Annotated in this window: 36 protein-coding genes and 3 tRNA genes; 18 read left to right on the top strand and 21 right to left on the bottom strand. The window is 39.0% G+C overall.

Annotated features, from left to right (window positions below; all coding sequences use genetic code 11):
* Positions 1-134 precede the first annotated feature (134 nt).
* The 3 genes from IBX42_RS04265 (at position 135) to IBX42_RS04255 (ending at position 3,265) form a co-directional block, all read left to right on the top strand.
* On the top strand, positions 135-1,433 hold the full coding sequence (locus IBX42_RS04265) for a HAMP domain-containing sensor histidine kinase (RefSeq protein WP_294929283.1): 1,299 nt from the start codon (positions 135-137) through the stop codon (positions 1,431-1,433).
* A gap of 100 nt (positions 1,434-1,533) precedes the next feature.
* Positions 1,534-1,785 (top strand): YfhL family 4Fe-4S dicluster ferredoxin, encoded by a 252-nt coding sequence (locus IBX42_RS04260; protein ID WP_294929280.1) that lies wholly within the window; start codon positions 1,534-1,536, stop codon positions 1,783-1,785.
* A gap of 4 nt (positions 1,786-1,789) precedes the next feature.
* The gene (locus tag IBX42_RS04255) at positions 1,790-3,265 is read left to right on the top strand and encodes a Ppx/GppA phosphatase family protein (RefSeq protein ID WP_294929276.1); all 1,476 of its coding nucleotides are present in this window, start codon (positions 1,790-1,792) and stop codon (positions 3,263-3,265) included.
* A gap of 33 nt (positions 3,266-3,298) precedes the next feature.
* On the opposite strand, the gene bamA is transcribed toward IBX42_RS04255, so the two are convergent.
* A complete protein-coding gene (gene bamA / locus IBX42_RS04250) occupies positions 3,299-5,572 on the bottom strand; it encodes an outer membrane protein assembly factor BamA (RefSeq protein WP_294929273.1) in 2,274 nt (757 codons plus the stop codon).
* 101 nt (positions 5,573-5,673) lie between these two features.
* Between bamA and IBX42_RS04245 the strand changes: the two genes are divergently transcribed.
* A complete protein-coding gene (locus IBX42_RS04245) occupies positions 5,674-6,504 on the top strand; it encodes a prephenate dehydrogenase (protein ID WP_294929269.1) in 831 nt (276 codons plus the stop codon).
* Between the two features lie 135 nt (positions 6,505-6,639).
* Here IBX42_RS04245 and IBX42_RS04240 read toward each other — a convergent pair whose 3' ends face one another.
* The 14 genes from IBX42_RS04240 to IBX42_RS04175 all read right to left on the bottom strand — a co-directional run bounded on the left by IBX42_RS04240 (position 6,640) and on the right by IBX42_RS04175 (position 20,539).
* The gene (locus IBX42_RS04240) at positions 6,640-8,064 is read right to left on the bottom strand and encodes a BatD family protein (RefSeq protein WP_294929266.1); all 1,425 of its coding nucleotides are present in this window, start codon (positions 8,062-8,064) and stop codon (positions 6,640-6,642) included.
* Between the two features lie 16 nt (positions 8,065-8,080).
* Positions 8,081-9,892, bottom strand: coding sequence for a VWA domain-containing protein (locus IBX42_RS04235; RefSeq protein ID WP_294929262.1), 1,812 nt, complete (start codon positions 9,890-9,892; stop codon positions 8,081-8,083).
* A complete protein-coding gene (locus tag IBX42_RS04230; protein WP_294929258.1) occupies positions 9,889-10,818 on the bottom strand; it encodes a VWA domain-containing protein in 930 nt (309 codons plus the stop codon). Before IBX42_RS04230 ends, IBX42_RS04235 begins: the two co-directional genes overlap by 4 nt.
* Positions 10,811-11,218, bottom strand: coding sequence for a hypothetical protein (locus IBX42_RS04225; protein WP_294929255.1), 408 nt, complete (start codon positions 11,216-11,218; stop codon positions 10,811-10,813). The genes IBX42_RS04230 and IBX42_RS04225 overlap by 8 nt, the downstream gene beginning before the upstream one ends.
* On the bottom strand, positions 11,218-12,048 hold the full coding sequence (locus tag IBX42_RS04220; protein ID WP_294929252.1) for a DUF58 domain-containing protein: 831 nt from the start codon (positions 12,046-12,048) through the stop codon (positions 11,218-11,220). The genes IBX42_RS04225 and IBX42_RS04220 overlap by 1 nt, the downstream gene beginning before the upstream one ends.
* Before the next feature lie 14 nt (positions 12,049-12,062).
* The gene (locus IBX42_RS04215; RefSeq protein WP_294929249.1) at positions 12,063-13,010 is read right to left on the bottom strand and encodes a MoxR family ATPase; all 948 of its coding nucleotides are present in this window, start codon (positions 13,008-13,010) and stop codon (positions 12,063-12,065) included.
* 87 nt (positions 13,011-13,097) lie between these two features.
* Complete coding sequence (gene lpoB, locus IBX42_RS04210; protein WP_294929246.1) at positions 13,098-13,715, bottom strand: penicillin-binding protein activator LpoB; 618 nt, start codon at positions 13,713-13,715, stop codon at positions 13,098-13,100.
* On the bottom strand, positions 13,688-14,095 hold the full coding sequence (locus tag IBX42_RS04205) for a YcfL family protein (protein WP_294929243.1): 408 nt from the start codon (positions 14,093-14,095) through the stop codon (positions 13,688-13,690). Before IBX42_RS04205 ends, lpoB begins: the two co-directional genes overlap by 28 nt.
* Positions 14,096-14,104: 9 nt before the next feature.
* A complete protein-coding gene (locus IBX42_RS04200) occupies positions 14,105-15,535 on the bottom strand; it encodes a hypothetical protein (protein WP_294929240.1) in 1,431 nt (476 codons plus the stop codon).
* Positions 15,522-16,412 (bottom strand): hypothetical protein, encoded by an 891-nt coding sequence (locus IBX42_RS04195; RefSeq protein ID WP_294929237.1) that lies wholly within the window; start codon positions 16,410-16,412, stop codon positions 15,522-15,524. Before IBX42_RS04195 ends, IBX42_RS04200 begins: the two co-directional genes overlap by 14 nt.
* Positions 16,413-17,147: a hypothetical protein gene (locus tag IBX42_RS04190; protein WP_294929234.1), complete on the bottom strand. Its 735-nt coding sequence runs from the start codon at positions 17,145-17,147 to the stop codon at positions 16,413-16,415.
* A 50-nt stretch (positions 17,148-17,197) separates the two neighbouring features.
* Positions 17,198-18,301, bottom strand: coding sequence for a hypothetical protein (locus IBX42_RS04185; RefSeq protein ID WP_294929231.1), 1,104 nt, complete (start codon positions 18,299-18,301; stop codon positions 17,198-17,200).
* Positions 18,282-19,703 carry a VWA domain-containing protein gene (locus IBX42_RS04180; protein WP_294929229.1) on the bottom strand — a complete coding sequence of 474 codons (1,422 nt, stop codon included), beginning with the start codon at positions 19,701-19,703 and terminating at the stop codon, positions 18,282-18,284. Before IBX42_RS04180 ends, IBX42_RS04185 begins: the two co-directional genes overlap by 20 nt.
* Complete coding sequence (locus IBX42_RS04175; RefSeq protein ID WP_294929226.1) at positions 19,700-20,539, bottom strand: VWA domain-containing protein; 840 nt, start codon at positions 20,537-20,539, stop codon at positions 19,700-19,702. The genes IBX42_RS04180 and IBX42_RS04175 overlap by 4 nt, the downstream gene beginning before the upstream one ends.
* A gap of 195 nt (positions 20,540-20,734) precedes the next feature.
* On the opposite strand from IBX42_RS04175, the gene IBX42_RS04170 reads away from it, so the two are divergent.
* The 3 genes from IBX42_RS04170 to IBX42_RS04160 all read left to right on the top strand — a co-directional run bounded on the left by IBX42_RS04170 (position 20,735) and on the right by IBX42_RS04160 (position 23,754).
* A tRNA-Lys gene (locus IBX42_RS04170) sits at positions 20,735-20,810 on the top strand.
* 117 nt (positions 20,811-20,927) lie between these two features.
* Positions 20,928-21,002, top strand: a tRNA-Glu gene (locus tag IBX42_RS04165).
* A 112-nt stretch (positions 21,003-21,114) separates the two neighbouring features.
* On the top strand, positions 21,115-23,754 hold the full coding sequence (locus IBX42_RS04160) for a diguanylate cyclase (RefSeq protein ID WP_294929223.1): 2,640 nt from the start codon (positions 21,115-21,117) through the stop codon (positions 23,752-23,754).
* 7 nt (positions 23,755-23,761) lie between these two features.
* Here the strand turns inward: IBX42_RS04160 and IBX42_RS04155 are convergent, their stop codons facing one another.
* The 5 genes from IBX42_RS04155 to IBX42_RS04135 form a co-directional block, all read right to left on the bottom strand.
* A complete protein-coding gene (locus IBX42_RS04155; RefSeq protein ID WP_294929220.1) occupies positions 23,762-24,820 on the bottom strand; it encodes a sensor domain-containing diguanylate cyclase in 1,059 nt (352 codons plus the stop codon).
* A gap of 100 nt (positions 24,821-24,920) precedes the next feature.
* Positions 24,921-25,721 carry an energy transducer TonB gene (locus tag IBX42_RS04150; protein WP_294929216.1) on the bottom strand — a complete coding sequence of 267 codons (801 nt, stop codon included), beginning with the start codon at positions 25,719-25,721 and terminating at the stop codon, positions 24,921-24,923.
* A 231-nt stretch (positions 25,722-25,952) separates the two neighbouring features.
* Positions 25,953-27,128 (bottom strand): ammonium transporter, encoded by a 1,176-nt coding sequence (locus tag IBX42_RS04145; protein WP_294929213.1) that lies wholly within the window; start codon positions 27,126-27,128, stop codon positions 25,953-25,955.
* A 126-nt stretch (positions 27,129-27,254) separates the two neighbouring features.
* Complete coding sequence (locus IBX42_RS04140) at positions 27,255-27,593, bottom strand: P-II family nitrogen regulator (protein WP_294929210.1); 339 nt, start codon at positions 27,591-27,593, stop codon at positions 27,255-27,257.
* 57 nt (positions 27,594-27,650) lie between these two features.
* Positions 27,651-28,904 (bottom strand): ammonium transporter, encoded by a 1,254-nt coding sequence (locus tag IBX42_RS04135; RefSeq protein WP_294929207.1) that lies wholly within the window; start codon positions 28,902-28,904, stop codon positions 27,651-27,653.
* A 211-nt stretch (positions 28,905-29,115) separates the two neighbouring features.
* Here IBX42_RS04135 and IBX42_RS04130 point away from each other — a divergent pair, with 211 nt between their 5' ends.
* From IBX42_RS04130 to IBX42_RS04080, 11 genes are all read left to right on the top strand, one after another.
* Positions 29,116-30,384, top strand: coding sequence for a hypothetical protein (locus IBX42_RS04130; RefSeq protein WP_294929205.1), 1,269 nt, complete (start codon positions 29,116-29,118; stop codon positions 30,382-30,384).
* A 238-nt stretch (positions 30,385-30,622) separates the two neighbouring features.
* Positions 30,623-33,115 carry a DNA gyrase subunit A gene (gene gyrA / locus IBX42_RS04125; protein ID WP_294929202.1) on the top strand — a complete coding sequence of 831 codons (2,493 nt, stop codon included), beginning with the start codon at positions 30,623-30,625 and terminating at the stop codon, positions 33,113-33,115.
* 45 nt (positions 33,116-33,160) lie between these two features.
* Positions 33,161-33,757, top strand: coding sequence for an LPP20 family lipoprotein (locus tag IBX42_RS04120; RefSeq protein WP_294929199.1), 597 nt, complete (start codon positions 33,161-33,163; stop codon positions 33,755-33,757).
* Positions 33,706-34,119, top strand: a complete 414-nt coding sequence (locus IBX42_RS04115; RefSeq protein WP_294929196.1) for a hypothetical protein — start codon at positions 33,706-33,708, stop codon at positions 34,117-34,119. Before IBX42_RS04120 ends, IBX42_RS04115 begins: the two co-directional genes overlap by 52 nt.
* Before the next feature lie 34 nt (positions 34,120-34,153).
* A complete protein-coding gene (locus tag IBX42_RS04110) occupies positions 34,154-35,446 on the top strand; it encodes a sigma-54 dependent transcriptional regulator (protein WP_294929193.1) in 1,293 nt (430 codons plus the stop codon).
* 9 nt (positions 35,447-35,455) lie between these two features.
* A complete protein-coding gene (locus tag IBX42_RS04105) occupies positions 35,456-36,490 on the top strand; it encodes an aspartate-semialdehyde dehydrogenase (protein WP_294929190.1) in 1,035 nt (344 codons plus the stop codon).
* A gap of 3 nt (positions 36,491-36,493) precedes the next feature.
* Positions 36,494-37,012: a YqhA family protein gene (locus IBX42_RS04100; protein WP_294929186.1), complete on the top strand. Its 519-nt coding sequence runs from the start codon at positions 36,494-36,496 to the stop codon at positions 37,010-37,012.
* Between the two features lie 82 nt (positions 37,013-37,094).
* Positions 37,095-38,126: a uroporphyrinogen decarboxylase gene (gene hemE / locus IBX42_RS04095; protein ID WP_294929183.1), complete on the top strand. Its 1,032-nt coding sequence runs from the start codon at positions 37,095-37,097 to the stop codon at positions 38,124-38,126.
* Entirely contained in the window at positions 38,127-39,059 is a 933-nt protein-coding gene (locus tag IBX42_RS04090) for a radical SAM protein (protein WP_294929180.1), read from the top strand. It begins immediately after the preceding gene.
* A gap of 66 nt (positions 39,060-39,125) precedes the next feature.
* A tRNA-Asn gene (locus tag IBX42_RS04085) sits at positions 39,126-39,200 on the top strand.
* A gap of 257 nt (positions 39,201-39,457) precedes the next feature.
* The gene (locus tag IBX42_RS04080; RefSeq protein WP_294929177.1) at positions 39,458-40,627 is read left to right on the top strand and encodes a tyrosine-type recombinase/integrase; all 1,170 of its coding nucleotides are present in this window, start codon (positions 39,458-39,460) and stop codon (positions 40,625-40,627) included.
* 81 nt (positions 40,628-40,708) lie between these two features.
* Here IBX42_RS04080 and IBX42_RS04075 read toward each other — a convergent pair whose 3' ends face one another.
* On the bottom strand, positions 40,709-40,843 hold the full coding sequence (locus IBX42_RS04075) for a hypothetical protein (RefSeq protein ID WP_294929174.1): 135 nt from the start codon (positions 40,841-40,843) through the stop codon (positions 40,709-40,711).
* Positions 40,844-40,888 lie beyond the last annotated feature (45 nt).

Here is a 40,888-nt window from a genome sequence, read left to right as displayed (position 1 = left end):
TCTTTCATGCTCCCTATAAAGCATTTTTTATTCCTTTGTATGAATCAGCCGTGGACAATCAAACCGCAAACTTCTCTTTTAAATTCAAATAAGCTACAATTACATACTTTTATTAATGGCCGCAGGTAACGATTATGTTCTCAAAAACAAGCATCAGACTCAATTTTTTAATTCAGCTCATAATCTCTTCGGCCTCTCTTATTCTTATATTTTCATCAATTTTATATTTTTACATTGAAAACTCTATACTTGAAGAGAAATACAAAGAGCTCCTAGTTTACGCAAAAAACATCTCTACCGATCAATCAATTTACGGTCCTGACGTTCCTACTCCGGAAGCATACTTAGGTCTCAGCATTGAAGTAATACACCTTAAGCAATCCCTGCTGGATATAGATTTTTTTGAAACTTCAAAAGATAATAAATCGTATCTGGTTTTAATGCATCCATTTGATATTGAAGAGCTAAGCTACATCAAGATTACAAAAGACATAACACCAACTAGAGCGCTTATTGACAAAATTCTTCACTATATTTTTATTATAAATATAGCAGGTTTTTTACTGGTTATAATTTATGCAATTGCTTTATCTAAAATGCTAGTCACACCTATTAAGACACTAAGCAACAAGCTCTCAAATATGAACGAGCATCTTCTACGCCCAATAAAAACCGAAGAGCTTCCTGAGGAGTTTGAATCTCTGGGTGAAACAATCAATCACCTAATCTCAAGAATTCAAAACTTTGTAAAGTACCAAAAAGAGCTATTTATAGGGACTGCGCATGAGCTAAAAACTCCTCTTGCGGTAATAAAGCTGAAAAACCAAGTAACATTAATTAAAAAACGCTCTATTGAAGAGTACATAGATGCCATAAAAGTAACAAATAAGACGGTTGATGAGATGAATGTCATTGTCTCAAATATACTCAATATCGGCAGACAAGAGGGGGCTCAACTAGAAAAACCTCAAGAGGTTGATGTAATTGAGCTTTTAAAGCAAAAAGCCGACGACTTTAAGTTGTTAGCAGCCAATGAGGGCAAAACACTTCACATGTACTTTGAACCCAACGGTTTTATGGCACTGCTCCAGGTAAGTCTTCTTAACCAAATTGTACAAAACTTTTTACAAAATGCTCTAAAATTTACTCCAAAAAATAAGAGCGTTATTTTAAGGAGCTCGCTAAACGATTATGGGCTACTTATTGAAGTAATTGACGAAGGGTGTGGCATAGATGAGAGTTCGGATCTTTTCGCACCGTTTAAAAGAGAAGGCAGCAAGTCGGGCGTGGGTTTAGGACTCTTTTTGGCAAAAAGTGGTGCAGATGCACTGGGAGCCAAAATAAGCATTAAAAACAGAACTGATGGTGTAACAGGAACGGTAGCAACTCTCAACCTTAGTTCAAAACTCTCTTGTATTCTTCCAGCCAAGTAAATAATAACAAAATTTAAAAAATAATAAAGCTTTATTCTGCTATAAATCGGGCACATAAAATTATGTATTTTACATATATTTAAAACTAGAAGGTATTTTGATGGCTTTATTAATAAATGATGAGTGTATTGCGTGTGATGCTTGCCGCGAAGAGTGCCCTACTATGGCTATTGAAGAGGGTGATCCTATTTACTTTATCGATCCTGATCGTTGTACCGAATGCGTAAGTGTTTATGACGAACCTGCATGTATATCCGTATGTCCGGTTGACTGCATTATTCCAGATAAAGACAACGTAGAGTCCATTGCAGAGCTTCAGTTTAAATATAAAAATATTCTAGCAGAAGAGTAGAGGTTTGGCGAAACGCGTAGCGGTCATAGATATAGGTTCTAACTCTGTTAGAATGGTTATTTATGAGAAGACATCACGTTTTGCTTTTCATATACTTCATGAGGCAAAAAGCAGAGTGAGAATCTCTGAAAATGCCTATCAAAACAGCGGAAATCTTCAGGAAATTCCGATACAAAGAGCTTTTGATGCTCTTAGAGACTTCCTATCCATTGTCTCATCTTTTAAAGCTAGAAAAACGCTCTGTATTGCAACCTCCGCGCTTAGAGATGCTCCCAATAAGAAAGATTTTATTAACAGAGTCAGAAACTCTATTGGTCTAAATATCAAGGTCATAGACGGGCAAAGAGAAGCCTACCTTGGAGCTGTTGCATGCATCAATCTTTTACCGCGGCAAAGAAATGCACTAAGCATCGATATAGGCGGCGGTTCGACAGAGTTCTCGCTTATAGATGAGCAGAAAACAGACTCAAATATCTCGGTGGATTTAGGCACGGTCAGACTAAAAGAGCTTTTTTTTGACAAAGGCGACATCGACGGTGCAACAATCTACATCGACTCTCAGCTAAAACACTTAGATGCAACAAATATATCTACAATTATCGGCATAGGCGGAACATTTAGAGCAATATCCAATGCAATCCTCACTAAAAGCGGTTACCCGATAGACAAACTTCATGCTTATGAGCCAAATTGTGATGAATTTCAGACACTGTTAAAAAAGATAATCAACTCAGACGAGGATGAGCTCAAAAACCTTGGTATAAAAAGCAGCAGATTTGACGTTATTAAACCGGGGGCACTTATTCTCTTGAGAGTCTTAGAGAGATTCAAGATAGAAAAACTTGTAACAAGCGGTGCCGGCGTAAGAGAAGGTCTTTTTTTAACCGATCTGCTTAGAAACTCAAACGATAGATTTCCCCCAAACTACAACAGCTCTGTGCGGTATATACTCGATGCTCACGTTGATAATCTTTCTTATGCAAATCAGCTCTGTAAAGTCTCTAAAATGCTTTTTGATCTCATGCATAAAGAGTTAAAAATAGAAGAAAAATACCGCTACGAGTTGGCAATTGCCGCAAAACTCTGCATGAGCGGAAACAACATCCACTACTACTCACACAACAAAAATAGCTACAACCTCATAAAAGACGCTCTAGAGTTTGGCTTTACTCATGAACAGATAATTTTAATCGCAACTCTAACAAGATATGCAAAAAGAAAGCTCCCCTCACAATCTCATATACAAAAGTTTAAAAATCTTCTTCCTGATTCAGCGCAGCTAGAAGCGCTAAGCTATCTACTCTCCTTAGCTGTAACTCTTTTGAGTCACTACCCTCGAAATATTGATTTTACGCTTAGCTTTGAGGAGTCAAAACTTAAAGTTGAATCTAAAAATAGTCTCTATCTGGCAAAAGAGAGCGTCAACAAATTGGAGACTTTAACAAATAAAAGCATAGAAATCTCATTTTATACTTTATAATTTAACTCACTCCGACCAGAGAAAGCAAAGAGTCTAAAATCTCTGCCCCATCGTAAACTCAAAGACCGCAGTCTTGTCACCCTCTTCTTCTCCTAGAGGTTTAGAGAACATTAGCTGAATCGGTCCAACAGGAGAGAACCACTCAAGACCTGCACCAAAACCACCGCGAGAGATATCGTTTGAGAGATACGCTTCACTACCCAATGAATCGCCGGAAGCTCCTATATATCCCCAGTCAAGATAGGTAACCAAACGCATTTTTGCTTTTGGAACAAGAGGAAAACTAAGCTCAAAACTATTTGATGCCGTAAGTTCCCCGCCGATTCGTCTATCTTCGGTCTCAGCAGGGTCACTATCCTCTATTGTAGGAGCGAGAGAGTATGACTCATACCCTCTAACACTTCCTATACCACCCATATAAAATCTCTCTGCAACAGGAAGATAACCCGTCTCTTTTACATAGTAAACTCTTGCTTTATATCTTGCAATCACGTCAAATCCAAACCAATCTTCAAGCCCTTTGTAAGCACTAAAATTTGTTCTGCTTTTAAGAAAATCAGAATCTGCACCAAGTCCTGCATACTCAAAACTTTGACTAAGCATAAAACCTTTTCTTGGAAGATAAAAGTCATCGGTATTATCAAACTTTGCACTTACCGTAACCGAACTTTTTGAATAATCTTCAAAAAAATATTCATCTATTCCAGACAGATTGGCGTCTTCTTCTATTTCATAACTATTTGCAGAAAAACCGTACCCTATATGCCCGCTTATATATCTTGTAAATCTATGACCAACTCCAAGGGTTAATCCATCAGACATAACGGTATAGTCGTTATACTCATAATCACTGGTATAGAGGGAGAAGTTACCGCTAAAGTCACTATCGTTTAGTCTAGGGTTAGAGAGACTAAAAGAGTAGTTAGAGGTCAAAGATGAGCGCTCAGCTTTTACTCCAACATTTATTCCAGAACCCCAAACATTTCTATCATCTACTGCTACGCTAACAAGGAGCCCGCCGTAACTTCCATAACCGCCTCCAAGTTGAATATTGCCCGTAGGTGCCTCTTTTACCTTGACTATTAGGTCCATAGTTTTATTGTCGACTCTTTTTTCTTCTATGGTGTTTCCTTCAAAAAAACCGAGTCGTCCGAGTGCGTTTCTAGAGTCAGAGAGATCTGTAAGCGAGTACATGTCTCCCGGTCCAAGGTAGAGCTCTCTTCTTATGATTCTGTCAAGTGTTCTGTTGTTTCCGGAAATGATTACATTCCTTATTTTAACTCTCTCTCCCGGCATAATCTTAAAGACAACCTCAACCTCCCTTTTTTCCTTATCTTTTTTCAAATCCGGAACTATCTGCACAAAAGCGTAACTTTGATCTGCAATAAGAGTCTTTATTCTCTGCGAGTCGTTACGAAACGTCTCAACGTTAAAAGCTTTACCGACCTCCAACTTTATAAGCTCTCTAATCTTCTCCTCGTCTATGACATGTTTTTGCTGATCTATCGTAATAGCGCTAACGTTATATACTTCGCCCTCTTGTATCTGGTAGCTCATCTCTGCCGTATAGTTGTCAAAATTTACTTTTGCAAAAGGCTCTTTTACATCAATATCTAAATAGCCATGCTGCATGTAGAGATCACGTATTCTAAGAGGATCGTATGCCAAATCACCAACTCGCATCTTACCGTCGTTTCTCCCCCAAAACCAGCCCATAAACTCTCTCTCTTTATTGGCAATCATATCATTAAAATCATCACTATCAAGACCCGATACTCCGCTATAAAGAAGCTCTTCAATAATAATCTCTTCGCCTTCATTTACTAAAAAAGTAATCTTATAACTTCCGTTTTCTAAAAGCTCTTTTTGAATCTCTACAACACTGTCAATCTTCCCGTCCTGACTTATCATCTCTATGATTCTTTTTTTTGCTGCTTCTATCTTTTTCTCATCATAAAGTGAGCCGACTTTTATCTGAATCACACTCTCTTTTATCCCGCTGTCATTCTCTTTGTAGCCCTTTAACTCTATTTTTGATATAAGAGGCTTCTCTTTAAAGTGAAACGTTAAAACACCATCGTTATCCATAGTTGTCCAGATATCTTCAAAATAGCCCTGCTTATAATAAGCCTTGATTGACTCATCAAGCATCTTCTCATCGACACTATCACCGACTTCAAACTTAAGCATTCGTAACGCTACGGACTCTGACATGTTGACCATGCCCTCATATTTAATAGATTTAATTGTGTATGCGAAGGAGTTTACCGCCAGCAAGGTCAGAAAGAGTGCTAAAAATTTTTTCATTAAGTTTCCATCAGTTGTAAAATAAGAGAGGATTTTACCTTTTATGAGGTTAATATTAAGTAAACTCTGTATAATTTGAAAAATTAAAATAAAGAATTGAGATGAAAGTAGCGATAGTAGGACTTGGACTTATGGGCGGTTCTCTTGCCATAAGTCTAAAAAAACTTGATTTTATTAGCACTGTTGTGGGAAGTGATCACAATAAAATCCACCAGCAAGAGGCCATGACACTTGGCTTAGTTGATAAAATTGTAGAATTTGAAGATGTTAAAAATTATGATGTTATTTTTCTGGTAATTCCGGTAGATGGGATAATTGCTGCGCTAGAAAACTTAAGAGACATAAAAAAGAGTACGACTATTATAGACCTTGGAAGTACCAAAACAAAGATTATCGACTCTGTACCTCAAAGCATTAGAGAAAATTTTGTAGCTGCGCACCCGATGACGGGAACGGAAAATTTCGGTCCAACTGCTGCGGTTGAGAATCTCTACACAGACAAAGCGGTCGTTATATGTGATTTAGAACACAGCGGAGAAGCTCAAGCCGACATTGCCAAAAAGATATTTAGTGCGCTTAAGATGAAAAAGTACTTCATGTCGGCAAAGAGTCATGACCGTCACGCCGCATTTATCTCTCATATGCCTCATGCCATATCATACTCTCTTGCAAACACCGTAATGAATCAAGAGAACAAACACAATATCTTAGCTCTTGCTGCGGGTGGTTTTCGCTCTATGAGTCGTTTGGCAAAGAGTTCTGCAAACATGTGGGAAGATATTTTCAGACAAAACAGAGAAAATCTGCTCGAAGCTATAACGCTCTTTGAAAATGAGTTAAGCATCCTAAAAGGGCATATAGAAAATGAGAATTGGGAAGAGGTTCATAAAAATATAGAAGCCGGAAACAGGCTTCATGATATTTTAGACTAGTCACTGATGTTACGCACCAAAACGAACTCGTCCGTTTTGGTGGCAGGGACTAAAGTCCCTACAACCCCCTAAAGCTACCCCTATCTCTCGGATAGGGGAGACTAGCTGATCTTACGCAAAAGAGCGAAAGGTCAGTTAGTCAATCTTATACTTTTTTAAGAGCTCTTTGAGGGCTTTTTTATCTATCTCTATCTTCTGATGGGAGTAGATATTCTTCTCCAGTATCTCTACTATCTCACAAACCTCTTTATCATCTTTAAAAGGCAATAGTTTTGTTAAAAGAGTCTTTGGATCTTTTATGGAGCCCTCTTTTGACTTTTTTACAGAGCTAAAATATGGTTTATAGAGCATACTAACAACACCAACAACTACTCCAGCGATGAAAATAAAGACAAGAGTAAGCGTGTTGTACTCTTTAGTAGGCGTTGCATGTTCTTCATACTCCGCAACAGCCTCCTCTTTTTTAACCACCAGCTCCTCTTTTATCTGCTCGTTTATAACATCAATTTTTATCTCTTTTGTAGAAACTTCTTTTACCTCTTTTGTCTCATGGTCAAAATAGCGCAGTGAAAAGGATGGTATCGTAAAGTCTCTATCTGCTACAAAAGCTATCTTTTGGGTAAGTTTTTTACCCTCTATAACAATTTTTTCATCAAATACGGCAACATCATCCATCTCTGGCTTAAAACTTTTTATATCCTCTAAGTTTCCCTCGCCGCTCACGTTTATCTTGATATTTACCGCCTCATTTGCTTTGATTTGACTTTTATCAACTACCGCTTCTATGGCAAAATCTCCGACCAAACTAACACCTGAGGGAAGCGGTTTCACATCAAAACTCAACTCGTTTGAAAAGTATGTTTTCCACTTAATTGTAGGAATCCAGTCTCCCCAACTGCTCGCTCTTGAGCCTCTTGAGGCTATTCTCATCTGCGCTTGTGGAATTTTAAGCTCTCCTGCTCTTTGAGGTGCTAAAGAGTAGACTATCTCCGTGATTGTATATTTTGAATCCTGATACCTCTTTGGCTGCGTCTCGCTTTTTATCCAAAACCCTTTTAGCTCGGGCGGAGTAAACTGACTGTCAACCGCCTCAGCATCGCTTCTTTGCTTAAAAGTGAGCGTCAAGTCAAACGCTTCTCCTACAAAAAGCTCTTTTTTACTACTCTCTATCTTTAAAACAAAGTCCAAATCTTTTGCGCCGCTGACTGGAACTACTTTTACCTCTACACTATTGCTAAGCTCTGTTTTACCGTCAACTTCAACCTCAATCGGACTGATTATACAGCTTTTTTGAGGAACAAATCTATAGCTTAGCGCGTAGTTTTTACTGATTGGTCCGTTTGTTATCTGTATGTTTGTTTGAGAACTTGTAGATATAACATCGCTATCGCACAATCTGCGTATATTTGGTCTTGTTATATCCTCTCCTGAGATGGTGAGCGAGTATGTAACCATCTCGCCTAGCTCTACCTCTTTTGGGGTTACTTTTGCGACAACCTGCGCATTTGCCGTACTTAAAAACAGCAGTAGTAAAAATAGTACTTTAGTAATAGTTCTCATCATTCGCCTTTATTCGTTACCATGGTTTCTCATCTGAATTTTCTTGAGTTGTCTCTTCATCGTTTAGCCTATAAAGAAATGTAGCGTTGCCCATGTTGAGCTGTTCTAACCACTTCATCTGCTCTTCATCGCTCATCATCTCATTTTGCATCGACTCTGTTTTGGCAGAGCTGTTTTCATCACTTTTTTCGCTCTCTTTCATATCTTGGGCTTTACTCTTTTGCTCTGCTTTGTTGTCATCGCTCTCTTTTGCTTCAGACTCTTTCTCTTCTGAGTTATCTTTTTTCTCTCCACTGTTTTCCTCTTTTGAGTCCTCTTTTTTATCGCCCTTCTCATCTTTTTTAGAGCTATCTTCATCGCCGCTCTCATCATCTTTTGAGTTCTGCTCTTTATCGCTCTGCTCTTGCTTCTCTTGCTTATCATCGCCCTCTTTTGAGTCGCTTTTTTGTTTATCTAAACGTTTTTTGACCTCTTCTAAATTCTCTCTTGTCTCTATGTCGTCCAAAATCTCCAAAGAGCTCTCGTAGGCTTCAACAGCCTTTTGCAAATCGCCCTCTTTTGCAAAGGCATTGCCAAGATTTGAGAGGTTTTTCGCCTTAAGACTCTCCTCTTCAAATACCGCTTTTTTGTATGCTTCTATCGCCTCTTGATACTTTTTATCTTTATAGTAGGCATTTGCCGCATTGTAGTAGCTTTGTGGATTTTGGGAGTTTTGTGCATGTTCATCGTAGAGCTTTGCCGCCTCAGAGTAACTGCCGCTCTCATACGCCTCTTTCGCCTTTTTTAAGTCCATAAAATCCAAAATTCCCGCCTCTGCATGTGGAGCATTAAAAAGAGCAATAGATAAAATAAACACAGCTGCGCCGTTTTTTATTTTGCCTAGTGAACTTGTCGCAATGAGCAGAAGAGAGAGTGCCGCTGCAAGCGGATAGTAAAATAGGGGTTTATGTTTTTGTATCTCTTGGCTTTTGAGCTCCCGCTCTTCACTTATCTCGGTTATCTCTTTAAACATTCTCTTAATATCATCCGAGGATGTCGAACTTTGTATATAGACTCCGCCTGTTTTTGTAGCCAAATCTGCAATATTTTCATTAAGCTTTGAGATAATTATCTCGCCTTTGTATTTTACAAGGGTTCCATCTTCAAGCTTTATTGGTGAGCCTTTTTTTGTAGCAACACCCAATACAAAAACAACAATATTATGTTTTTTTGCCGCTTCAATCTCTTTGGAAAAATCATCTTTATCTCCGCCGTCGCTTAAGAGAAGAAGATACTTTTTGCCCTCATTTTTTTGAGTTTTACTTACAACATCCAAAACAGACAAAAAGTCTGTTCCCTTCTCTGTAATCGATGACGTATCAAGCTTGCGCAGCAAAAATGCCACTGCAGCGGTGTCAAAACTAAGAGGAGAGACAAGATAGGAGTTTTTTGCAAACGCGACTATGCCTATACGCTCATTTGGCGCCTCCTCCAAAAGAGTCAATACTTTTTGTTTTGCGGCTTCGAGCCTGCTTGGATAGATATCGGGCGCCAACATGGAGTCTGAGATATCAAAAGCAATCATAATGTCCGCGCTTTTTGCTTTTACCTCAACTGTGCCTTCTTTGATGGCAGGCTCGGCGAGTGCTACTATCATCAAAAATCCCACAAGAAAAAAGAGTGCATTTCTTGCTTTGAGCGTCATAGAGTTTGTAGTTGCGCGGAGCCTATCCATCACATCCGGAGCAAAAAATGTTGCAAACTGCTCCTTTTGAGTAAGCAGAAGTCCGAAGAGGATAAAGAGCGGAGGCAGCATGTAGTAGAGAAATTCAGGGTGTAAAAATGTCATGCATAACCCCTCTTGTTTCTAAGGTAGACGTAGAGCATCAGCGAGAGCAGAGAGATAAAAAGAGGGAACTGGTAGTAGTACTTCAGATTTGTAAATGTCTCTCCCCTTATCTCAGACTTCTCTAACTTATCTATTGTTCTATAGACCTCTTTTAGCTCATTGGCATTTGAAGCGCCAAACGCCACCCCGCCACTCTCGTTTGCAATACGAAGCAGTACATCTTGGTTATACTCATGCGGCATTCCTATGCCTATGGGGTAAACCTTTACACCCTCTTTTTTTGCCATATCGAGCGCCACGTCAAGCGGGATTTTGTCGATTTGAGGGGTGCTGTGACCGTCTGTTAGCAAGATTGCTATTTTTGTCTTTGAGTTTCCCATCTTTAAAAGATTTACGCCCTGTGCCAGAGATGTATGAAGCGCCGTATATTTTCCCGCCATTCCGATTGAGAGCTGTGAGAGAATTTTGTTTAAAATATCCGCATCATAAGTCGGAGGCGACGCAATAAAAGAGTATGCGCCAAATACGACCAGACCTATATTGTCGTTTTGCCTCTCTTTTATAAATTCGCCGACAATCTCTTTTACAGCGTCAAACCTTGTAAAATATGGGTTTTTGGCATCAAACCCCTCCGCCTGCATAGACTCCGAAGCATCCAGAATCAGAGCTATTTCATATCCCTCTTTTGGTTCAAGTTCATAAGGCTCATCTTTTACGGGCGACATAAGAGAGAGTATCATCATAACGACTCCGAACCACTTTAAAAAGAGTAGTGTTTTTGATGCCGAGACACTACGGTTTAAAAAGTCGTGAGTATGTGGAAAATAGATGGATGGAAGCTTCATCTTGCAAAGAAAAGCGCACAAAATAAAAAAGATGATAAGGAGTGCAATTTGTGGAAATTCAAAATAGATTCCATCAAACATCGATCATCTCCTTGTAAAGCTCTATGTAGCCCAAAGTCTCTTGGCTAAACTCATTCACCTCTTTTTTGTACTTATACTCTTCAAGACGGTTTGTGAGGTTTTCATACATCTCTTGATGTCTTGGACTGTCATCTTTAAACGTAGCGCCCAAAGAGGTAATGAGGTATGCGCTCTCTTTAGTCTTTTTTAAATCAAGCGAATTTAGAAGCTTGAAGTGCTCTTTTCGCAGATTAAAGGCATTTCGTTTTTTAAAATACTTATAGATGAGATAGCCGAGTGCCGCAACCAAAAGAAGCACTATAAAGACAACTCCTAAAAAATAGTAGAGCGAATACTCCTGTACCTCAACAATAGGTTTTATATCATGAAGCGGGATATCGTAACTTTGCTCTTGTGCCATTATCTGCCCTCAAAAAGTCTGCGAAGCTTCACGCCTGCAATAGAGTCGGTATATACTTTTGTAAATCGTATGCCGTCACGTCTTAGCCTCTCAAAGAGTCTGTGGTCATGTGCCGCGACCTTTTGGCTGTATGCTCTCACGCTTGAAGCGTTAAAATCGCCCTCTAAAACCGCTCCGCTCTCAGGGTCGATGAGCGATGCAAAACCCATCTCCGGCGGATGCTCTTCAAGATGGTCTCTCACTATAACACAGAGCACCTCATGTTTTCTTGCCAGAAGTCTAAAGTCCGGTATCTCAAAGTAGTCGCCGATAATCAGGATGAGAGATTTTCTCTTAAGCCTTTTAAAGAGCGTATCGGCGATTACTTTGAAATCAACCTTTTTGTTTATGGCGTCAAACTCTAAGATGTCTTGGACATTTTTTTGGATTTGATGCAGTTTCTTACTCGGTTTTGCGTGCGAAACCATCTCATCCGTAAAGATATAAGAACTTAGCAAGTCACCGTTTTTAAGCGTTGAAAACCCTAGAAGAGCGGCAATTTCGGCGATGGCTTCTTGCTTAAATCTCTTGGAGCCAAAATGCACGCTTCCGTTTAATACAGATACCACTACTACACTAAGCTCTCTCTCTTCGCGAAATATCTTGATAAATGGTTTTTGCATCTTGGCGGTAATATTCCAGTCGATATGGCGGATGTCATCGCCAGGCATGTACTCTCTTAACTCAATAAAGTCATACCCCTCACCCTGAAAAATGGATGGGTTGTTTCCGACCATTTCGCTAAAAACCTGACGTCTTGCGCGAACCAATATCTTTTGCAGTTTACTCATAGTTTATATCAAATCTACGGTATTGCTACGGCTTGGAGCACTTTTTCTATAATCTCATCGGTTGTAACTCCCTCAGCCTCAGCCTCGTATGTTAAAACAATGCGGTGGCGCATAAGCTCTTTTGCGATGTAAGCAACATCAACGGGTGTAACAAAATCTTTGCCTCTCATAAATGCCATAGCCTTTACTGCTTTGAACATATCTATGCTTACACGCGGCGATGCACCGAACTGGATGAAGTCTTTTATCTCATCAAGTCCGTACTCATGAGGGTTTCTTGTCGCATTGACCAACTCAATCATATACTCTTCAACCTGCTCGTCTACATGTACGTTTTTTACAGCCGTTTTTAGCTCATCCAAGTCTTCATGCGTTATCACACTCTCTATCGCCTCAAAATTGCCGCTTGAGATGCGTCTTGCAATCTCAAGCTCCTCCTCTTTTGTGTTGTAATCCACAATGAGTTTTAGCATAAATCTATCAAGCTGCGCTTCTGGGAGTTGATAGACACCTTCCTGTTCAACTGGGTTTTGTGTAGCCATAACAAAAAACGGAGGCTCTAACTTGAATGTTGTATCTCCAAGCGTTACCTGCTTCTCCTGCATAACTTCAAGCAGAGCAGACTGAACTTTTGCAGGAGAGCGGTTTATCTCATCCGCCAAAAGAAGGTTTGTAAATATCGGACCTTTTTTTATCTTAAAGCTGTTGTTTTGGGGGTCATATATCTCTGCACCGAGTATGTCTGAGGGAAGAAGGTCGGGCGTAAACTGTGCACGCTTAAAATTAAGCCCGAGAGTTTTTGCAAGCGCATTTACCGTTGTGGTTTTAGCAAGTCCGGGAACACCCTCTATGAGGATATGCCCTTCACACAAAAGAGCAATAAGAAGAGAATCGATCATCTTCTCCTGCCCGACAACTACCTTAGAAACCTCTTTTTTAATCAACTCTATCTTAGAAATCATTTAATTATAAACCTTGTTGTAAAAATTACTCTTTTCTTGGCTCAAAGCATAGCAAAACGGCGTTAACTCACGGTAAAAAAAACTAAATTACCATGAAACAGCTTTATTGCTCCCTCTTTTTGCAACTATACGCTCATCTTCCCAATATGCCAGACCCGTCTTTATTTCAGTCAAAGACATCTGAAAATAGTACTCGACTCTTTGGGTTTTACTATCAACCTTGATGCTTCTTTGAAGAATCTTACCCGATAAGCTCAAGTCGGGTGCAATCATGCTCCCTTTGCCTGCAACGCTCTTTTGGTCAAACTCCGTGTTGCCTCTTAGCGTCTCTCTTGCGTGCATGGACATCTCATCTTCCGCGCCCTTAAGTCCGACCGCGGTCGTTACAACCACTTTGCCGCTTTGTAAAAGCCCTACGCGAATCTTTTTAACCAGTTGATCCGTATCTATATGTTGCATCGTGTCGTTTACGATTCTTGAAACCACGAGAACATAGCGCTCACCGTTCTTTTTATCTACTGCGCCCGATGCCAGCAGTGACTCTATCATATCTTGTGCTGCACCCTGAAAGTCTCTATAGTCAAGACCCATAACCGCATCACCTTTGTCATTGTCTATATCTATGTTTGTAGTTTTTGTCTCACAGCCGCTAAATAGAACTCCAAGAGCCGCTAAAATCAGTGTCCATTGTATTGTTCGTCGCATATTACTTCCTTTTGTGATTTTATATATAAGCGAAATGTAGTCGCCTTAGTATTTGGCGATATCGCATTGATTTGAAACGGTTGATTTGCATAGGCAGGAACCGTATTGTACTTTGAGAGTATACTCTCTATCTTAAAGCCCTCTTTATCAAACCAGATGATCTGATACTCAAGAAGTTGATAATTATCAGACCTATTCTCTCCGATAACTTGCGCCTGCATAAAGCCATCAGACTTTTTACGCCCTTTAATATCCGTTACCGCTATATCGCTGTTGCCGCAACTGCTTATAACTTTGACTATTTGGTCGCTCATCTGTGGCTCTTTGGCACAACCGCCAAAGAGTAAAACTAAAAAAGCGATATATCCGATTAATCTCATTTAAACTCCTTAAAACTCCATAACTGTTACACTCGGTTTTGAAGTAGCTGCAGGTATTTTAACATAAACTATAGCGTGTTTTGCACTCTTTGAGAGCTCTACCTCTATATTGTGCACTCCAGTTTTTAGCAAAAGTTTATTGTTAGCGGGTATTTTAACTCTTGTTACCTGAAAATCTTTTGGCAAAGTATTCCAACTTCTGGTATCGGCGTGAGTTGTTAAGAGTTGAAATGCCGCCGCAGCAAGCCCCATGTAAGGGTTATCCCTCGTTGCCTCATACTGTGCATAGGTTTTAAGTGCTGCGGAGAATATTGCGCGAGTTAAAATGTCGTTATATGAGTAGTTAAACTCCGTAAGTACTACACTCTCCATATCGCCAACCACTGAGGTTTTTGAGAGAGTTTTCCCATCTGAGATGACACTAATAGCCTCACTTGCGCCCATCCCCCTCTTCATTCTAGGCAGCGCTATGCCCGTGTAGATAACTTTGTTTGACGCCAAAAAGATAGGAACGTTTATTTTAAACTCACTCTTTGCGGCTCCCAAACCGTTTTCATAGATAACCCAGACATATCTATCTTCTACAGCTCTGCCCTCAAGAGCGTACTCGACCATCTCAAAATCAGACTCTACAGTTTTGTTCTGCGGCACCATTGCGTAAACCTCTTTAAGCAGTGACGATGCTTTTGCATAATCGCCCTCTATTGCAAAAAAGAGACCTGCCAGATAGAGGGTAAAAGGGTTCACGAACTCAGGATATGCCGCATATTGCCCAAGAGAGGAGTAGTTTTGGGAGATGATACCCTTTACCTGTTGATTGTTAAGCGTATTATCAATAGCTCCTGATCCCTGCTCTCTCTTTTTTTGAGCTATCGCCTCTTTTTGTTTTCCAATAAGCTCCGCATAGGTCTCTTTTGCACGACGCACTCTATCGACTGCGCGGTTAAGCTCGACGCGTACTTTTTCAAACTCTCCAAGCGCCATATAATCAAGGGCTTTATATGTATTTACCATGATGGCTTCCGAAATGGATGCTTGGTAATCTCTTGCCGCGTCGTTTAACATTACCCCTGTTAAATAGTCACTCGCACTGCCGGATATCGTCTTTTGATGATGAAACTTTATAATAGCCTCAGCCTCATCCAAAAGCTCTATACTGCTTCTGTACTCCTTGGCAAAAAGATAACTGTTTGCGGCTTGGAGTGTTGGAAGAAGATTCGCGTCATCGAGTTTTGCCGTTTTACTCTTCTCTTTCATTGCTATTTGAGCGGAGGCTTTATATTCACCCGCAACAAACTTTGCGTAACTCTGCGTAGAGCTGCCGATATCTACTCCTACAGAATTTGCCAAATTTGCCATACATCCACTAAAAAAAAGAGGCACAAAGAGTAAGAGTGCAATTCTAAAGAGTTTTACCATGCTGCTTTTATACCTCATCACTCTCAACAATCCAGACATAGAGCTCACAGCTCTGCGGGTCTAGCCAGATATCTTTTACCTCTACGGGAGTCGATTTGTCCGCACTTCTTATAACCGCCGAGGAGTCAAATATCTCTGCATTTAGCTCATCATTGACTATCTTCAAGAGCTCATGTCTGGACTTCATCTGCATCTTTTTCTCTTTTATCAGAGCTGATTTTGCAAGAGAAAGTGCCACTTTTTTCTGCTCTTCAAGCGTTCTGCCTTCCTCTTTTTCGGCAATTCCCACAGAGCCTAAGACTCCACTCTGATTTGGTCTAAAAAACCAGACAGGTTTGTTCTGAAAAAGTTCACTTTTTGTATTGATGCTCTCTAAAAGCTCTTTTTGGTAGCATCTGCTCTCTATCAGCTCCTCTTTTTCAAAAGGGCGTGTTCTCAAAAGAGGCAGAGAAGTTCTCTTTTTTTGCACATCCAAACCAACTACTCTGTCAATACTCTCTTGTAGGCTCTCTACCAAGATGTAGAGCCTCCTCTGCGAGTCAAAAAATGCATCGACCTGATGAGCGTCGCTTAAAAAGAGCTCTGAGAGAGCGACTATTTTGTCTTTGTACTTGTTTGAGATCTCACTGTTGCCCACTTTTGAGTGGCTTTGAAGTGAAGATGCTATGTATGAGCGTATATTATGCGCCAAAGAGCTCTTTGCCTCATTTAGGGCAGCTGCTCTTTGGGTATAAATCCCTTGAAAGTTGGCCTCGCTTGAGCCTACCGCTTGCGTTAAAGAGTGTTCGCTTACCCATGACGGGAGCTCTTCGTGCTCTTTTGGTTTTGGTTCCGGCGTACATCCGCTTAGTGCGTAGAGTAAAAATAACAAAAATATTTTATATATAAGTCTTATCATCTACTCCTCTCTATAGAGCGTGCCTTTGGCTACTTCCCTATCATCTTCATCAAGGAGCATATATAGAGATTGTGTATCGTTTATCTTCTTGAGCTCGACAAAAAGCCTATCTGCGCACCTGTCGTCTCCGTAGTTTAGTTTCTGCTGGAATCTTACTTTTGTCGGACTCTTCCTTTGGATAATGAGCTCCCCGCCGCAGTTTGAAGCAATATATCTTATGGTAGCTTCTCCCGAGTCTGTTATCTTTATAAGAACATCGCTGCTGCTTCCGCCACTCTTCATAATAAATCCGCTCCACACACCGTAAAAACCGCGCCTTATCTGAGATATTCTCTCATCTGCCGTGTCAATGTCAAACTCTTTGCTACTGCTCTGATTGGCTCTGTTTTTTAGATCTTCATCCGTTGCATACGCCTCAACGGTTACTACAATGTCCCCGAAATTCTCGCCGTTTCTAAACTTGGGCTCTCCCTTTATACGCACCAAGCCGCCCGCTTGTTCGCGTACCACATCATCTAAGACTTTACCGCCTAACATTACCGTCTCAGAGATTAGAACTTCGCCGTATATCTCTTTTGCAGCCGCCTTTTTTACCTCATCTAAAGCTATCTCTTTGACTTGTAAAAACGTTTTATCGGGGTAGAGCATCTGGTTTATCGTAATACTCTTAACTACGCTCTTATCCGCAAGAGCTAAAGCCAAAAAAAATGTAGCAATTATTAAAAAATATCTCACTTCCACTCCACTGTATGTATATATTTTAAATCATTCTAGTTAAAAAAGATTTAATCTACTATTAACCTCTTTGCATTTTTAAGCGAAGCTACTTTTTTTGTCTCAATATCAGAGATAATCTTCTCATACCTCTTTGCATCTTTTAAAACCAGCAAAATCATCAGCTCATCAAGTGATTTTGCCTCTTGCACCTTTTGTCTAAACTCTTCATCGCTGCTTTTCTTGGCAACTCTTTTTTTTACCTTTATTTTTGCAACTAAAAATCCTGCTACAAATGCTAAAAGATAGTAGAGGTAACTATAGTCAAACTCAAAACTTTTCTTTGGCTCCTCATCAAGAAGCTCCTCTTTGCTAAAGCCTGCTTCAACGCTCACATCTAGAGCATTTATGACAAACTTTTTCAATTTTTGCTCCCTAAGACTGAAATACTCTATCTCAACCCTTGGAACCCTAAAATCTTTCTCTGAGACAAACGCAAATTTCTGTATCCACTCTCCATGTAAACCATCTTCGCTAAGTTTATAATCCCGAGCAATCTCTTCTGCAAAAACTCTTACGCCCTCGATATTAAAGGCTATAGGTTTTAGTGCTTCAAAATTTCCCACTCCCTTGATTGACACCTGCATGCGGTACGGCTCATACGCCTTTACTTTTGGCTCATTTTTTTTTGTTTCAATGGCAAAATCTCCGACAAGCGGAGTGTTTGTCTCTTTGACATTAACTCTTAAAACCTTCTGCTTAAAAGGCTCTTTTTTAAAGTCCTCTTTTTTGACATTGTCTCTTCCAATGACGGTATCTTCAATCGACTCTTTTGTGGTCTTTTTCATGATGGCTTCAAACGCAAACTCTATCTCGAGCGCTTCTTTTGCAAACGCTACAAACTCATAACTGTTTACCCTCTTGCCATCAACTATCTGCTCACTGCTTCTTAGGTTTTTAAGAGTGAATTTCTCATACTCTCCTGAGGGATTAAACTCAATGGTATATAGTTCCGAAGCATCGCTGAAACTGCAAACATATTTAAGATGGATAGCTTCATGAAGATACGCAGTAGTTTTGTTTGCGTAGGCACTCCATGTATATGTCGAAGCAAAAAGTCCTGCTTGCAAAAATATAAAAACTATTAAAAATACTCTACCAAGGCTTTTTTTCATCTACCCTCCTCTTGTTTATAAGCTCATACTGCCTTGAGCTGAGTTTTGCTTTGCCGCCGTCTAAATTTATCCGGCTTTGGGCTTTTGCTTTCTTACCCTTATCGTCCGACCCGCTGCTTGCAGCCGCACTCACTTGCATGTTTGAACCGCCGCCCTCTTTTTGCTTTTTGCTCTGCTCTTTTTTTGCAAGTGCCGACTTCTCTTTGCTCTGCTGTTGCCCTGTACTCATCTCTTTTTTCTCTCCAACCCCGCGGATAAACTCCAGATTTTCATCCGCCTCTTTGGAGTAGATGAGCGTTAAAGATTTTATATACGCCTCTCTTGCCTTTTTAAACTGCTGAAGTCTTACAAAAGAGTTTCCTATATTGTAGTAGATTATGGATTTAGTCTCTGCATCGGCTGACCTTAGCATCTCAAAATTTTGCAGCGCTTTTTCATACTCGCCGCTTCTGTAAAACTGTGTCGCTTTATTGAAAAACTCCATGTTTTGGCTTGCACTCAGATGCACACCAAAGAGAAGCAAAAACATAACTACATATCTCTTTAGAGTCGTCACGCTTACCAAAAAGGTGATAATCGCCAAGGCTATAAAGTACTGAAAAAGCTCCAAATTTCTCATGATGGTCGTTTTACTCTCTTTATCTTTGCTCTTTTGCGCATCAAGTGCATCAAGAAGCTCGTCAAAATCTTTGGTATAGACTCCGCCCGTAGCATCGCAAATCTCTTTAGATGCACTGTTTTGGCGGCTTACGACAATATCGCCCAGCTCATCTTTTAAAAGTTCTCCGTTTTCTTGCCTTAGAGTTGAACCCGTTGCGGAGGCTGTCATAAAAATATTTACAACCAAAGAGTTCTCTTTGGCAAAATGCGCCTCCGCCTCGTAACCAAGCTCATCTCCGCCGTCGCTAAAGAGCACAACCGTAGCTTTTTTTGAAGCGGACATCTTTCTTGAGAGTTTAAGAGCCGACATGATAGAGCTTCCCTGCGTAATGATAAACTTCTCATCAAGTGCGCCAAAAAGGTGAAGCAAAAGCTCCCTATCTTCGGTTAGCGGAGAGAGGACAATCGCATTTGTAGTAAATCCAAGAACGCTGAACCTGCTCTTTTGTTCAACTTCAACCAGTTTTTTTAACATCTCTTTTGCAAAGCCAAGCCTTGTCGGCTCCAAATCGCTTCCCTGCATGGAGAAAGAGAGGTCAACTCCTATGATAACGTCGCTAAGCATCTGTTTTGACTCAATAGGCTCTTGTTCTATGACGGGTCTTGAGAGCGCCGCAACGATAAAAAGAAAAGTTAGCATGTAGCCGTACACGCTCACTCTAAACTCTCTTATATCCCTCTTTATAAAAAGTGGCAGAAGCAGCAGTAAAAGCCAGAAATATTGCGGATACAACAGGGTCATTTTTTTGCCTCTCTATAGAGTAAAAAGAGCAAAATAGCCAGCGCTAGAAGCAGAGCCGTCCAGTAGTAGTAATCTTTCAAGAGATACTCCCTGCTCTTTATCTTTGAGGATTCGAGTTCATTAATCTTCTTGCAGATCTTTTTTAACTCCCCTGCCGATTCTGCATAAAAAAACTCGCCGCCGCTCTCATGGGCAATCTTTTGCAAAAGCGCCTCATCTGCCTCGCCTCTGTTGCCCATGCCGACTGTATATATCTTAATACCACGCTCTTTTGCCAGCTCTATGGCATCTTTTGGTGAGATATCTCCGCTGTTGTGCTCACCGTCCGTAAAAAGTATGATGATTTTGCTTTTTGCTTTTGAGTGTTTAAACGCTCGCACTCCTAGAGCTATGCCCTCTCCTATTGCCGTATTTTGTCCTGCCATGCCGTGTGTCAGGTAGTTAAGCATATCAACAACTATCTCTTTTTCGTAAGTTATGGGAGAGGCGATAAAAGCGAAATCGCCAAAGAGCACTACTCCTATGTTGTCGCTCTCACGTTTGTATATAAAATCAGCAGTAATAAGTTTTGCAATCTCAAAACGGCTAAGTCTCTCTCCTTTGCTAATCTCATCTTCCATATCAAACCCCGATGAGCCCATAGAACCGCTCCCGTCGATTGAGAGGACGATATCTTTTCCGTGCCTGTTTAGGGGGTTAAATTTATCTACGACTATAGGTGAAGCGAGCGCAGCGCAGAGCAAGATAAAGATAATGATTTTTAAAAGCCTCTCAAGTTTTATGAAACTCTTTTTTGCAGATAAAAAGTGCAGATGGACGAAAAATCTAGACTTCATCTGCTCCCTGCACTTATACATACAGTATAAAATGGGAAGCAATAGTAGGATAAGATAGGCATATTCAAAACTAAAGTAATTCATTAAATGTATTTTAACTAAAAATTTTCAAATTTATACTCTTTTTTCTTGACAAGCAGTTCCTATTTGTCTATAATTCGCGTCCACAAACAATAGGTTTGAGGCATAAAACAAGTCCTGTTAGCTCAGCTGGTAGAGCACGTCACTTTTAATGATGTGGCCGATGGTTCGAATCCATCACAGGACACCATATATAGATATTAATTTTTTCTTTTGTCAAGGAAAATTTGATTTTTTTAATGAGGAAGTGTACAAATGGTACATGACGAATGAAAAATTAGATTTGACGCAGAGAAAAATAAAATTTGGCCCCGTCGTCTAGCGGTAAGGATCCATGGTTTTCATCCATGTTACAGGAGTTCAATTCTCCTCGGGGTCACCAACTTTTTTCTATAAACTCCTTTTTTTAAACTAATTAATAAATTGTCTTTATTATGCCCTCAAAAATTAACGCTATAATTGCGCCATAAATTTCTCTACAAAAATAGGCTTTAATGAACAAGGAAATTATAAAGTATCTTCTTTTTTTTATCTCTATTAGTGCGGCGACTCTTTTTGTCTCCTACTATCAAATAAAAAACCATGAAAAAGAGGTTTTAAAGCAAGAAAAAGAGATGCTTAGCATAACCTACAACACGATTACAAAAGCCTATAAAACTCACTCTGAGATATATTTCGCTACTAAAATAAACGTGCCGGAAGTTCATGCTTTGATGAAAAAAGCAAACAGCACAGATATTGCAGAGAAAAACAGCGCACGGGGGGAACTCTACTCTCTTTTAATAGACAGTTATAACTCCATGCAGCTCTTTAAAATAAAGCAGCTTCACTTTCATCTGCCAAATAACGAGAGTTTTTTGAGATTTCACAGAGTGGATAAGTATGGAGATAGCCTAGAAGGAGTAAGAGACACGGTTGCTTATGTGAACAAATACAAAGAACCAGTGTCAGGCTTTGAAGAGGGAAGAATTTTTAACGGCTATAGATTCATCTACCCCATCATCCATGAAGAAGAACACTATGGAAGCGTAGAGATTTCGGTCTCTATGTATGAAATAGTAAAGCATCTAAGGGATGAGGCTATTGCCGATGTTGAGTTTATAATCAAAAAAGATATTGTCGAGAAAAAAGTTTTTGACAATGAAAAAAGCAACTATTTACAAAGCAAAATCAACAGCAACTATTTTTATGAGAAGAGCATTTCAGGAGAAGGAAACAAGCTTATAGAAGATTTAATCGGCAAACATCCCGACTTAAGCGAGAAAATTTTAAGCGGCGATGCTTTTAACTTTTTTACCTGTCTAGATGATAAATTTTATATAACCACTTTTATACCTATTTTTAATAAATACTCAAATCAACATGTTGCTTATATAGTCGTCAACCGCTCAAATCCATCTCTTAAGTATATGTTTAAAAAAGATAGAGTAATCGACACTATTATTGTTTTTTTTCTTGCTCTGCTTACATATTTTTACTATAAAGTCCGAAAGAAACAGAAGAGCTTTGAAAAAAGCAACAAAACACTAAATGAGATACAGCACATTGCAAAGCTTGGCTCATGGGAGCTTGATGCAAAAACAAACAAGCTAACATGGAGCGATGAAATATATAATATTTTGAATACGCAACCTCAATCTTTTGAACCTACTTATGAGATTTTTCTAAACTATGTTCACCCGGATGACAAAGAGAGGCTAGACAACACTTGGAGAGAGTCAATAGATACAAAAAGCGTCTATCAACTTCAACACAGAATCATAAAAGAGGACAGATCCATAGCCTACTTAAATGAGTATGCACATCACTCATATGACGAAAAAGGCAGACATATCCACTCGGTTGGAACCGTTCATGATATAACGAATATCATTGAGTATGAAAAAAAGATCTCATCTATGCAAAATGAGCTTGAATCCATAGTCAATCATATTCCTGACATCATCTTTAGGTCTAAAACTGATAGCGACATGACCATGTTGTTTATAAACAGTGCCGTACATAAAATTACCGGCTATAAAGCTCAAGGATTTATCTTAAACAGAGTAAGAAACTACAGAGATATAATTCACCCCCAAGATAGAGAAGCCGTAGAGGCAAGAATCAAAGAGGCGCTAAACAACGACAAAGAGTACTCCATGGAGTACAGGATTGTAAACTCGCTCGGAGATACCGTGTGGGTTAAAGAGAGTGCCAAGATTAGCATGGACGAAAATGGTGTGGAGAGCATTGAGGGAGTTATTACGGATATCACAGATCAAAAAAACAACTTGGATAAACTTCGCAAATTTATAGATATTCAAGATAGTATCGTTCTTTTGACTGACTCTAGAAAAATACTCTTTGCCAATCAGAAATTTTTCGATTTTTTCGGATATGAAGATTTAGAAGATTTTACAAAAGAGTACCACTGCATAAGCAATCTCTTTGTAAAAGACGACACATTCTTTCATGCGGGCAAAATGCTTCCAAAAGAGGAGCACTGGATAAGAAGTCTGCTAAATCTCCAAGGCAGAGAGAAAATCGTATCTATGCTAAGTAAAAATAAAAAGCCTCATGCTTTTTCGGTCTCCATAAATAACTACGATCCGCAAACATATATAATAAACTTCAGCGACATAAGCGACACCATGTTTGAGAAGCTGCAGCTGAAGCAAAAAGCGATTAAAGACCCGCTTACAGACGCTTACAACAGAGCATTTTTTGACTCCTCAATACAGAGTATTATCAATAACAACGAGAATCAAAACGGCAAAACCGGAATCATCCTCTTTGATATTGACCACTTCAAAGATGTCAATGACAACTACGGGCACAATGCCGGCGATGAAGTTTTAAAAACGCTTGTCAAGCTAGTGGAGCGCTATATAAGAAAAGAGGACAAGCTCATTAGATGGGGCGGAGAGGAGTTTATTGTGGTTATGTATGCCAAAACCGTAGAAGATGTTATAAGACAGGCAGAACACTTAAGATTTGTTATACAAAACCACAAGTTTGACGACCTGCCTACCATAACCTGCAGTTTTGGAGTTGCACTTCATGAGCAGAGTGATAAAATTGAAGAGAGTATAAAAAGAGCGGATGATAAGCTCTATGAGGCAAAAAGAGGCGGCAGAAATCAGGTTAGGTCATAAAGAAATTTTACACCTCGACCCTGTTTCTTCCTTGATTTTTTGCTCTATACAAAGCTGCATCTGCACGCTTAATAAGAGTCTCTGTGCTATCTTTGTCTTCATAAAAAGCAATGCCGAAGCTGCATGTAATAGTAAGGTCTTTGACAAACGAATAACTCTCTATCGTTTTTCTTAACTTCTCAGTCAAAGCAGTTGCGCTCTTGCTGTCAGTTTGAGGAGACAAAATAACAAACTCCTCCCCTCCCCATCTTGCAAAAATATCTGCATCCCTTATGTTTTTCTTTACGATATTTACAACGCCTTGTAAAACCTCATCACCTGTACCGTGACCATGGTTGTCATTGACATATTTAAAGTGGTCAATGTCAAACATTATTAGCGTCAATGGAGTTTTATACCTTGAGGCACGCTCTACTTCAGTTTTAAATATCTCATCAAATTTATGGCGGTTGTATATGCATGTAAGCTTATCAGTCGTCGCAAGTTTTTCAAGATTTTTTTCCATCTCTACTCTCTCTGTTATGTCGGTGCAGATCCCTGAGATAATATTTCCCTCAATATGCGCGCTGATTTGTATAACTTTTTCTTCTCTATTTTTTGTTAAAAAATTCATCTCAATATTATCAACCCTGCCATGCTCTCTAAGCTCAGAGAGAAAACAAGCCCTTTGCGCTGGATCTTTATATGCGTTGATAATATTTTTACCTCTAAGCTCATCGAGTGATTCGTAGCCCATTATTTTCATTAGTGAGTCGTTTGCATAAAGCACCTCTCCTTCAATTGTTGTAGTAAAAATACCGATTTGTGAGTTTTCAATCAAGCTCTTACACTCTTTTTGCGATATTTTAAACTCTCTAGTTTCACCGTTGTCTATCTTTATGGACTCTGCATTTTCGGTGTTTTTAGAAGAGCTCTTTATTAAGAAGTATACGGATGTAAAGGCGATTAGCGTGACTATCGTAGCATATATAATAAGAAAATCTTTGTTCAGAGTAAGATAGCTGTAGAGGAGTATTGCTACAATAAGAGCGGTAAAAATAGCGATTAAAACTTTTTTTAACGACATAACAGACCCCTTTTTGCAAGCTTAGCTTTGGCGCCGTGTAAAAATACTATAATTTGTCACTTTAACGTTTATAGTATTAAAAAATACTTCATTAAAATTATTAGTTCAAACTATAGTCTATCGGTAGTGTAAGAGTTATATTGGTTCTGGGTTTTGGAAATTTTCCCGAGAGTTCTTCTATGGTTTTTAGTGCCGCGCGGCTTAAAATATCACTGCTTGAGTCTATTATTTTAATATCGCTCACTTTTCCATCCTGACACAAAGTAAATTTTACGCTAACTCTGCCCGTAATATTTCTCTTTCTTGCCGCCATAGGGTAGTAGAGATTCTCTCTTATAAGTGCGCTTATCATTTGCGTATTTACTCTAAGATACTCCTGCGTCTCATCTACTTGCTTAATCTGTTTGGGCTCTGCTTTTTGCTCTTTTTGCTCTTTTGGCATCTTTTTTTGAGCGGTTGCAACAATCCGCTCTATCTCTTCTTTCTCTGTTATTATACTTTTTTCTTCGATTATCTCTTCTTTAACTTCTTCGTTCTTTTGTATCTCTTGCACTTTTGGCAAAGATTTTTCTACTGCAACCTCTTTTTTTGGGGTTTTTGGCTCGGGAGGTTGCTCTGCCTTCTTCTCTATCTTCTTCTCTATCTTCTTCTCTATCTTCTTCTCTATCTTCTTCTCTATCTTCTTCTCTATCTCTTTTTTTGGCTGCTCGATTTTCTTCTGCTCTTTTTTTGGCTCTACCTTCTCTTGTTCGTTCTTAACATTGCGTAGCTGTAGGCACAAAGACTCTTCCAGACACTCCTCTTTGGTCTCTGCGTAACTGCTCCATGCAAAATATGCACCAAACAAGAGAGCCAGATGAACAACAATAGAGATAAAAAAGGAGCTGGAGTGTCTAATCATAAAAGAGATAGTAACAAAAAGATTGTTACTACTTTGTTAAATGCGTTTCATACTAAAGCTAACCTTACGCACTTTTGCAAAAAAATTCGTAAAATACTCTATAAATCTCGAAAAACTTTTTTTTCGTAGCTTCTAGGTATGCTAACCAATGGCATACTCCATGACAAGGGGGTTGCAAGGGACATCTTGTCCCTGCCACTAAAACGGACGAGTTCGTTTTAGTGCGTAACATCAGATTGAACTTTTAAATTCCGGATAAGACTCGACCCCGCACTCGTTAATATCCATCCCGATAAGTTGCGCCTCATCGCTTGCTCTAAACTTTGAAAACTTATTGATGAGAAATAAAACAGCATAGGAGACGCTAAAAGCAAAAACTCCTATAACAACGACCCCTTTTAACTGCGATACAAAAGAGACATCTTGGACAAAAATTCCTACAGCCAAAGTTCCCCATATTCCGTTTACCAAATGCACAGAGAGCGCTCCAACAGGGTCATCAAGACGAAGTTTGTCAAAAATCGGAACTGCGAAAACAACCAAAGCACCGCCGATTGCACCCACCAAAATCGGCGTGTAGATATCATACAAATCAGGTCCCGCCGTTACAGCAACCAAGCCGCCTAAAGCTCCGTTTAGTATCATCGTAATATCAAGAAGTTTATACCTGATATGCATCAGTATTGCGGCAATAATAGCGCCGCTGAGTCCTGCCGTGTTTGTATTCATAATGGTTTTTGCAACAAGGTTTGCATTTTCAACACTTGAGATTGAGCCTACGCTTCCGCCGTTAAACCCAAACCACCCTATCCAAAGAAGAAGCGCTCCTAAAACAACAAGCGGAATATTTGAAGCCGGGATTACTCTGATTTTACCGCCGACATAACGCCCACGTCTCGCACCAATGATAAGAATTGCCGCCAAAAGAGCCCATCCGCCTGTTGAGTGAATTACACTAGAACCTGCTAAATCATGCATCTCAATGTCTAGCAGAGTTCCCGCAATCATATCCGCTCCCCAGCTAATATTTACGACAAGCGGATAGATAACGGCTCCCATAACAACGGTAAAAATAGCCAAAGGAATTATGCGCACACGCTCACTAACCCCGCCACTCATGATGTTTACCGTTTTACCTACAAATGCCATCTGAAACATAAAAACAGCCCAGATACTGCTAGAGACACTATCCCAACTGCCAAAAGCAAGTTTATACCCGACAAGCAAAAACGCCAAAGATGCAACCGCATATATCATCACGTTTATCGTAAGAACCGCCGAGACGTTTTTGGTTCGAACCAAACCCGCTTCAAGCATCGCAAAACCAGGAACCATAAAGATGATAAGTGTCATTGTAAAGAGTGTAAAGAAAGTATCGAGGATATATTTAAGATCTGTCTCTAGCATATAAAATCCTTTAAAAAATTAAAGGAGATTATAACTTTATCAAAGATATTAAATATACTTTAGTTGATTAATTTTTAATCAGTAGTGTCTTAGTGGCAAGCGTAGCCAAAAGGAATTACCTCCTTTTTATATAGCTTCACCGTCGGTCTCTCCCGTACGAATACGGATAATCTTTTCAATATCTGTAATAAATATCTTGCCATCACCGATTTTACCTGTTCTAGCAGCCTCTACGATTGTGCTTGTTACCTGCTCTACACTATCATCATCAACAACCATCTCCATCTTTATCTTCGGCAAGAAATCAACTACATACTCTGCGCCGCGGTAAAGTTCGCTATGCCCTTTTTGACGTCCATAACCCTTTACTTCGCTTACCGTCATACCGGTAATCCCTATCTCAGCCAATGCATCTTTTACATCTTCTAGTTTAAAAGGCTTTATAACCGCTTCTATTTTTTTCATAATAATATCTCCAAATTAAGTTTAAAATTGTAACCATTTTTATGCTTTTAAGCAACACTATAGATTTATTGCTTTTTCTCCATGTACAGTCTCATCAAGTCCTCTGTTTTCACTCTCATCATCGACTCGTCCTCCGCCTGTAATCATGGAAGCTACAAAGTAGACAGCTGCAGTCGCAACAGCACTATATACGATAGTTAGAGCAATAGCTTTAAATTGGCTCAGCAACTGAGAAGCCATACTGTAAGCCTCTGGCATCGCATATGGAGCTAGAAAAAGTGCCGTAGCTATTGAACCCCAGATACCGACTAAACCGTGTATCCAAAAAGCATCGAGTGCATCATCCACTCTGAACATGTTTTTGAGTTTTGAAACAGCAAGGAATCCCAAAATACCGCCGACTAAACCGATGATAATAGCACCTTCTACACCCGCACTTCCTGAAGCCGGAGTAATGGCCACAAGACCTGCAACTGCACCAGAAGCTCCTCCCACTATAGTAGCCTTTTTGTAAACAATCCATTCAGCAACTATCCATCCCATTACACCAAGTGATGCCGCAACGTTTGTTACTAAAAATGCGGATGCCGCTACACCATCAGCTGCCAATTGTGAGCCTGCATTAAAACCGAACCATCCAAACCATAAGAGTGCAGCTCCAAGTGCTACTAAAACAGGGGAAAAGGGTTTGATTGCAGCTTTGCCGTAATCTCTTCTTCTTCCCAAAATAAGTGCTACAACCAGACCCGCAACACCTGCATTTAAGTGAACAACTGTTCCTCCTGCAAAATCCATCTCGCCAAAGTTAAGTGTCTCTCCGCCGCCCCATGCCCAGTGTGTAATAGGCGCGTAAACAACAGCTATCCACAAAGCCGCAAATACTATATAGGTAGAGAACTTTACGCGCTCAATCATTGAGCCGCTTGCGATTGCAACCGCAATAGCTGCAAATGTTCCCTGAAATGCGACAAAAAGAAGCTCAGGAATTGTTCCGCTGAGGCTCTGTGGCGTAATGCCGCTCAAAAGTGCCTTGCCGCTGCCGATGATATCACCTTCGCCAAAAGCGATAGAGTAACCGACTAAAACCCAAACCAAAGTACCGACCGCATAAGCACCCAAGCTCATGCCTATTGTGTTGAGCACATTTTTAGAGCGAGTCAAACCACCGTAAAAGAGCGCTAATCCGGCAGGCGTCATAAGCATAACAAAAGCCGTAGCAACCAACATCCACGCTGTGTCGCCGCTGTTTAACACATCCTCTGCAAACACAAAGGAGGGTAGAAACAACATACCAAACAAAAACCTCTTCATTTTTCAATCCTTTTTTTTAATCTGCCAAATTATATACCATCCAAGTTTGCAATACAACAAAAAACTGATTATTTTTTAATCACTTCACACTTTTTGACAAATTTCCCAAAAAACACAGATTTAAGTTAGCTTTAAATTTTATAGTTATATGATTTCTACTTATGCATAAATTTGATTTATTCATAATATTTATTTATAATAAGGGGTTTTCATGATGAAAGCTAGAATTTCGGCAAAAAAAATCATCTCTATGGTTGGTTTAACACTAATGTGTGCTACGGCAGCGGAGGCAACACCTGCGTTTGCTAGGCAAATGGATGCAGATTGTATGTCTTGTCACTTTCAAAACATGCCAAAGCTGAATGCTTTCGGTAGAGATTTTAAGATGTCGGGCTTTACGATGACAAGCGGTAAAGAGATAAAGAGTGAGCCAAACGGCGGTTTAGGAATGCCTGAAACTCTAAATATGGCTTTTGTTATAAAAGCTCGTGTACTTGAAGATAAAAGTGACGACGTGGAGACTAAAACAGAGATTTTTGATGAATCTGCTTTTATCTTCGGCGGCAAGATAGCTGACAATGTAGGTACCTCTATGGAGTTTGCCGAAGGTTTAATTGGGGGCAAGATAACATTTGCTACAGAAGCTCTGGGCGGAAGAGTAGGTGCAACTTACCACATGACTGATGCACTCGGTGCATTTGCGGGAACGGAGATATATACTACGGGTCTATACAGACCGGTTCGCCAGTTTGAGAATCGTAAAAAAACAAACATCTTCCAAAGCTTAGGTATCGGGGATGGTGAAGCTACAGGTGTTCAAGTTTACTATAGAGCAAATGGCTTCTATGCAACAGTAGGCGCATATGTTCCTATGTTTGCAGCAAGTGGTGAGACTGGAACCGACTCTTTTAAAGCTTTGGCAAGAGCTGCATATGAGTTTGATATAGGCAGTTCAACAATCGCTCTAGGCGGATACTATATTGGCGGAGATTCTGGAAAAAAACTCAGAGATAGGCTGCAAGATTCTGATGACACAACATCTTTAGCCGATAAAGTACATGGTCTAGATCAAGATGCGCTTGATAGGGACTCGGCTGGCATCGACCTTCAGATTGAGAGCGCTATAGCTAATATGTCGGTTATGGTAACCGGCGGTTATGTGTTTAAGAATGACTATGTTTCTTATAAAGACGATTATGCTGTCCTTACAACAAGTGCGCAGGACAAAACAGGTTACCATTTAGATATGCAGATTAATCCGGTAGAAAAATTTGGCGTCAAAGCAGCTATATTGGGCGTCACTGACGATGTAACAGCAGACAGAGACTTCAATGTCTACTCTCTTGGTTTAGAGTATAACATGAGACAAAACGTACGTTTTACCGTAGAGTACTCTTACACTTCAAGCGACAGAGCTGATACTTCTACAACTCAATATTCAGGAGGCGACATTCTATTTATGTCTATGATGTCATTCTAATTTTATTAGAAAAAAAACATCAACTTCTATCTCTCCTAAAACCATTTATATCGTAAAACAACTGCTTAAAAGCAGTTGTTTGCGGTAACATCTCTTGTTCCTTTATACGTTTTGCAACGCATTTGCACACTGCTTTAAACTTCTAAAAAAGTTTCCTCTATTTACGCAACTCTTAAGCGACAATAAGGTACTATCTATGGAATTTATTTTTCAATATTATAAAGATTAGGTGTTATATATGGGCAACTTGTTAAACAACGATAATATACAGAGCATAAACATTGAAGAGACTCTTCAGAGTAGCTACCTTGATTACTCCATGAGTGTAATCGTCGGTCGTGCGCTTCCTGATGTTCGTGACGGACTTAAACCGGTTCACAGAAGAATCCTCTACGCTATGGATAAACTAAGTCTTTCACACGGAGCAAAGTTTAAAAAATCTGCGCGTATCGTCGGTGACGTTATCGGTCAGTACCACCCGCACGGAGATACTGCGGTTTATGATGCTTTAGTTCGTATGGCGCAGCACTTCTCTATGAGAATGGAGCTGGTTGACGGTCAAGGAAACTTTGGTTCAGTTGATGGCGACAGCGCGGCAGCTATGCGTTATACCGAAGCAAGAATGACAAAATATGCAGGTGAACTTCTAAAAGATTTGGAAAAAAACACGGTCAATATGATCGAAAACTATGACGGGACTACCGTTGAGCCTGATGTTATGCCGACGCGCGTACCAAACTTACTTATTAACGGCTCTTCGGGTATTGCCGTTGGTATGGCGACAAATATCCCTCCTCACAATCCAAAAGAGGTCATGATGGGTTTAAAAGCTCTTTTGGCAAATCCCGACATTGAACTCTATGAACTTATGGAACACATCAAAGCTCCGGACTTTCCAACAGGCGGAACGATATTTGGCAAAAAAGGTATTATGGATGCCTACGAGACAGGTCGCGGGCGTATAAAAGTTCGTGCAAAAACTCATATTGAGAAAAAAGGTAACAGAGACGTTATCGTTATTGACGAACTTCCTTATCAGGTAAACAAAGCGCGACTAATTGAGAGCATAGCAAATCTTGTAAAAGACAAGATGATTGACGGTGTTTCAGAGATTCGTGACGAATCAGACCGCGACGGTATCCGTGTTGTTATAGAGCTTAAAAAAGATGCGATGAGTGAAATAGTTCTCAACAACCTTTTCAAGCAGACAAGTATGCAGACTACTTTTGGTATTATCATGCTATCTATATTAAATCAAGAACCAAGAATATTCGGCATTATCGAAATACTAAAACACTTTATAAATCACCGTAAAACCATCATAATCCGCCGTACTATCTTTGACCTTGAAAAAGCAAAGGCTAGAGCGCACATCTTAGAGGGTCTCAAAAAAGCTCTTGATATTATAGATGAGATTATCAGGGTTATCAAGTCAAGCAAAAATATTGAAGAAGCAAGAGACAACTTGGTTTCAGAGTTTGATTTCAGCACTATTCAAGCGCAGAGCATCGTGGATATGCGTCTTGGAAGACTCACGGGTCTAGAGCGTGAAAAAATCGAAAATGAACTTCGTGAGCTTCTTGCACTTATAGAGTATTTAGACTCAATTTTAAAAAGCGAAGAGGTTCTTCACGGAATCATAGATCAGGAGTTTGACGAGATCCTTGCTACCTACACGGACGCAAGAAGAACTGACATTGAAGATGATTATGACGATATTGATGTAGAAGACCTTATCCCTAACGAGCCTATGGTTGTAACTATTACTCACAGAGGTTACATCAAAAGAGTTCCTTTGGCACAGTACGAAAAACAAAAAAGAGGCGGTAAAGGAAAAATAGCCGTTACTACTTATGAAGATGACTTTATCGAGAGATTCTTTACATGTAATACACATGACACTCTTCTTTTTGTAACAGACCGCGGACAACTCCACTGGTTAAAAGTATACAAAATTCCTGAAGGAAGCAGAACCGCAAAAGGTAAGGCGGTTGTCAACCTGCTTAATCTAGTTGCAGAGGAACAGATTCAGTCTATCAATCCGACAACAGACTTCAGCGAAGAGAAATCTCTTGTATTCTTCACGAAAAAAGGCGTTGTAAAGAGAACAAACCTAAGCGAATTCTCAAATATCAGAAGCAACGGCGTCAGAGCTATTAGCCTTGATGATGATGACTCTATCATTACAGCAAAAATTGCTGACAAAGGCATAAAGTATCTCTTTATCGTAACAAAACTTGCACAGTGTATAAAATTTGACATAGAAAAAACTCGTGACCAAGGTAGAAATACAAGGGGTGTTAGAGGTATCAAGTTTAAACATGCTTCTGATGAAGTTGTTGATGCAAATATTATCGCAAACGATGAGGAAGAGATACTGATTGTTAGTGAAAAAGGTATCGGAAAACGTACCGATGCAGGCGAATACCGTTTAACAAACCGTGGCGGTTCTGGTGTTATTGCTATGAAAATGACTGCAAAAACGGGCAAGCATGTAGTCGGATGTCTAATGGTTGATGAGAACATGGACATGATGGCGCTTACAAAAGCAGGCAAAATGATAAGAGTAGATATGCAGACCATATCCAAATCGAGCAGAAATACAAGCGGTGTCTATATAGTAAAAGGCGATGATGTGGCAAATGTTTCTCGCTGTCCAAAACAGCCTATTGAAGAAGAGTATGATGAAGAAGGCGAAGGCACATTGCTTGGTTCGGATGAATTGGAATAATAGTTGCTGTTACTGCAGTATAAAAACCATGTCAAGGGACAAACAATGAAATATTCCATACTGATTGCAATGCTTTTAAGTATTTCGACACTCTCTGGAGCAGACAAAGTTCAAACCGTAGATGCTGCGGCAATTGAGCAGACAAATGCGGAGCTATCCAAGGTAAGAGCTGAAATAGCTCAAGCAAAACTAGATGCTGCCCAAGCGACAGCTCAAGCGTGTGAGGCAAAAAAAGAGAGCCAAAGAGTTGTAGAAGAGTTGGCTGTTGCTAAAGCCGAGAAAGAAGAAGAGATAGCAACTGCTACAGCTAAAGAAGAAGTTTTAAGAAAAAACAAGAGCGTACATATATCTGTTATCGGGCAAGGTGTTGCTCCGATGAACACATCATCTCCGGCCCAAGCTTACGCACTTGCAAAAAGAGCGGCTATTGCTGACGCGTATAGAGCTATTGCAGAAAAAGTCAAAGGTGTTCGTATAGATGGACAAGATACCATTAAAAATATGATGGTTCAAAGATCAACTGTACGCACCTACGTTCAAGCTATGGTAAGAAATGCAGACATCGTCGAGACCACTTTTAAAGAGGGCTTATGCGAAGTAGAGATGGAAATCTTAATTTCTCACGCAGACTTTGCTCAGTAGTCATACTCTTTAGCTCGCTCGCACTTAGTGCAAGCGAGTACCTTATCTCTTACAAATATATAGTAAAAGATGCAATTCTCTACAACGAAACACTGCTTATCTCCAAAGCAATGACAAAATGTGAAGGAACTCCGCAAGAGGAGTTTATTTTACAAAATAGTTCTGAAGATAATTTAAAAAAACTTATATCTAAAAACCCCCAAGAGTTTATAGAGTATATTCATAAACTCGGTATGCACGTTAACCACGACGAGAAAACAATAAATCTGCAAAACAGCTATACAACGGTACTGACACTTAAGACGACTTGCTTCAAAGTCGACTTTAATGATAATTTTGCTACAATCGCACCTTTAAAATAAGGGTGCCAAAACACTCAAATCCTAAGGCTTTTTAGTGAAAATTGCAATAGTTGAAGATGATATCAATATGAGAAAATCTCTTGAAATCGCTATGAGCGACTATAAAGAGTTTGAAATTCAAACATTTAAAAATGCAAAAGATGCACTAAAAGGTATTGACGATAGCTTTAACCTCGTTATTACAGACATAAATATGCCCGGCATGGATGGTATAGAGTTTGTTAAAACGCTCGGCGGAAAGTTTGAAGTAATCATAATGACCGGTAACGCAACTCTTCAAAGAGCCATTGAGTCGATTCACCTCGGAGTTAAAGACTTCTTGCTAAAACCTTTTGACGTGGATACGCTTATAAACGCAATCAAAAGAGAAGACAAGATACAAAAAGTAAAAAAAACGCTACCTCAAAATAGTGACAATAACGCAGCGAGCAGTTTTTATGGAACTTCAAAAGCTTTAGAAGCAGCTCTTAAAATTGCAGACAAAGCCTCAAAAACCGATGCAAGTATTCTTCTTTTGGGAGAGAGCGGTGTAGGCAAAGAGGTTTTTGCCTCTTACATCCATAAAAATTCTCCTAGAGCAAAAAAGCCTTTTGTAGCTATCAATATGGCAGCAATCCCAGACAACCTTATTGAGAGCGAGCTGTTTGGTTTTGAAAAGGGTGCTTTCACAGATGCAAGCGAAGCAAAAGCGGGACAGTTTGAACAGGCAAACGGCGGAACACTGTTTTTAGATGAGATTGGTGAGATGCCCTACGGCGTTCAAGCTAAAATCCTTCGTGCGCTTCAAGAAAAAGAGGTGCGAAGATTAGGTTCATCAAAAGGCATAAAAATAGACATTAGAGTTATCTCTGCTACAAATGCGGATCTAAACGAGAGAATAAAAAAAGGCGAATTTAGAAACGACCTCTATTTTCGTCTCAATACAATTCCTGTAAGTATTCCGCCTCTAAGAGAGAGAAAAGATGAAATATTGCAGATAGCGCAAAAAGTTTTAGAGCAAAATTGTATAAAATACGGTTTTGATTTAAAAAGCTTTTCAGATGAGGCTATAAAACAGCTACTAGATTACCACTGGCCTGGCAATATAAGAGAACTTATCTCCGTTGTTGAGAGAGCTGTGATTTTGAGCGAAGAGAGTGAAATAACACCAGATGAGCTCTTTTTGGAGCAAAGAGGACTCATAAATACAAAAGATATCGCGTCTATGGAAAAAGAGCTGATTGAAGAGGTGTTGACCTCTACTAATGGCGATGTTGAGAAAGCTTCCAAAACACTCGGCATGAGCAGAGCAAATTTAGAAAAAAAGATTAAAAATTATAAACTATAAGGAGTAGAAGTGTCAAAAAAATATAATGTAGCGGTAGTCGGAGCAAACGGAGCCGTCGGTGAAGAGATATTGGCAATTTTGCATGAGGTCTCTTTTCCAATCAACAAGCTTGTTCCGCTAGCTAGCTCTAGAAGCCTAGGAAAGAGTGTCGAGTTTGGAAACAGAGAGATAGCAATCAAAGAGCTTACCGACACTGTTTTTGAAGAAGAAAATATAGAGATTGCTCTTTTTTCTGCAGGAGGAAGCGTAAGCGCTCAGTTTGCGGAGGCTGCCGTGAGAGCAGGAGCAGTCGTAATCGACAACACTTCTCACTTTAGAATGGATAAGAACATCCCTCTTGTAGTGCCAGAAGTCAATCCTGAGGATATTGCAAAATGGAAAAAATCGGGAATTATCGCAAATCCTAACTGTTCAACAATCCAGATGGTTCAAGCGCTGAAACCTCTTGATGAAGCATACACCTTGACAAGGGTTGACGTTAGCACATATCAGGCGACTTCAGGTGCGGGGAAAAGCGCCATGGAAGAGCTTGTAACACAGATGAAAGATTTCTTTTCATTTAAACTCGGCGATAGTGAACACAAAGCGTTTAAACACCAAATCGCTCTAAATGTAATCCCTCAAATAGATGTTTTTCTAGAAAACGGTTACACAAAAGAGGAGATGAAGATGGTAAACGAGACCACTAAAATCATGCATAGAGAAATTCCTCTAAGTGCGACATGTGTTCGTGTCCCTACTCTTCGCGGTCATGCAGAGGCTCTTACCCTTACATTCGCTCAAGATGTTGATGCAAACGAAGCGAGAGAACTTCTTAAAAAAGCTCCAAACATCATTGTTTTGGACAATCCGAGTGAATCTATTTACCCTATGCCGTCAATATCTTTAGAGAAAAACGAGACATTTGTAGGACGTATTAGAAACGATACCTTCTCAAAAAATATGCTGCATATGTTTATAGTTGCGGACAACTTGAGAGTAGGTGCGGCTACAAATGCAGTTAGAATTGCCCAAAAATGGGTAGAGATGGAAGAGGAGAAATAAAAAATGTTAGAGAGAATATTTGAAAATGTTTTATGGAATTCAAGGTTTATTGTAATTCTTGCAGTATTTTTCGGTCTTGTTGGAGCTGTTTCACTCTTTATCGTTGCAAGCTTTGATATCTACGATACTGCGAAATATATTATTACGACTTACCTAAATCATGAGCATCCAGAGCATTTTCATGAAAACATTATAAGCGGAATTATAGGAGCAGTTGATCTCTATCTTATCGGCGTAGTTATGCTCCTTTTCTCTTTTGGTCTATATGAGCTTTTTATATCTGAAATCGACCCTGCAAAAGAGTCCAAACATGACGAGACTCAACTTTTGGCAATCCACTCTCTTGATCAGTTAAAAGACAAAATATCAAAAGTAATAGTAATGGTACTTGTTGTAGGCTTTTTTCAAAAAGTTGGTCATATAGAGTATAATGGTGCGCTTGATATGCTATACTTAGCGCTATCAATTACTGCTGTAGCAATTGGACTTTTCTTCTTAGGCAAAGTAGGAAAAAGTCATTAATTACTCAAAGAGAGAATGGGGAACTTCTCTCTTTATCTGGGCTACCGCCCTCACTAAAAATTCACTTATATAAAGGCAATCAATGAGTAAAATATTTGTAGATGCATGTTTTGGCAAAGAGACTCCATACACTCCTGTTTGGATGATGAGACAGGCGGGTCGTTACCTTCCACAATATATGGAGGTTCGCGCTCAAGCCGGAGATTTCTTAAGCCTTTGTCATGACCCGAAAAAAGCTTGCGAAGTCACACTTCAACCTGTTGACATAGTTGGAGTCGATGCAGCTATACTATTTAGCGATATTTTGGTTATTCCTGATGAGATGGGGATGGATTTGGAGTTTATAAAGGGCGAAGGTCCTAAATTTAACGACCCAATCAAAAGTGAAGCAGATTTAAACAGACTTCTCGGCGGTGAAGAAGCTGCATCTAGACTTACTTATGTTTACGACACTATAAAGCTTATAAAAGAGCAGTTGGCAGACGACAAAGCTCTTATAGGATTTTGCGGTGCTCCATGGACACTTGCAACCTATATGATAGAGGGAGAAGGCACAAAAACTTACAATATCTGTAAAAAAATGATGTACTCTGATCCAGAACTTCTACATAAGATACTTGCAAAAGTAACTGAAGTCGTAAAGCTCTATATGCAGAAGCAGATTGAAGCGGGTATTGACGTTGTTCAGATATTTGACTCATGGGCTGCGGCGATCGAGCCTTCAAAATATGATGAATTTTCTTGGAAATATATGGTCGAGATTGCAGACTACTTGAAAGCGAAATATCCTCATATCCCAATCATTATGTTCCCTAAAGGTATTCCTGCATTTTTAGACAAAGTTTACGGAAATTTTGAGGTATTTGGCGTTGACTGGTCTACTCCTATGGCTCTGGCACGTGAGAAACTGGGTGAGAAGTATATCCTTCAAGGGAACATGGAGCCATGCAGACTCTACTCAAAAGAGGCAACTACCGAGTGTGTAGAAACACTACAAAACATTATGGGTGGAAAAAGACACATATTTAACCTTGGTCATGGAATCCTTCCTGACGTTCCGGTAGAAAATGCAAAACACTTTATAGCTGAATGCCATAGAGTTAGCAAAAAGTAAGTGAAGACGATTTTCGGTCCCATAAACTCAAGAAGATTCGGTTCTTCTTTGGGTATAGATCTCTCCCCTGCTCTAAAACAGTGCAATTTTGACTGCTTATACTGCGAACTTGCTCCAAGTGCTACGACTGATAAACAAACAAATATCGTAGATGTCTCTACGATTATTGCCGAGTTAAAAGAGCATCTAAACGAGAAAATAGACGTCATAACCATAACTGCAAACGGCGAACCTACCCTCTACCCATATCTTGATGAACTTATAGATGAGATAAACAAGATAAAGAACGGCACTCAAACGCTTATACTCACGAACAGTGCAACGCTTGTTGATGAGAAAGTTTTTAACTCTCTTTTAAAACTTGACCAAGTCAAGCTCTCTCTAGACGGTGTAAGTGAGAGTGTTTTTAAGAGAATCGACAGACCTCATGCGGGTATAGAGATAAAAGATATTGTCCAAAGAGTCATAGAGTTTAGCAAAATATTTAAAGGAAAACTTTTCATAGAGATTCTCTTTGTTCACGGACTCAACGACACAGAAGATGAGATAAAAAAACTAAATGATGTTTTACTCAAACTAAACGTCGCAAGAGTTGATCTAGGCACAATAGACCGCCCGCCCGCATATCCGGTAAGTGGACTAAGCTACAAAGAGCTACATAACGCATCCCTGCTCTTTGACGCATCTCTTCCCATCCATATAGCTTCAAGAGTTCATGCTGAGCCGAACAACAGCCACTACGACGATGAAGAGATTTTAAACACGCTGGATAAAAGACCGCTAACCATGGATGATATCAACCTGCTCTTTGATGAAGAGAGCAAAAAAAGGCTTCATAGCCTCATATCTGATGCAAAAATAGTCATAAAAAAGGTCGGAAATTTAGAATTTTTCATCCTGCACGAAAACGAGAAGAGAAAACGCTCCAAGTAACCCTCATACTTCTTGACTTTTTAAAACCCATTGAGTATAATTCCGACCTATCAAACATTTAAGCATTCCGAATTAGCTCAGCGGTAGAGTAGGTGACTGTTAATCACTTGGCCACTGGTTCGAATCCAGTATTCGGAGCCACACTTAAACAAACCCCTAAAACACGGACTTTCGAAGAATTAAACACTCTAAAAGACGAGTTTTTTACAACATTTTTACAACAAAAGTATGATTATAATCATTATATAACTACTAACACTGAATATTTACAACTAATCAACAATAGATATTATTTTGTTCTTAGAGTAAATAAGAAAATAGTTAAAATCACTTTAAAGACTACTAATTTAAAATATAGTAATATAATCAAAATTAAAATTATAAAGTGGTTAAAAAAAATGGATTTCAGTCTAAATACAAATCTACAAATAGGTTTTTTAGTAGAAGAAAATGATGATGAACAAGAAAGTCAAAGAATTATTAAAAAATTAGAACAAGTATTGTTAAAAGAGAAACAGAAAACAGATAAAATCTCAACAATATCAACTAAAACAGAATATGATAAAAACTTTGAAACAATAGAGGAAGTATTTAAGAGTTTTATAGAATATAGTAGAAAGGTTAAGAGAATAAAAGAAGATACTTTTAAACAATATGAAACAAGTTTTAGATGGTTGTTATTAGATTATAAGAAGACTTTGAAAATTTATGAATTAGAAGATATAAATAAATGGATAGAATACAGAGATTTATTAACTACATTACCAAACAACTTTCTTAGACGATATAAGGACGGTTTAGATATAGACGACATAGTTTATAACATAATTGAAGAAAATGACGAGAATGATAAAGAAACAGTTTTATTAAACTCAAAAACAATAAATAAACACTTTATATCTTATAATCAATTTCTAAATTACTTAGTATTGTTTAAAAAGATAAAAACTAATCCTCTTGATAAATTACTATCACTAAACACTATCGAAAATCCTCATAACTCATTTTCAGAAGATGAAATCAATAAACTACTAAAAGATACAAAAGATAATGAAATAAAGGACTTCTTTAATGTTCTATTACATACAGGAATGAGATTATCAAGTGTGTTAAATATTCGTAAAGAAAACATAAACTTAGAACTTAAAACACTTAATATCATTGACGATAAAACTCTCTCAGGAGTTAGAAAGATTACTATTCACAATAAAATCTTTAATATTTTAAATGATTATGTAAAAAGTGATAGAGAACATATTTTCTTCGACACAAGAGGAAAAGATTTAGTTCAGAAACGAATAAATAGACATATTAAAAAAACACTTAATATAAACAAAACTATTCACTCATTTAGAAAGAATTTCACACAGAAGTTGTTTAATGTATGTGATGATATAAATTTAAGAAAGTATATAATCGGACATTCTCAGTTAAGAGATATAACTTTCACAACATATAATCAAGAAAAAATAAATATAAAAAAAATGAGAGATATTATAAATCAAATATCATATATAAACATTATATCTATTGAAAATATTAAAGATGAAGATATTGAATTCTGTTAAACTAATTAAAACAATAAATTTTGTCTACACTTCGCATAAAGTAAATCAAGTGTTAAACTTCTCTTACTGTCGTAAGAAAGTTTAACCGTTCAACTTATCCGTATTTTCTATCGAAAATACGAATGTCTCACGACAACTCGGTTTTGTTTGGTTTGATTTGGTTTGGTTTGGTTTAACAAGAATAGTTTTTGAAGTTTCATTTAATTTATAACTCAACTTTCGCACCTAATTTACCAAAAAAACAATCCAAAAGTATTGCAC

This window comes from Sulfurimonas sp. (genome assembly GCF_014859695.1).
Classification (GTDB): domain Bacteria; phylum Campylobacterota; class Campylobacteria; order Campylobacterales; family Sulfurimonadaceae; genus Sulfurimonas.
The sequence above is the reverse complement of the archived record's forward strand: the minus strand, read 5'-3'. Positions and strand labels throughout refer to the sequence as shown.

Bases quoted from the DNA above. Each gene is read 5' to 3' on its own strand.
- IBX42_RS04265 (WP_294929283.1), top strand. From the start codon at position 135: ATGTTCTCAAAAACAAGCATCAGACTCAATTTTTTAATTCAGCTCATA.
- IBX42_RS04260 (WP_294929280.1), top strand. From the start codon at position 1,534: ATGGCTTTATTAATAAATGATGAGTGTATTGCGTGTGATGCTTGCCGC.
- bamA (WP_294929273.1), bottom strand. From the start codon at position 5,572: ATGAAAAAATTTTTAGCACTCTTTCTGACCTTGCTGGCGGTAAACTCC.
- IBX42_RS04245 (WP_294929269.1), top strand. From the start codon at position 5,674: ATGAAAGTAGCGATAGTAGGACTTGGACTTATGGGCGGTTCTCTTGCC.
- IBX42_RS04240 (WP_294929266.1), bottom strand. From the start codon at position 8,064: ATGAGAACTATTACTAAAGTACTATTTTTACTACTGCTGTTTTTAAGT.
- IBX42_RS04235 (WP_294929262.1), bottom strand. From the start codon at position 9,892: ATGACATTTTTACACCCTGAATTTCTCTACTACATGCTGCCTCCGCTC.
- IBX42_RS04230 (WP_294929258.1), bottom strand. From the start codon at position 10,818: ATGTTTGATGGAATCTATTTTGAATTTCCACAAATTGCACTCCTTATC.
- IBX42_RS04225 (WP_294929255.1), bottom strand. From the start codon at position 11,218: ATGGCACAAGAGCAAAGTTACGATATCCCGCTTCATGATATAAAACCT.
- IBX42_RS04220 (WP_294929252.1), bottom strand. From the start codon at position 12,048: ATGAGTAAACTGCAAAAGATATTGGTTCGCGCAAGACGTCAGGTTTTT.
- IBX42_RS04215 (WP_294929249.1), bottom strand. From the start codon at position 13,010: ATGATTTCTAAGATAGAGTTGATTAAAAAAGAGGTTTCTAAGGTAGTT.
- lpoB (WP_294929246.1), bottom strand. From the start codon at position 13,715: ATGCGACGAACAATACAATGGACACTGATTTTAGCGGCTCTTGGAGTT.
- IBX42_RS04205 (WP_294929243.1), bottom strand. From the start codon at position 14,095: ATGAGATTAATCGGATATATCGCTTTTTTAGTTTTACTCTTTGGCGGT.
- IBX42_RS04195 (WP_294929237.1), bottom strand. From the start codon at position 16,412: ATGATAAGACTTATATATAAAATATTTTTGTTATTTTTACTCTACGCA.
- IBX42_RS04185 (WP_294929231.1), bottom strand. From the start codon at position 18,301: ATGAAAAAAAGCCTTGGTAGAGTATTTTTAATAGTTTTTATATTTTTG.
- IBX42_RS04180 (WP_294929229.1), bottom strand. From the start codon at position 19,703: ATGACCCTGTTGTATCCGCAATATTTCTGGCTTTTACTGCTGCTTCTG.
- IBX42_RS04175 (WP_294929226.1), bottom strand. From the start codon at position 20,539: ATGAAGTCTAGATTTTTCGTCCATCTGCACTTTTTATCTGCAAAAAAG.
- IBX42_RS04160 (WP_294929223.1), top strand. From the start codon at position 21,115: ATGAACAAGGAAATTATAAAGTATCTTCTTTTTTTTATCTCTATTAGT.
- IBX42_RS04155 (WP_294929220.1), bottom strand. From the start codon at position 24,820: ATGTCGTTAAAAAAAGTTTTAATCGCTATTTTTACCGCTCTTATTGTA.
- IBX42_RS04150 (WP_294929216.1), bottom strand. From the start codon at position 25,721: ATGATTAGACACTCCAGCTCCTTTTTTATCTCTATTGTTGTTCATCTG.
- IBX42_RS04145 (WP_294929213.1), bottom strand. From the start codon at position 27,128: ATGCTAGAGACAGATCTTAAATATATCCTCGATACTTTCTTTACACTC.
- IBX42_RS04140 (WP_294929210.1), bottom strand. From the start codon at position 27,593: ATGAAAAAAATAGAAGCGGTTATAAAGCCTTTTAAACTAGAAGATGTA.
- IBX42_RS04135 (WP_294929207.1), bottom strand. From the start codon at position 28,904: ATGAAGAGGTTTTTGTTTGGTATGTTGTTTCTACCCTCCTTTGTGTTT.
- IBX42_RS04130 (WP_294929205.1), top strand. From the start codon at position 29,116: ATGATGAAAGCTAGAATTTCGGCAAAAAAAATCATCTCTATGGTTGGT.
- gyrA (WP_294929202.1), top strand. From the start codon at position 30,623: ATGGGCAACTTGTTAAACAACGATAATATACAGAGCATAAACATTGAA.
- IBX42_RS04120 (WP_294929199.1), top strand. From the start codon at position 33,161: ATGAAATATTCCATACTGATTGCAATGCTTTTAAGTATTTCGACACTC.
- IBX42_RS04115 (WP_294929196.1), top strand. From the start codon at position 33,706: ATGCGAAGTAGAGATGGAAATCTTAATTTCTCACGCAGACTTTGCTCA.
- IBX42_RS04100 (WP_294929186.1), top strand. From the start codon at position 36,494: ATGTTAGAGAGAATATTTGAAAATGTTTTATGGAATTCAAGGTTTATT.
- hemE (WP_294929183.1), top strand. From the start codon at position 37,095: ATGAGTAAAATATTTGTAGATGCATGTTTTGGCAAAGAGACTCCATAC.
- IBX42_RS04080 (WP_294929177.1), top strand. From the start codon at position 39,458: ATGGATTTCAGTCTAAATACAAATCTACAAATAGGTTTTTTAGTAGAA.